General features: G+C 45.3%; 58 protein-coding genes, 3 tRNA genes and 2 rRNA genes (1 of these 63 running past the window's edge). 26 read left to right on the top strand and 37 right to left on the bottom strand.

Features of this window, described 5'->3' with window-relative positions:
• The 7 genes from lpdA to xerD all read right to left on the bottom strand — a co-directional run.
• Positions 1-1,148, bottom strand: partial view of a dihydrolipoyl dehydrogenase gene (lpdA, locus tag L1D15_RS20600; protein ID WP_239837807.1) — the 5' portion only. 283 nt of this gene lie to the left of the window's left edge; the window shows 1,148 of its 1,431 coding nt (coding positions 1-1,148); its start codon is at positions 1,146-1,148; its stop codon lies beyond the left edge, outside the window.
• Between the two features lie 255 nt (positions 1,149-1,403).
• A complete protein-coding gene (gene aceF / locus L1D15_RS20595) occupies positions 1,404-3,314 on the bottom strand; it encodes a pyruvate dehydrogenase complex dihydrolipoyllysine-residue acetyltransferase (protein WP_239876877.1) in 1,911 nt (636 codons plus the stop codon).
• A gap of 19 nt (positions 3,315-3,333) precedes the next feature.
• Positions 3,334-5,997 carry a pyruvate dehydrogenase (acetyl-transferring), homodimeric type gene (gene aceE / locus L1D15_RS20590; RefSeq protein WP_239876876.1) on the bottom strand — a complete coding sequence of 888 codons (2,664 nt, stop codon included), beginning with the start codon at positions 5,995-5,997 and terminating at the stop codon, positions 3,334-3,336.
• Between the two features lie 49 nt (positions 5,998-6,046).
• The gene (gene pdhR, locus L1D15_RS20585) at positions 6,047-6,814 is read right to left on the bottom strand and encodes a pyruvate dehydrogenase complex transcriptional repressor PdhR (RefSeq protein WP_006958126.1); all 768 of its coding nucleotides are present in this window, start codon (positions 6,812-6,814) and stop codon (positions 6,047-6,049) included.
• 353 nt (positions 6,815-7,167) lie between these two features.
• Positions 7,168-8,904 (bottom strand): single-stranded-DNA-specific exonuclease RecJ, encoded by a 1,737-nt coding sequence (gene recJ / locus L1D15_RS20580; protein WP_239876874.1) that lies wholly within the window; start codon positions 8,902-8,904, stop codon positions 7,168-7,170.
• Between the two features lie 147 nt (positions 8,905-9,051).
• On the bottom strand, positions 9,052-9,804 hold the full coding sequence (gene dsbC, locus L1D15_RS20575) for a bifunctional protein-disulfide isomerase/oxidoreductase DsbC (protein WP_239876873.1): 753 nt from the start codon (positions 9,802-9,804) through the stop codon (positions 9,052-9,054).
• A 40-nt stretch (positions 9,805-9,844) separates the two neighbouring features.
• Positions 9,845-10,741, bottom strand: coding sequence for a site-specific tyrosine recombinase XerD (gene xerD, locus L1D15_RS20570; RefSeq protein WP_239837860.1), 897 nt, complete (start codon positions 10,739-10,741; stop codon positions 9,845-9,847).
• Between the two features lie 163 nt (positions 10,742-10,904).
• On the opposite strand from xerD, the gene fldB reads away from it, so the two are divergent.
• Entirely contained in the window at positions 10,905-11,426 is a 522-nt protein-coding gene (gene fldB, locus L1D15_RS20565) for a flavodoxin FldB (RefSeq protein ID WP_239876878.1), read from the top strand.
• A gap of 88 nt (positions 11,427-11,514) precedes the next feature.
• On the opposite strand, the gene ampD is transcribed toward fldB, so the two are convergent.
• The gene (gene ampD, locus L1D15_RS20560) at positions 11,515-12,060 is read right to left on the bottom strand and encodes a 1,6-anhydro-N-acetylmuramyl-L-alanine amidase AmpD (RefSeq protein WP_239876872.1); all 546 of its coding nucleotides are present in this window, start codon (positions 12,058-12,060) and stop codon (positions 11,515-11,517) included.
• 131 nt (positions 12,061-12,191) lie between these two features.
• On the opposite strand from ampD, the gene nadC reads away from it, so the two are divergent.
• The 8 genes from nadC (at position 12,192) to yacG (ending at position 19,187) form a co-directional block, all read left to right on the top strand.
• The gene (nadC, locus tag L1D15_RS20555) at positions 12,192-13,079 is read left to right on the top strand and encodes a carboxylating nicotinate-nucleotide diphosphorylase (RefSeq protein WP_239876871.1); all 888 of its coding nucleotides are present in this window, start codon (positions 12,192-12,194) and stop codon (positions 13,077-13,079) included.
• Between the two features lie 223 nt (positions 13,080-13,302).
• Positions 13,303-13,743, top strand: a complete 441-nt coding sequence (locus L1D15_RS20550) for a prepilin-type N-terminal cleavage/methylation domain-containing protein (protein ID WP_239876870.1) — start codon at positions 13,303-13,305, stop codon at positions 13,741-13,743.
• On the top strand, positions 13,743-15,392 hold the full coding sequence (gene pilB / locus L1D15_RS20545; protein ID WP_239876869.1) for a type IV-A pilus assembly ATPase PilB: 1,650 nt from the start codon (positions 13,743-13,745) through the stop codon (positions 15,390-15,392). Before L1D15_RS20550 ends, pilB begins: the two co-directional genes overlap by 1 nt.
• Positions 15,393-15,401: 9 nt before the next feature.
• Positions 15,402-16,637 (top strand): type II secretion system F family protein, encoded by a 1,236-nt coding sequence (locus tag L1D15_RS20540; protein WP_239876868.1) that lies wholly within the window; start codon positions 15,402-15,404, stop codon positions 16,635-16,637.
• A gap of 49 nt (positions 16,638-16,686) precedes the next feature.
• Positions 16,687-17,556: an A24 family peptidase gene (locus L1D15_RS20535; RefSeq protein WP_239865255.1), complete on the top strand. Its 870-nt coding sequence runs from the start codon at positions 16,687-16,689 to the stop codon at positions 17,554-17,556.
• Position 17,557: 1 nt separating this feature from the next.
• Positions 17,558-18,166, top strand: coding sequence for a dephospho-CoA kinase (gene coaE / locus L1D15_RS20530; RefSeq protein ID WP_239876867.1), 609 nt, complete (start codon positions 17,558-17,560; stop codon positions 18,164-18,166).
• 33 nt (positions 18,167-18,199) lie between these two features.
• Positions 18,200-18,940 (top strand): cell division protein ZapD, encoded by a 741-nt coding sequence (gene zapD, locus L1D15_RS20525; RefSeq protein WP_239865259.1) that lies wholly within the window; start codon positions 18,200-18,202, stop codon positions 18,938-18,940.
• A gap of 52 nt (positions 18,941-18,992) precedes the next feature.
• The gene (yacG, locus tag L1D15_RS20520) at positions 18,993-19,187 is read left to right on the top strand and encodes a DNA gyrase inhibitor YacG (RefSeq protein ID WP_239837820.1); all 195 of its coding nucleotides are present in this window, start codon (positions 18,993-18,995) and stop codon (positions 19,185-19,187) included.
• A 128-nt stretch (positions 19,188-19,315) separates the two neighbouring features.
• Here yacG and rplS read toward each other — a convergent pair whose 3' ends face one another.
• The 5 genes from rplS to ffh all read right to left on the bottom strand — a co-directional run bounded on the left by rplS (position 19,316) and on the right by ffh (position 22,893).
• Positions 19,316-19,669: a 50S ribosomal protein L19 gene (gene rplS, locus L1D15_RS20515; RefSeq protein ID WP_045977783.1), complete on the bottom strand. Its 354-nt coding sequence runs from the start codon at positions 19,667-19,669 to the stop codon at positions 19,316-19,318.
• Between the two features lie 41 nt (positions 19,670-19,710).
• Positions 19,711-20,454, bottom strand: coding sequence for a tRNA (guanosine(37)-N1)-methyltransferase TrmD (gene trmD, locus L1D15_RS20510; RefSeq protein WP_239876866.1), 744 nt, complete (start codon positions 20,452-20,454; stop codon positions 19,711-19,713).
• 25 nt (positions 20,455-20,479) lie between these two features.
• On the bottom strand, positions 20,480-21,028 hold the full coding sequence (gene rimM / locus L1D15_RS20505) for a ribosome maturation factor RimM (RefSeq protein WP_239876865.1): 549 nt from the start codon (positions 21,026-21,028) through the stop codon (positions 20,480-20,482).
• Positions 21,029-21,057: 29 nt separating this feature from the next.
• On the bottom strand, positions 21,058-21,306 hold the full coding sequence (gene rpsP / locus L1D15_RS20500) for a 30S ribosomal protein S16 (RefSeq protein ID WP_005438039.1): 249 nt from the start codon (positions 21,304-21,306) through the stop codon (positions 21,058-21,060).
• Positions 21,307-21,513: 207 nt separating this feature from the next.
• The gene (gene ffh / locus L1D15_RS20495; RefSeq protein WP_239876864.1) at positions 21,514-22,893 is read right to left on the bottom strand and encodes a signal recognition particle protein; all 1,380 of its coding nucleotides are present in this window, start codon (positions 22,891-22,893) and stop codon (positions 21,514-21,516) included.
• A 208-nt stretch (positions 22,894-23,101) separates the two neighbouring features.
• On the opposite strand from ffh, the gene L1D15_RS20490 reads away from it, so the two are divergent.
• Both L1D15_RS20490 and L1D15_RS20485 read left to right on the top strand, forming a co-directional pair.
• Entirely contained in the window at positions 23,102-23,896 is a 795-nt protein-coding gene (locus L1D15_RS20490; RefSeq protein WP_239837824.1) for an inner membrane protein YpjD, read from the top strand.
• A 122-nt stretch (positions 23,897-24,018) separates the two neighbouring features.
• On the top strand, positions 24,019-25,293 hold the full coding sequence (locus tag L1D15_RS20485) for a CNNM domain-containing protein (RefSeq protein ID WP_239865267.1): 1,275 nt from the start codon (positions 24,019-24,021) through the stop codon (positions 25,291-25,293).
• A 71-nt stretch (positions 25,294-25,364) separates the two neighbouring features.
• Here L1D15_RS20485 and rpoS read toward each other — a convergent pair whose 3' ends face one another.
• From rpoS to folB, 11 genes are all read right to left on the bottom strand, one after another.
• Entirely contained in the window at positions 25,365-26,348 is a 984-nt protein-coding gene (gene rpoS, locus L1D15_RS20480; RefSeq protein ID WP_239865269.1) for an RNA polymerase sigma factor RpoS, read from the bottom strand.
• Between the two features lie 66 nt (positions 26,349-26,414).
• Complete coding sequence (gene nlpD, locus L1D15_RS20475) at positions 26,415-27,326, bottom strand: murein hydrolase activator NlpD (protein WP_239865272.1); 912 nt, start codon at positions 27,324-27,326, stop codon at positions 26,415-26,417.
• Positions 27,327-27,328: 2 nt separating this feature from the next.
• The gene (locus L1D15_RS20470) at positions 27,329-27,955 is read right to left on the bottom strand and encodes a protein-L-isoaspartate(D-aspartate) O-methyltransferase (protein ID WP_239865274.1); all 627 of its coding nucleotides are present in this window, start codon (positions 27,953-27,955) and stop codon (positions 27,329-27,331) included.
• A 2-nt stretch (positions 27,956-27,957) separates the two neighbouring features.
• Positions 27,958-28,716 carry a 5'/3'-nucleotidase SurE gene (gene surE, locus L1D15_RS20465; RefSeq protein WP_239865277.1) on the bottom strand — a complete coding sequence of 253 codons (759 nt, stop codon included), beginning with the start codon at positions 28,714-28,716 and terminating at the stop codon, positions 27,958-27,960.
• A complete protein-coding gene (gene truD, locus L1D15_RS20460) occupies positions 28,713-29,759 on the bottom strand; it encodes a tRNA pseudouridine(13) synthase TruD (protein WP_239865278.1) in 1,047 nt (348 codons plus the stop codon). Before truD ends, surE begins: the two co-directional genes overlap by 4 nt.
• A gap of 46 nt (positions 29,760-29,805) precedes the next feature.
• Entirely contained in the window at positions 29,806-30,285 is a 480-nt protein-coding gene (gene ispF, locus L1D15_RS20455) for a 2-C-methyl-D-erythritol 2,4-cyclodiphosphate synthase (RefSeq protein WP_239865428.1), read from the bottom strand.
• A 3-nt stretch (positions 30,286-30,288) separates the two neighbouring features.
• Positions 30,289-30,993 carry a 2-C-methyl-D-erythritol 4-phosphate cytidylyltransferase gene (ispD, locus tag L1D15_RS20450; protein ID WP_239876863.1) on the bottom strand — a complete coding sequence of 235 codons (705 nt, stop codon included), beginning with the start codon at positions 30,991-30,993 and terminating at the stop codon, positions 30,289-30,291.
• 2 nt (positions 30,994-30,995) lie between these two features.
• Positions 30,996-31,274 (bottom strand): cell division protein FtsB, encoded by a 279-nt coding sequence (gene ftsB / locus L1D15_RS20445; RefSeq protein WP_239865280.1) that lies wholly within the window; start codon positions 31,272-31,274, stop codon positions 30,996-30,998.
• A 112-nt stretch (positions 31,275-31,386) separates the two neighbouring features.
• A complete protein-coding gene (locus tag L1D15_RS20440; RefSeq protein ID WP_239876862.1) occupies positions 31,387-32,190 on the bottom strand; it encodes an undecaprenyl-diphosphate phosphatase in 804 nt (267 codons plus the stop codon).
• Positions 32,191-32,201: 11 nt separating this feature from the next.
• A complete protein-coding gene (gene folK / locus L1D15_RS20435; RefSeq protein WP_239876861.1) occupies positions 32,202-32,696 on the bottom strand; it encodes a 2-amino-4-hydroxy-6-hydroxymethyldihydropteridine diphosphokinase in 495 nt (164 codons plus the stop codon).
• Complete coding sequence (gene folB / locus L1D15_RS20430; protein WP_239837835.1) at positions 32,693-33,046, bottom strand: bifunctional dihydroneopterin aldolase/7,8-dihydroneopterin epimerase; 354 nt, start codon at positions 33,044-33,046, stop codon at positions 32,693-32,695. Before folB ends, folK begins: the two co-directional genes overlap by 4 nt.
• Before the next feature lie 158 nt (positions 33,047-33,204).
• On the opposite strand from folB, the gene plsY reads away from it, so the two are divergent.
• Positions 33,205-33,819, top strand: coding sequence for a glycerol-3-phosphate 1-O-acyltransferase PlsY (plsY, locus tag L1D15_RS20425; protein ID WP_239876860.1), 615 nt, complete (start codon positions 33,205-33,207; stop codon positions 33,817-33,819).
• 11 nt (positions 33,820-33,830) lie between these two features.
• Here the strand turns inward: plsY and L1D15_RS20420 are convergent, their stop codons facing one another.
• Positions 33,831-34,646 carry an alpha/beta fold hydrolase gene (locus L1D15_RS20420; RefSeq protein ID WP_239876859.1) on the bottom strand — a complete coding sequence of 272 codons (816 nt, stop codon included), beginning with the start codon at positions 34,644-34,646 and terminating at the stop codon, positions 33,831-33,833.
• Positions 34,647-34,785: 139 nt separating this feature from the next.
• Complete coding sequence (gene tsaD, locus L1D15_RS20415; protein WP_239876858.1) at positions 34,786-35,802, bottom strand: tRNA (adenosine(37)-N6)-threonylcarbamoyltransferase complex transferase subunit TsaD; 1,017 nt, start codon at positions 35,800-35,802, stop codon at positions 34,786-34,788.
• A gap of 228 nt (positions 35,803-36,030) precedes the next feature.
• On the opposite strand from tsaD, the gene rpsU reads away from it, so the two are divergent.
• From rpsU to L1D15_RS20390, 5 genes are all read left to right on the top strand, one after another.
• Positions 36,031-36,246, top strand: a complete 216-nt coding sequence (gene rpsU, locus L1D15_RS20410; protein ID WP_001145625.1) for a 30S ribosomal protein S21 — start codon at positions 36,031-36,033, stop codon at positions 36,244-36,246.
• A 26-nt stretch (positions 36,247-36,272) separates the two neighbouring features.
• Positions 36,273-36,716 carry a GatB/YqeY domain-containing protein gene (locus tag L1D15_RS20405; protein ID WP_019277505.1) on the top strand — a complete coding sequence of 148 codons (444 nt, stop codon included), beginning with the start codon at positions 36,273-36,275 and terminating at the stop codon, positions 36,714-36,716.
• A gap of 93 nt (positions 36,717-36,809) precedes the next feature.
• Positions 36,810-38,579: a DNA primase gene (gene dnaG / locus L1D15_RS20400; protein WP_239876857.1), complete on the top strand. Its 1,770-nt coding sequence runs from the start codon at positions 36,810-36,812 to the stop codon at positions 38,577-38,579.
• Positions 38,580-38,676: 97 nt separating this feature from the next.
• Positions 38,677-40,530 (top strand): RNA polymerase sigma factor RpoD, encoded by a 1,854-nt coding sequence (gene rpoD, locus L1D15_RS20395; protein ID WP_006958179.1) that lies wholly within the window; start codon positions 38,677-38,679, stop codon positions 40,528-40,530.
• 139 nt (positions 40,531-40,669) lie between these two features.
• Positions 40,670-40,745, top strand: a tRNA-Ile gene (locus tag L1D15_RS20390).
• Between the two features lie 60 nt (positions 40,746-40,805).
• Here L1D15_RS20390 and djlA read toward each other — a convergent pair.
• Positions 40,806-41,657, bottom strand: coding sequence for a co-chaperone DjlA (gene djlA, locus L1D15_RS20385; RefSeq protein WP_239865287.1), 852 nt, complete (start codon positions 41,655-41,657; stop codon positions 40,806-40,808).
• 148 nt (positions 41,658-41,805) lie between these two features.
• On the opposite strand from djlA, the gene lptD reads away from it, so the two are divergent.
• The 6 genes from lptD (at position 41,806) to apaH (ending at position 48,602) form a co-directional block, all read left to right on the top strand.
• A complete protein-coding gene (gene lptD / locus L1D15_RS20380) occupies positions 41,806-44,175 on the top strand; it encodes an LPS assembly protein LptD (protein WP_239876856.1) in 2,370 nt (789 codons plus the stop codon).
• Positions 44,176-44,227: 52 nt separating this feature from the next.
• Positions 44,228-45,523 (top strand): peptidylprolyl isomerase SurA, encoded by a 1,296-nt coding sequence (surA, locus tag L1D15_RS20375; RefSeq protein WP_239876855.1) that lies wholly within the window; start codon positions 44,228-44,230, stop codon positions 45,521-45,523.
• A complete protein-coding gene (gene pdxA, locus L1D15_RS20370) occupies positions 45,513-46,505 on the top strand; it encodes a 4-hydroxythreonine-4-phosphate dehydrogenase PdxA (protein WP_239876854.1) in 993 nt (330 codons plus the stop codon). Before surA ends, pdxA begins: the two co-directional genes overlap by 11 nt.
• Before the next feature lie 12 nt (positions 46,506-46,517).
• Positions 46,518-47,324, top strand: a complete 807-nt coding sequence (gene rsmA, locus L1D15_RS20365; protein ID WP_239865291.1) for a 16S rRNA (adenine(1518)-N(6)/adenine(1519)-N(6))-dimethyltransferase RsmA — start codon at positions 46,518-46,520, stop codon at positions 47,322-47,324.
• Between the two features lie 71 nt (positions 47,325-47,395).
• Complete coding sequence (apaG, locus tag L1D15_RS20360; protein ID WP_239837846.1) at positions 47,396-47,773, top strand: Co2+/Mg2+ efflux protein ApaG; 378 nt, start codon at positions 47,396-47,398, stop codon at positions 47,771-47,773.
• A 19-nt stretch (positions 47,774-47,792) separates the two neighbouring features.
• The gene (gene apaH, locus L1D15_RS20355; RefSeq protein ID WP_239876853.1) at positions 47,793-48,602 is read left to right on the top strand and encodes a bis(5'-nucleosyl)-tetraphosphatase (symmetrical) ApaH; all 810 of its coding nucleotides are present in this window, start codon (positions 47,793-47,795) and stop codon (positions 48,600-48,602) included.
• 68 nt (positions 48,603-48,670) lie between these two features.
• Here the strand turns inward: apaH and folA are convergent, their stop codons facing one another.
• From folA to rplU, 6 genes are all read right to left on the bottom strand, one after another.
• Complete coding sequence (gene folA, locus L1D15_RS20350) at positions 48,671-49,156, bottom strand: type 3 dihydrofolate reductase (RefSeq protein ID WP_239865295.1); 486 nt, start codon at positions 49,154-49,156, stop codon at positions 48,671-48,673.
• Between the two features lie 22 nt (positions 49,157-49,178).
• On the bottom strand, positions 49,179-49,652 hold the full coding sequence (locus tag L1D15_RS20345; protein WP_239865297.1) for a threonine/serine exporter family protein: 474 nt from the start codon (positions 49,650-49,652) through the stop codon (positions 49,179-49,181).
• A complete protein-coding gene (locus tag L1D15_RS20340; protein ID WP_239865300.1) occupies positions 49,649-50,416 on the bottom strand; it encodes a threonine/serine exporter ThrE family protein in 768 nt (255 codons plus the stop codon). Before L1D15_RS20340 ends, L1D15_RS20345 begins: the two co-directional genes overlap by 4 nt.
• Positions 50,417-50,536: 120 nt before the next feature.
• Positions 50,537-51,709, bottom strand: a complete 1,173-nt coding sequence (cgtA, locus tag L1D15_RS20335; RefSeq protein WP_239876852.1) for an Obg family GTPase CgtA — start codon at positions 51,707-51,709, stop codon at positions 50,537-50,539.
• Positions 51,710-51,983: 274 nt separating this feature from the next.
• A complete protein-coding gene (rpmA, locus tag L1D15_RS20330) occupies positions 51,984-52,241 on the bottom strand; it encodes a 50S ribosomal protein L27 (RefSeq protein WP_004409945.1) in 258 nt (85 codons plus the stop codon).
• A gap of 19 nt (positions 52,242-52,260) precedes the next feature.
• On the bottom strand, positions 52,261-52,572 hold the full coding sequence (gene rplU, locus L1D15_RS20325; protein WP_008072988.1) for a 50S ribosomal protein L21: 312 nt from the start codon (positions 52,570-52,572) through the stop codon (positions 52,261-52,263).
• A gap of 272 nt (positions 52,573-52,844) precedes the next feature.
• Here rplU and ispB point away from each other — a divergent pair, with 272 nt between their 5' ends.
• From ispB to L1D15_RS20310, 3 genes are all read left to right on the top strand, one after another.
• A complete protein-coding gene (gene ispB / locus L1D15_RS20320) occupies positions 52,845-53,816 on the top strand; it encodes an octaprenyl diphosphate synthase (protein ID WP_239865304.1) in 972 nt (323 codons plus the stop codon).
• Positions 53,817-54,187: 371 nt separating this feature from the next.
• Positions 54,188-55,951: a GNAT family N-acyltransferase gene (locus L1D15_RS20315; RefSeq protein WP_239876851.1), complete on the top strand. Its 1,764-nt coding sequence runs from the start codon at positions 54,188-54,190 to the stop codon at positions 55,949-55,951.
• Between the two features lie 186 nt (positions 55,952-56,137).
• Entirely contained in the window at positions 56,138-56,920 is a 783-nt protein-coding gene (locus tag L1D15_RS20310) for a DUF547 domain-containing protein (protein WP_239876850.1), read from the top strand.
• 163 nt (positions 56,921-57,083) lie between these two features.
• Here the strand turns inward: L1D15_RS20310 and L1D15_RS20305 are convergent.
• From L1D15_RS20305 to rrf (L1D15_RS20290), 4 genes are all read right to left on the bottom strand, one after another.
• Positions 57,084-57,160, bottom strand: a tRNA-Asp gene (locus L1D15_RS20305).
• Positions 57,161-57,191: 31 nt separating this feature from the next.
• Positions 57,192-57,307, bottom strand: a 5S ribosomal RNA gene (gene rrf, locus L1D15_RS20300).
• 13 nt (positions 57,308-57,320) lie between these two features.
• Positions 57,321-57,396 (bottom strand) — tRNA-Thr (locus L1D15_RS20295).
• A gap of 42 nt (positions 57,397-57,438) precedes the next feature.
• Positions 57,439-57,554: ribosomal RNA gene (gene rrf, locus L1D15_RS20290) — 5S ribosomal RNA — on the bottom strand.
• Between the last annotated feature and the right edge of the window lie 117 nt (positions 57,555-57,671).

Below are 57,671 nucleotides of genomic sequence, written 5' to 3'. Positions count from 1 at the left end.
GCAGCCCAAGGGAAAGTTGCCACTTCATACTTGATGCCTTCTTCCTTCGCTTCTTTCTCAGTCTTACCAACCCATGCCACTTCAGGCTCAGTGTAAGCAATTGAAGGAATAACTTTAGGATCGAAGTAATGCTTCTTACCAGCAATAACTTCAGCAGCAACGTGGCCTTCATGCACACCTTTGTGAGCAAGCATTGGTTGACCAACGATATCACCGATAGCAAAGATATGAGGTACGTTTGTACGAAGTTGCTTATCTACATTGATAAAGCCACGCTCATCAATTTCTAGACCCGCTTTCTCACCATCGATAAGCTTACCATTTGGTACACGACCGATAGCCACTAGAACTGCATCATAGCGCTCTGCTTCAGCAGGGGCTTTCTTGCCTTCCATTGACACGTAGATACCGTCTTCTTTTGCTTCAACTGCTGTCACTTTTGTTTCTAGCATTAGGTTGAATTTATCCTTCACACGCTTAGTGTAAACTTTCACGATATCTTTATCTGCCGCTGGGATAACTTGGTCAAACATCTCAACGACGTCAACTTTAGAACCAAGTGACTGGTAAACCGTACCCATTTCTAGACCGATGATACCACCACCCATGATAAGTAGCTTTTCAGGAACTTCTTTCAGTTCGAGTGCATCCGTTGAGTCCCAAATACGTGGGTCTTCATGCGGAATAAATGGCAGTTTGATAGGACGAGAACCCGCAGCAACGATAGCGTTATCGAAGTTTACGGTTGTTGCCTCTCCTTCGCCTTCAACAAGGATAGAGTTAGGGCCAGTAAATTTGCCGTAACCGTTAACAACCGTCACATTACGCATCTTAGCCATACCGCTAAGACCGCCAGTCAGTTGGTTAACAACTTTCTCTTTCCAGATACGAATTTTGCTGATGTCAGTTTGCGGCTCACCAAACACAACGCCGTGATCTGCCATAGCTTTTGCTTCTTCAATTACTTTAGATACGTGAAGAAGTGCTTTAGATGGGATACAACCCACGTTTAGACATACACCGCCAAGAGTGCTGTAGCGCTCGATTAGTACAGTTTCAAGACCTAAGTCTGCACAACGGAAGGCAGCGGAGTAACCAGCAGGACCAGAACCAAGTACAACAACTTGGGCTTTAATTTCTTTGCTCATTTTGACCTCTTGTAGTCATTATCCCTAACAGGCTGAGTGGGTATTGATTCTTTTGTTTAAGAGTGGTTGGTTTTAAACAGTTATTTTCAGACCGCCAACAGTTTACAGAGATGTTAATGGTGTGAAAAGCAATTCCATTTAGCCTGTGAGCTAGCCAACAATTAAGTTAGGAAAACGTTCTCCTTCACCCAATTGTCAGATGTTTCTATTAACAGAGGCGGCTAAAAAGGCCGCCTCTCAATCATCTCAGTTCAATTAAAGAACCAGACGACGGATGTCTGATAGCGCACTGTTTAGGAAGGTAATGAAGCGCGCACCTTCAGCACCATCGATCACACGGTGGTCGTATGATAGAGACAGTGGAAGCTGTAGGCGAGGTTCGAACTCTTTACCGTTCCATACAGGTTTCATTTCAGACTTAGACACGCCAAGGATACCGACTTCTGGAGCGTTTACGATTGGAGTGAACGCAGTACCGCCGATGCCACCTAGGCTTGAGATAGTGAAACAGCCACCTTGCATGTCAGCCGCAGTTAGCTTACCTGCACGTGCTTTCTTAGAAACCGCCATTAGCTCTTCAGATAGCTCGTAGATGCCTTTCTTGTTCACGTCTTTGAATACAGGAACAACTAAGCCGTTTGGCGTATCTACAGCAATACCGATGTTGACGTACTTCTTAAGAATGATGCTTTCGCCATCTTCAGATAGAGAAGAGTTGAACGCTGGGAATGCTTCTAGCGCTTTCGCTGCCGCTTTCATGATGAACACTAGTGGCGTGATCTTCATGCCTGTATCTTTCTTCGCTTCGATAGCGTTCTGCTCTTTACGGAACGCTTCTAGCTCAGTGATGTCTGCGTTATCCCACTGTGTAACGTGAGGGATCATTACCCAGTTACGGTGTAGGTTCGCACCAGAGATCTTCTTGATCTTAGAAAGCTTCTGAACTTCAGTTTCACCGAACTTGCTGAAGTCAACTTTAGGCCAAGGTAGAAGGCCAAGAGCAGAGCCGTCACCGCCTTTGCCAGATGCTGCTGCACCAGACTCAAGACGCTTAAGCGCATCCTTCACGTAGGCTTGAACGTCTTCTTTCAGGATACGGCTCTTACGGCCAGAACCTTTAACTTTAGACAGGTTAACGCCAAACTCACGCGCTAGACGACGAACAACTGGAGACGCGTGTGCGTACTCGTTGTTCTCTTGGAAATCGCCAGTCGTTACTGGATCTGCTGCCGCTGGTGCTTCTGCTTTAGGAGTTGCCGCAGGTGCCGCCGCTTGAGCTGGAGACGCTGCAGGAGCTGGCTCTGCACCCGCCACTTCGAAGACCATGATTAGAGAGCCAGTAGACACTTTGTCGCCAGCTGCAATCTTGATTTCTTTAACCGTGCCCGCAAATGGTGCTGGTACTTCCATTGAAGCTTTGTCGCCTTCTACAGTGATTAGAGATTGCTCTTCTTCCACTGTATCGCCAACTGCAACCATGATTTCAGTCACTTCAACTTCGTCGCCACCGATATCTGGAACGTTCACTTCTTTCGCTGCAGACGCCGCTGGAGCCGCTGCTACTGGAGTTTCTGCTGCAACAGGTGCCGCTGGAGCGCCAGAGCCTGCTACTTCGCCTGATTCTACAGAGAAAGTCATGATTAAAGAGCCAGTCGTAACTTTATCGCCTGCTGCTACTTTGATCTCTTTTAGCGTACCAGCGAATGGTGCAGGTACTTCCATAGAAGCTTTGTCGCCTTCAACCGTTAGAAGAGATTGCTCTTCTTCAATACTGTCGCCAACTGCAACCATGATTTCAGTCACTTCAACTTCATCGCCACCGATATCTGGTACGTGAACTTCTTTCAGTTCACTTGCAACAGAAGGGGCCGCAGCTGCTGGTGCAGCCTCTGCCGTAGCAGGTGAAGCGTCAGCTGCACCCGGAGCGCCGGCCGCCTCTGCTTCGAAAATCATGATTAGAGAACCAGTAGAAACCGAATCGCCTTCAGCAACTTTGATTTCTTTAACGATACCCGCTTGAGATGCAGGAACTTCCATAGAAGCTTTATCGCCTTCAACTGTGATCAGAGACTGCTCTTCTTCAACCTTGTCGCCAACGCTTACAAGAATTTCAGTAACTTCAACCTCATCCGCACCGATGTCTGGTACATTAATTTCGATTGCCATTTCTTATTTACCTTCTCAATTAAGCGTATAGCGGGTTAGTTTTTTCTGTGTCGATGTCGAACTTAGCAATCGCTTCTACGACTACTGACTTCTCAACATCACCACGCTTAGCAAGTTCACTTAGCGCTGCTACAACAACGTAACCTGCGTTCACTTCGAAGTGACGACGTAGGTTTTCGCGGCTGTCTGAACGACCAAAGCCATCAGTACCCAGTACTTTATAAGACTCAGAAGGCATGAACGCACGAACTTGTTCTGCGTAGTTCTTCATGTAGTCAGTCGCTGCGATTGCTGGCTCGCTGCCCATCACTTGTGCGATGTAAGGCACTTTTGCGTCAGCTTCTGGGTGTAGCATGTTGTCACGCTCTACCGCTTGGCCGTCGCGAGTCAGTTCGTTGAATGAGGTTACAGAGAACACGTCAGACGCGATACCGTACTCTTCGCTCAGGATAGTCGCAGCTTTACGTACTTCGTTCATGATAGTGCCAGAGCCCATTAGCTGAACTTTAGACTTGTCACCTGCGTAAGACTCAAGCTTGTAGATACCCTTACGAATGCCTTCTTCAGCGCCTTCTGGCATTGCTGGCATGGCGTAGTTTTCGTTCATTACCGTTAGGTAGTAGAACACGTTCTCTTGCTCAGGACCGTACATGCGACGGATACCGTCTTGCATGATTACCGCAACTTCGTACGCGAATGTTGGGTCGTAAGAGATACAGTTAGGAACTGTGTTCGCCATGATGTGTGAGTGACCGTCTTCGTGCTGTAGACCTTCACCGTTTAGCGTTGTACGACCAGCAGTAGCACCTAGTAGGAAACCACGAGCTTGTTGGTCACCCGCCATCCATGCCATATCGCCTACACGTTGGAAACCAAACATTGAGTAGTAGATGTAGAATGGAATCATTGGCAGATCGTTAGTGCTGTAAGATGTCGCAGCAGCAACCCAAGAAGCCATTGAGCCTAGCTCGTTGATACCTTCTTGTAGAACCTGACCAGATGTCGCTTCTTTGTAGTAAGAAACAATGCCTTTATCTTCTGGCGTGTATTCCTGACCGTGCGGGTTGTAGATACCGATCTGACGGAATAGACCTTCCATACCAAACGTACGTGCTTCGTCACAGATGATAGGAACGATGTTCTTACCAATGTTCTTGTTCTTAAGCAGGATATTAAGCGTACGAACGTAAGCCATTGTTGTAGAGATATCACGCTTCTGCTCGCTTAGTAGCGGCGCGAACTCTTCTAGCTCAGGTACTTTGAATTCTTGAGTGAACTTAGGCAGACGCTGTGGCGTGTAACCTTTTAGCTCTTTACGACGAGCGTGTAGGTATTCGTATTCCGCTGAACCTTCTTCAAGCTTCAGGTACGGAAGCTCTTTAACCGCTTCGTCAGTTAGGATGTCTTGAAGACCTAGACGATCACGTAGGTGCAGTACGTGAGTCATGTCCATCTTCTTAACTTGGTGCGCGATGTTCTTACCTTCAGCCGCTTCACCCATACCGTAACCTTTAACAGTCTTAGCTAGGATGACTGTTGGACGACCTTTAGTTTCTGCCGCGTTTTTGTATGCTGCGTACAGTTTAGAAGACTCGTGACCACCACGCTTAAGTGCGAAGATTTCGTCATCTGTCATGTCTGCCACTAGTGCAGCTGTCTCTGGGTATTTACCAAAGAAGTGCTCACGTACGTATGCGCCATCTTTAGATTTAAATGTTTGGTAGTCACCGTCTACAGTTTCGTTCATTAGCTGTAGAAGCTTGCCAGACGTATCTTTAGCAAGTAGTGCATCCCAGTTGCTACCCCAGATAACTTTAACAACGTTCCAGCCAGCACCTTTGAATAGGCCTTCTAGCTCTTGGATGATGCTACCGTTACCCATTACAGGGCCATCTAGACGCTGTAGGTTACAGTTCACTAGGAAACATAGGTTGTCTAGTTTCTCACGAGCTGCGAAAGACAGTGAACCACGTGATTCTGGCTCATCCATCTCACCGTCACCTAGGAAAGCGTACACACGTTGAGCAGACGTGTCTTTCAGACCACGACCGTCAAGGTACTTAAGGAAACGCGCTTGGTAAATCGCAGAAATTGGGCCTAGACCCATAGATACTGTTGGGAACTGCCAGAACTCAGGCATCAGTTTAGGGTGCGGGTATGATGGAATACCTTTGCCGTCTACTTCTTGACGGAAGTTGTCTAGCTGCTCTTCAGTTAGACGACCTTCAACGAATGCACGAGAGTAGATACCTGGTGAGATGTGACCTTGGTAGTACACTAGATCGCCACCGTCCGTCTCGTTTGGAGCACGGAAGAAGTGGTTGAAACATACTTCGTAGAATGCAGCAGAAGACTGGAAAGACGCCATGTGGCCGCCTAGCTCTAGGTCTTTCTTAGATGCACGTAGAACGATCATGATTGCATTCCAGCGGATGATGGAACGAATACGGCGCTCAAGTGTTGTGTCACCTGGGTAAGCTGGTTCTTGATCTGCAGGAATCGTGTTGATGTAGTTGGTTGTGATTCCTGTTGGCATGTCAACACCGTCTAGACGTGCTTTGTCTAGAACTTGCTCTAGTAGGAACTGAGCACGCTCTACACCTTCTTCACGTACAACTGACTCAAGGGCTTGTAGCCATTCTTGAGTTTCCAGTGCGTCTACGTCATGCTTCATATCAGACATGGCGATCTATCCTTCTGTTGGTTGGATCTACTTATTTAAGTAACGCTCTTTACGAGTCGTTACCCTGCTGAATTCGACGCAAAGATCGCTCACGGCGAGACTCTTCACGACTCAAATCCAACAATGTTTCTTCAATATAAGCTAAGTGTGAGTGCGACATTTCACGCGCCTTTTCTGGCTGACCAGAAACGATCGCATCAACGATATTAGCTCGGTGTTTACTTACTTTTTCCACCACTTCATCGCGGCGATGTAAGAGCTTAAGATTCTGAAGGACGTTTTGCTCCAGCAAAGGGGCCAAACTGCGAACGATATGAAGCAAGACAACGTTGTGCGCCGCTTCAGTCAAAGCGATCAGAAACTGCATCACCGCAGCCGCTTCCGCTTCGACATTTTTCTTCGTTTGCTCTTCACTGATGTTTTTCAGGCAAGCCTGAATACGGGCAAAGTCCTCATCGGTGCCACGAACTGCTGCAAAATAAGCAGAGATACCTTCCATCGCATGGCGCGTTTCGAGTAAATCCAGCTGTGTTTCCGAATGGCTAGACAATAAATTTAGCAGAGGATCTGAAAAACTCGTCCAGATATTCTCGCTAACAAATGTGCCACCACCCTGGCGACGAGTGAGAAGACGTTTAGCTTCGAGGCGTTGAATTGCCTCACGGATTGAAGGACGAGACACATCAAACTGCTTTGCCAGTTCGCGCTCTGGTGGCAACTGCTGCCCCGGAGACAATGTTCCTTCCACAATCAGCCGTTCTAACTCTTGTTCAATTACATCAGAGAGTTTTGGCTGACGAATCCTTTGATAAGCCATAGTTGTTGTTCTTCTACTCTTTGCAGTCAATTGGTATTACCAATTTTAAGTTGGCGACGAAATTAACATAATTAAAACGCAAGTTCCAGTCAAAAATTGACCCACATCATAGAACGAGCCATGCATCAACACTTTGATAACATTAGCCGATTAAAACAGCAATCAAATTGGTCTGACCAATTACAAAATATAAACAGATGGGAATAAATCGTGCTAGCAATCACACTTTAATTGGTCAGTTTTAAAGGAATATGAACAGAAGATGTCGGGAAAAGAAGAGGCTCATCGTTGCTAGTAAACAAAAACGGGCTGCGCTTTCACAAGCGCAGCCCGTTCCTACATTTATTGAAAGACTATTTTGCTTCGATATGGTCAATCATCAATTGCAGTGACTGATTACCTCGAAACTCGTTGATATCCAGCTTGTAAGCCAAACGTACGGTTTTCACTGACGCATCTGGCCAGCGACGCAGATCGACATTAAAAGCAATCCCATCAATCATGATGTTGGTCGGGTGACCTTTATGTAAAGGCTCCAGCATCAGCTTCAGGTGCTTCTCGCCAACCAATTTCTGATGAAGCACTTTAAATTCACCGTCGAACAGAGGTTCAGGGAAAGCTTGCCCCCATGGTCCACCAGCACGAAGCATCTCTGCGATGTGCATAGAAAACTCTTCTGGCTTCAACTCACCGTCAGACAAAATCACACCTTTGAGTGCGGCGTCGTCCAACTCTTGTTTCACAGCCTCATCAAACAACTGAGCAAATCGTTCGAAGTTTTTTTCCATGATCGTCAGGCCAGCTGCCATGGCGTGACCACCAAACTTGAGGATCAAGCTGGGGTTTTGAGTATCAATACGATCGAGAGTATCACGCATATGTAGGCCCGGAATCGAACGACATGAGCCCTTAATGCTCCCTTCACCACCATCGGCGAAGGCAATCACAGGACGATGAAACTTCTCTTTGATTCGAGATGCCAAAATACCAATCACACCTTGGTGCCAATCACGCTGAAACAGCACCAGCCCATGAGGCATATCCTTGTCACCAAACTGAAGACGCTCACAGAAAGCCATCGCTTCCTGTTTCATACCTTCTTCAATTTCTTTACGCGTTTGGTTCAAGCCATCCAGCTCACTCGCCATACGACGTGCAGCATGAATGTTGTTGGCCATCAAAAGCTCAACACCAAATGACATATCATCCAAACGACCTGCTGCGTTGATACGCGGACCTAGTGCAAAACCGAAATCGGCCGCGACCAATCGACGCGCATCTCGCTTTGCGACTTCAATCAATGCTTGAATACCAGGTCGTGCTTTGCCAGCACGAATACGCTGCAGACCTTGGTGAACCAGAATGCGATTGTTTTCATCCAGTGGCACCACATCGGCAACCGTACCCAGAGCAACCAAATCAATCAGCTCCATCAGTTTAGGCTCTGCCATGCCCTGATCGGCAAACCATCCCTGCTTTCTCATATGAACACACAACGCCATCATGAGATAAAACGCTACTCCCACGCCAGCCAAGGCTTTCGAAGGAAAAGCGCACTCTTCTAGATTTGGGTTGACCATCGCATCGACGTTAGGTAACTCATGGCCCGGCAGGTGGTGGTCAGTGACTAATACCTTTAGCCCTTGCTCTTTGGCGTATCGCACACCATCAATTGAAGAGACACCATTATCGACCGTCATGATCACTTCAGCGCCAATCTCAATCGCCTGATCAACGACTTCTGGGCTAAGACCATAACCATCTTCAAAGCGATTCGGCACCAAATAATCGACGTTATTGGAACCAAGCATTCGCAATGCGAGCACCGATAGGGCCGAGCTGGTTGCCCCATCAGCATCGAAATCTCCGACAACAATAATACGTTTATTACTCTGAATAGCTTCAAATAGCAGCTCGACCGCGGCGTCAATACCATGCAATTTTTGATAAGAATGTAATGCACGCGCCGTCGTTTCTAACTGCTGGGCACTGGTGATACCACGTGAGATGTAAATCCGCTTAAGAAGTGGAGCAATGTCGGTGGAAAGCAGACTGAGATCAACCTCAGGCCGGCGTTGAATTTCGATCATAGATTGGATTGAGCCTTGTTCTTGGGCAGGACGCCTGAATAGCGAACAAGTTAACAGATGAGAATCTTATATCAACCTAATTCATGACATAGGATTCTCATCACAGGGTCGCTTGTCAGGCGCTCAAACGTAACTCTGGAGATTGAATTACGATTTTTGTGTTTGTTGTAGGCGTTGCAGCATCTGCTCTGGTGGTAAGTAGCCGCCAACCATTTCACCATTTGGTAGGAAAATCGCTGGCGTGCCACTAATACCTAACTCACGCCCAAGAGTATAATGCTCTTTGATGATTTCCTGATACTTGGCGAAATCTTTGCTCTTTTCTGGGAACTCACGTTTCACCTTACCGTTATGCATGGCAGCCTGTGGGTCATCCGAGCCCCAAATTGCTGCCATTTGATCCGCAACAGAACCCGTTGCCCCTTGACGTGGGTAAGCCATGTAACGAATAGTGATACCCAAATCATTGTAATCTTTCATTTGGTTATGAAGACGTACACAGTAGCCACAGGTAATATCCGTGAAGACAGTGATAACGTATTTCTCGTCTTTAGCCTTAAAGTCAATCATGCTGTCTTTGAATGCTTCGATTTTAGCCGCATTGATCGGCGCCTGACGTTTCGCCAGCACATCTTCATATTGGCCATTGCCATCAAGCTTATAAAGTGTACCTGCTAAAAAGTATTCACCGTCTGGTGAAGCAAAAAGAATTCCTCCACTGGTCTGCACTTCGACTAAACCATCGATATCTGCAGGCGCCACTTTTTTCACTTCCAATCCTAGCTTGGCAAAACGCTCTTCAAGCTGAGCTGTATTAAATTTTACTTCCGCTGCAGATACTGCCTGTGCTGCCACAAGCAGTGGTAACGTAAGTAGAGTCACTCGGCGTAGTACGCTCATTAAATTCACCTTATTTTTTAATATGATAAGAGATAATCCCTTATGCTCTTGGATGATGCTCACTGTGTAGCTGTTTTAGCCGTTCTGTCGCTACATGAGTATAAATTTGTGTTGTCGACAAGTCACTGTGTCCGAGTAGCATCTGTACCACTCGCAGGTCAGCGCCGTAGTTGAGCAAATGCGTCGCAAAAGCATGGCGCAATACGTGCGGCGACAGTATCTCGGTATCAATGCCAGCCAAAACCGCATAATGCTTGATACGATACCAAAACGTCTGACGCGTCATTTGGCGCGCACGCTTGCTTGGAAAGACAACATCAGATGTTGTATCTCCAAGTAACTCAGACCTACCTTGTTGGATAAAAGTTTCAATCCAGTCGACTGCATTTTCGCCCATCGGAACCAAGCGCTCTTTACCACCTTTACCAGTGACACGAACAACGCCCTGACGAAGGCTGATGTTTTCCATCGTTAAGCTGACCAGCTCTGTGACACGCAAGCCTGTCGCATAAAGCAATTCCAGCATGGCTTTATCGCGTAATTCCATTGCATCGTTTGGATCCGGTGCATTCAGCAATGCTTCAACCTGCTCTTCACTGAGATCTTTGGGTAGCCTCTTAGGTAATTTAGGGCTAACGAGTAAAGCACTAGGATCATCCGCTCGCACTTTTTCTCTGTGTAGATACTGGAACAAACGACGGATCGCAGACAACATACGGGCTCGTGAAGTCTGCTTGTACCCCTGATCCATTAACCAACTTTGGTAGTCCTGTAAACCAGACAAGCTAATAAAATCGAGTCTGTAGTTATTTTCAGCCATCCAGTGAAGTAATTTGGATAAATCATTACGATAAGATGCCAACGTATTCTCGGATAACCCTCGCTCCATCCACATCGTATCCAAAAACTGCTCCACCATGCCCTGATCGGGTGACATCACTTCTGACACAATAATCCTCAACGTTATGATATGCGCTCAATGTAAGTGCCACACAGCAATAAAGCCATAAAAATTGCCATTCGATATGGATATTCGCTGCAAAGCTCGCCATTTTGTGTTTAGAATTCGCTATTGATTCAAAATAATGAAAAAGAAAGTGATGAAAATTGGTCTGTTTTACGGTTCGACAACTTGCTACACGGAAATGGCCGCGGAGAAAATGCGCGCCATCATAGGTGAAGAACTGGTGGATATCCGCAATGTCAAAGAAACGCCTCTGGCAGAGATGGCTGATTATGACTTTCTGATTTTAGGCATTTCAACTTGGGATTTCGGCGAAATTCAGGAAGACTGGAATGAGATATGGGATCAAATCGGTGGCGTACCGCTAAGTGGCAAAACCGTCGCGTTGTTCGGCTTAGGCGATCAAGAAGGCTATGGCGAATGGTATCTGGATGCTATGGGGATGTTGCACGACGAACTGAAGAAGACAGGTGCTAACCTGATTGGATACTGGCCAAACGATGAAAGCTACGAGTTTGAAGCCTCAAAAGCGCTAACGGAAGATGGTAACCAATTTGTTGGCTTAGCATTGGACGAAGACTCTCAGTATGAACTGAGTGATGAGCGCATTGCGACTTGGATTGAACAAGTCCTAGTGGAATATCAAGAAACACTATAAAAGCCGACTTTATAATGCTTCGCTGACGAGAATGGCGATCCGCACTCCCCTAGCGAAGCCTTTTATTGAAAAATATTGTCTCCTGTCTTTAAGAAGGTAGCCCTTTTCGATACCTCCTCCAATCAAACACCAAACCCGGATCGGTTTTTCTCAGTGGCGCAATGTATTGATGGCCCGTTATTCGAGGCAAGGTGATTTTAGGGTAATGTTTTTGTATCCATTTCGTCAGCTCAGTGAGGGCTTGATATTGCTCATCGGTATACGCGACGTAATCACTGCCTTCCAATTCAATTCCAATTGAATAGTCGTTACACTTTTCTCGCCCCGCAAAACTGGATACACCTGCGTGCCACGCTCTTGCCGTAAACGGCACAAACTGCACCACCTCACCATCACGGCTGATTAGACAATGTGCAGAAACGCCCATCTGATGAATCACTTTAAAAAATGGATGCTCTTCAGCGTTCAGTTGCCCCGTAAAAAACTGCTCGATGTATGGCCCGCCAAATTGGCCAGGTGGCAGGCTGATATTATGTATCACTAGTAAGGAGATATCCGTTACATCGGTTCGTTGATCAAAAAAGGGAGACGGCACATGCCTGGCAGCTTGATACCAGCCGTTTTCATCAATCATGTTTGTCTCCTTTTGTTTACTAAGTTATTGATTTTATACTTTCAAGCGTGAAATACCACAATAATGGCTGAATTTCCCTCGCAGTCATCGTATCATGCGCACCTTATGTTCAACTGCTCATTAGATTTGCAATGAAAGAAACCCACAATAGCCAAGAACGTCTTGAATATTTGAAACAGCATTTGCCTCTGGAAATCTCTCGCTCCGTTACCGAAACCATAAAAGAAGATCTCGGTGGCACTTTAGATCCAGCCGCTGATATCACCGCAAGTCTAATCCCAGCCGATGCTCATAACGAAGCCACCATCATTACCCGTGAACACGGCGTATTTTGTGGTCAGGCTTGGGCTGATGAGGTCTTCAGGCAACTTGGTGGCGAAGTAAAGATCGAGTGGCACGTACAAGATGGCGATACGGTTGAACCTAATCAGGCACTTTGTCACCTATCTGGTCCCTCACGCGCGCTATTGACTGGTGAACGTAATGCAATGAACTTTATCCAAACACTATCTGGTTGTGCCACGATTACTGCCGAGTACGCCAAACAGCTCGAAGGCACTAATTGCCGATTGTTGGATACCCGTAAAACGATTCCCGGCCTACGTAGCGCACTAAAGTACGCCGTTGCATGTGGCGGTGGTTTCAATCACCGTATCGGCGTTTTCGATGCCTATCTCATCAAAGAAAATCACATTATTGCCAATGGCGGTATCACTCAAACAATTAAAAATGCTAAGCAGTTGAATCCGGGCAAACCTGTTGAAGTAGAAACAGAAAGTTTACAAGAACTGACTGAGGCCATCGAGGCTGGTGCTGACATCATCATGCTTGATAATTTTACAATCGACATGATGCGTGAAGCGGTAAGAATTAACGCAGGCCGAGCAGCACTAGAAAACTCTGGTAATGTCACTCTAGAAACCCTGCGTGAATACGCTGAAACGGGGGTTGATTACATTTCTGTTGGCGCTCTGACCAAACACCTCAAAGCCATGGACTTGTCGATGCGCTTTAAGTAAGCCCATCACTAACGACAAGAGAGAGGAATAACCTCTCTCTTGTCGTTTTTAATGTAGGCAACTCACTAAGCAAAATAAACCGCAATTCAAACAGCTATGCAATTCAGATGTCTTATATCGATTAAGCTAAGTTTACCTTCTCGCGAGTCTCCTCCAGCCTAATATTCAGCGTAAAGTCCTTTCCCTACTCTTCTTACGCTAATGAAAAGTACCTAGGACTCTCATGACGTTACCAAACAATATTGCATTACGTGGCTTTACTCTGATTGAGTTGATGATCGTTGTGGCGATCATCGGAATTTTATCGGCCTTCGCGATTCCTGCTTATCAAAGCTACACCCAGCGTGCCCATGCCAGCGATATGCTCAATGCAACATCAGTGATGAAAACCGCGGTAAGCCTTTGCCTAACAAACAGTGCCTCTGCTGCTAGCTGTATTTCAGGTAACAATGGTGTGCCATCACAACAAAACTTCAACGGTTTTTACGTCAATGCACAGACAAGTGGTTCTATCAGTGTCATTACCGCAGCACTATCAGGCTCAAAAGGCTCACTACCAAGCAATGCCAACGTTCACTTAACACCCAATTCATCAACAAGTGGGATTACATGGGCAGTCAGCTGTAGTGGTACTGAAAGCCAGAATTGGTGTCCGAGTCGCTAATGATGAGCCAATTACCTCACTTACTACAGCGAGCGAACAAAATAACTCAAGCTCAAGCCCTACATGCCATGGCGGCAATGAATACCCAGAAAGCGGATGCCTGTACTGCACTGCTCACTCTCGATGATATATCACCACAAAAACTGGTCACAATGATCAGTGAACTCTTCTCCCTCACCATCATTCAGCTAGACTCATTTGATTATATCTCGTGCTGTCAGCGCCTAGGAGTTAGCGATTTAGTTTGCCGACATTCAGCGCTACCCCTCCATATAGATAGTCACCAATTAACCTTAGCGATCTGTGACCCATCGATTGCAGAAATTGAACAAGACTTTCGCTTTGCCACAGGTCTAAAAGTCAAGTTTGTACTCTGTCAGATCCATAGTTTGATGGAGGCGATACACCACTTATATGGTGATAAATTTTCAGGTGAGAGGTTTGGTTTTAAAGCAATCAGCGATCAAGAGCTTGAGCAGCTAGTCGAGACCACTGAAGAAGAAAGTGCAGATCATGAAGCCCTCTATCAAGATACTTCACCTATTAGCCAGTACATACATCAAGTACTGCTAGACGCAGTGCGCAAACGTGCCTCTGATATCCATTTTGAGCCTTATGAAAACTGGTTCCGTGTTCGATTCAGGTGTGATGGCTTACTGATTGAAAGACGACAGCCCCCTCACCACCTATCTAATCGTTTAATTGCTCGGCTCAAAATATTAGCTAAGCTCGACATTGCAGAACGCCGCCTACCACAAGATGGCAGAATTACCTTAGCGATCGCATCCTCAAAGGCCATCGATATACGTGTCTCGACTTTACCGACCATATGGGGAGAAAAAGTCGTATTGCGGCTGCTCGATAACCGGATAACCAGCTTCGATTTAGAGCATTTAGGCTATAGCCCATCACAAAGTGAGCACTATCGTAGAGCGTTAGCTAAACCTCAGGGAATGATCCTAATCACAGGCCCAACAGGCAGTGGCAAGACGTTGTCGTTATACAGTGGCCTGAATATTCTCAATCAAAGTGAAGTCAATATTGCGACAGCAGAGGATCCTGTTGAAATGCATGTATCGGGAATCAATCAGGTTCAAATCCAACCCCAAATTGGGTTTCATTTTGCTCAAGCTCTTCGAGCTTTTTTACGCCAAGATCCTGATGTTGTTATGGTCGGAGAAATACGAGACCGTGAAACAGCGGAAATCGCAGCCAAAGCAGCACAGACCGGGCATTTAGTGCTTTCAACTCTGCACACTAACTCGGCTGCAGAAGCCATTCTGCGTTTACAAAACCTGGGCATCGAACCTTTCAATGTCGCGGCTTCTTTAAGTCTTATCATTGCACAAAGGTTAGTCAGGCGTCTGTGCCCTCACTGTAAACGTCCAGACTCAGAAAAAATTCAGGAATTCAAAGCTGACCCATTAGGCTGCAGTTCATGCCATCAAGGTTATTCGGGACGAATCGGACTGTTTGAAATTCTTACCGTCACTCCAGAAATATCAGAAGCGATTGCTGCCAGAGCGCCAACCCACCACATTGAAAGCTTGGCGATCGAGCAGGGGATGCAGACTCTGCGCCAATCTGGAATTGAGAAGCTTACGCAAGGGGTAACCAGTCAAACAGAACTACAGCGGGTGCTACTCTAGTTTTTGAGCATGAACAAAGTTTCCATTCCCACTACTACCCAATTGGGCTCATACTATTGGCAAGGCATCAACCACAAAGGTTTGAAGCTAAAAGGGACAATGCTCGCAATTTGTGAGGCACAAGTGGCAGAGCAACTGAACGAGCACGATATCAGTGTACGTCTTATTCGCCAAAAGCCATTACCAGGCTATTCCCGTATAAAACATAAAGTGAGGACGAAAGATCTCACTAATATAACCCGTCAGTGGGCGACTATGCTGGCGTCTGGTTTGCCTATCACGACGTCACTTAAACTCATCATGCAGAATCAAAAGCGTGCCGAACTGCGCTCGGTATTGTGGATGATAAGCCACCAACTCCAAGCTGGTCTGTCGGTATCAAGCGCTCTCAAGCACTCCTCTCGATACTTTGATGCCCTCTATATAGATATTGTCGACATGGGTGAAAAAACGGGTAATTTAGCCGCTTCATTAGAGCGCATTGCTCAATATAGAGAAAAAACAGAGCAATTGACCTCGAGAGTCCAACGCGCTGCTATCTATCCCAGCTTGGTCGTTCTAACAGCATTAGCCGTCTCGCTATTAATGCTCAGCAAAGTCATTCCCGAATTTGAAGCTCTATTCATCGGTTATGGTGCTGAGCTTCCATGGTTTACCCAGCAAGTTCTTTCATTATCACAAGCCGTGCAGCACCATAGTTTGAGTATTGGAACAATGAGTGTTCTGATTCCTGTTGCTTTTGTATCTATATATCGAAGCTCAGCTAGATTCAGGTATTGGTTAAGTCGTGTAACATTACATCTTCCCATTCTCGGAACCTTACTCCTCAAAAGCTGTATGGCGCGCTTTAGTCGTACACTGTCTACCAGTCTAAAGTCAGGCCTGCCCATTCTCACTAGCTTGGAAACAGCAGCACGTACAACAGACAATGCTTACTATCAGCACATCATCAGACATCTCATCCAACAAACAAGCGCGGGAATCGCTTTACATTCAACCATGCGCCAATCGAGAGACTTCCCCGAACTCATGGTGCAAATGATTATGATCGGTGAAGAGTCTGGGCGACTGGATGACATGCTGACTAGAGTCGCGAATCAATATGAAGCAGATATCGACGCAACTGTTGAAAGCCTTGCGAAAACACTTGAGCCGATTTTGATGCTTGCTTTAGGAGGTTTAGTGGGAAGTTTGGTGATCGCTATGTACCTGCCTATCTTTAACTTAATGAACATTATGGGATAGTATATCCACCTCAACTCAAAGACGACGTGCTCAAGCAACTGAAATTTTTATGGAACTTTTCAATTATTACCCATGGTTGTTTCCAACCCTAGCGACCCTTTTTGGTCTGATCATAGGCAGCTTTCTTAACGTCGTCATTCATCGCTTGCCTAAGATGATGGAACGAGAGTGGCGACATGAATGCGCAGAGAGTTTTCCAGAGTATGGCATTCAGCCACCTGAGGGGACTTATAATCTGAGTGTCCCTAGGTCAACTTGCCCAAGCTGTAACACTCAAATTCGTAATATTGATAATATTCCGCTGATCAGTTGGCTTGCTTTACGTGGTCAATGCCGAGCTTGTCAACACCGCATTTCCCCACGCTACCCTCTCGTTGAACTTATCTCGGGGTTAATGAGTTTCTCGATTGCTTACCAATTTGAACTGAGTGTGTTCGCCGTTGCCTTATTGTTCTTTACCTTTGTTTTAATAGCAGCAACTTTCATCGATCTCGATACTATGCTGTTGCCTGATCAATTGACCTTACCACTGATTTGGTCTGGGATAGCATTATCATTACTAGGCTTGAGCCCTGTGTCTTTGCAAGACTCTGTGACTGGAGCAATAGTAGGCTATTTGTGCCTATGGTCTATTTACTGGGGGTTCAAACTTCTCACTGGTAAAGAAGGCATGGGCTATGGTGATTTCAAGCTTCTTGCCGCACTAGGCGCTTGGTTAGGCTGGCAGTATTTGCCTATTATTGTTCTGCTTTCCTCACTCGTTGGATTACTTTTTGGCCTAATTCAACTACGACTACAAAAACAAGGGATAGACAAAGCCTTCCCGTTTGGCCCCTACCTTGCGATTGCAGGCTGGATCAGTGCAATGTGGGGAGAAAGCATCATCAACTGGTACTTTACACAAATTCTGGGGATCTAATATGCCTTTTGTCGTCGGCCTAACAGGCGGTATTGCCAGTGGGAAAACCACCGTCGCCAACCTCTTTCACGATCAGTTTGGTATTGAAATTGTTGATGCGGATGTCGTTGCCCGAGAAGTTGTCGAGCCAGGCAGTGAAGGACTGAAAGCGATAGAAGCACAATACGGTTCTAACATTTTACTGGCAGACGGAACGCTCAACCGAGCTAAACTAAGAGAAAGCATCTTTGCCTGTGACAAGGAAAAAGCTTGGATAAACCAACTGCTGCATCCCATGATTCGCGAAAAGATGCAGGCAGATATAGCCAAGGCTTCATCTCCTTATGCTTTGCTGGTTATTCCACTCATGGTTGAAAATAACCTCCAAAGCTTGGCAAACAGAGTATTGGTTGTCGATGTTGATGAGCAAGTACAACGGCAAAGAACCATGGAAAGAGATGAAGTCCCGATTGAACAAGTCGACGCTATCTTAGCCGCTCAAGCTAGCCGTTCACAACGACTGTCAATCGCAGACGATGTGATTAAAAATAATGCAACAAACCAAGAACTTTTGCCTCAAATCACAGAATTACATCAAAAGTACCTAGAAATATGTAGGGAAAATCGGTGAGAATAAAGGAAGAAGAATCAAAGGCCGCATGTAATGACAACGCACTTTTTTGAACATCCACTAAATGAGAAAACTCGCATATATTTACGTGTTGAAGCTTTGCTTAACCAATTAAGCGTTTCTTCTCAATTTGGTGATGACATGCAGCACTTATTGTTTTTCCGTTCTTTGTTTGATCTTTTGGAGATCTTCGAGCAAATCCAGCTAAAAAGTGAGCTGGCGAAAGACATTGAGAAACAGCGATTAACATACCGTTCTTGGCTTGATGTTGAAGGGGTGGATCAGGACATGTTGAGCAATGTGCTTAGCGAAGTCGATAATGTCCATAGTAAACTGATGGCTGCAGAGCGCTTTGGTCAAAGCCTCAAGGAAGATCGTTTTCTCAGTGCTATCCGTCAAAGATTTAACTTACCTGGCGGCTCTTGCTGTTTTGATTTACCTGCATTGCACCACTGGCTGCATTTACCTCTTGATCAAAAAAACAAAGACACTAAGCTTTGGTTAGATACGCTCCAACCACTCACCGATGCTCTCAAACTCTGGCTACGCCTAACTCGTGAAACAGGTCATTTTCAACCACAAGAAGCTCAGGCTGGCTTCTACCAAAGTGATGCCGAAGAAGCGAATATTTTGCGTCTAGAAATCCCGATGCAATATGGGGTATACCCCATGATTTCTGGTCATAAGAATCGTTTTGCAATCAAATTTATAAGCTTCGCATCTGGCCAAGCCTCCATTGATAATATTCAATTTCGTTTGGCCGTGTGTAGCTAACCCAATCACGCTATACTCGTCCAAATATCTAAATGTTCACAGAGAAAATCACATGCCCAAAACCACCATCGTACCCTGCCCTAAATGTGGCACCGACGTCGAATGGGGAGAGCAAAGCCCTCACCGCCCTTTCTGCAGCAAACAATGTCAGATGATAGATTTTGGTGAATGGGCAGATGAAGAAAATACCATCCCGGGAGCACCCGACATGTCGGATTCTGATGGCTGGTCTGAAGATCAATATTGAATCATCTTGGCACTTGAGAGACGAGCACAACCTAACAACAAACACATCCATTAAGTTTGGCTAACTAAAACCATAAAAAAACGGAGTCCCAAAGGACTCCGTTTAATATGAGAACGCTAGTTATAGCATTACTTCTTAGCAAGTTTCTCTTTAATACGAGCTGACTTACCAGAACGCTCACGTAGGTAGTACAGTTTGGCACGACGTACTGCACCGCGGCGTTTAACTTCAATGCTATCAACCATTGGAGAGTGAGTTTGGAACGTACGCTCTACACCTTCACCGTTAGAAATCTTACGTACAGTGAATGCAGAGTGTAGACCACGGTTACGAATACCGATTACAACGCCTTCAAAAGCCTGTAGACGCTCACGGTCACCTTCTTTTACCTTAACTTGAACAACAACTGTGTCACCAGGTGCAAAGTTAGGTAGGTCTTTTTTCATTTGCTCTTCTTCAAGAGCTTTGATGATGTTACTCATTTTCAATATTCCTAGAATAAACTGATACTAAATTTAATAGGTTACTTAACTCGAGTCTCTTTAATGAACTCGGCCAGTAATTGTTCCTGTTCGTCAGTCAGAGCTAGGTTTTCCAGGAGTTCTGGTCTTCTTAGCCAAGTACGGCCGAGCGACTGCTTGAGTCGCCAGCGACGAATGTCCTTGTGGTTGCCAGACTTGAGTACCGCTGGTACTTCTTTTCCATCTAACACCTCAGGGCGCGTATAGTGGGGGCAATCTAGCAAGCCATTGGCAAAGGAATCTTCCTCCGCCGACGCAAAGTCCCCTAGTACACCCGGTACAAACCGAGAGACAGAGTCGATTAACGTCATGGCTGGTATTTCACCACCCGTCATCACAAAATCGCCAATTGACCATTCTTCGTCAACTTCAGATTGAATGATGCGCTCATCTACCCCTTCGTAACGGCCACAAATCAGAAGCAAATTCTCATTGGTTGCCAGTTCTTCGACTCCCTGCTGGTCGAGTTTACGACCTTGAGGAGAGAGATAAATGACTTTCGTCTTACCCGGTGAGGCTTTCTTGGCCGCATGAATGGCATCGCGCAAAGGCTGCACCATCATCAACATGCCAGGACCACCACCGTAAGGTCTATCATCGACAGTGCGATGCTTGTCGTGAGTGAAATCGCGAGGATTCCAAGTCTCAATCGACAAGAGACCTTTTTTAACCGCTTGACCTGTTACTCCAAAATCAGTAACGCTGCGGAACATTTCAGGAAATAGGCTTATAACGCCAACCCACATTGTTCTGTCGCTCCGTTACTTGGAGTTAGAATCCAGGATCCCAGTCAACTTCGATCCGTTGAGCTTCGCGATCAATATGTTTGATCACTTGCTCTTCAAGGAACGGAATTAATCGTTCCTTTTGCCCAAAAGCATCTTTTAGATTTGCTTTGATTACGAGAACATCGTTGGAACCCGTTTCTAGCATGTCAGAAACGACACCTAGATCGTAACCTTTATCGGTTACCACTTGCATTCCAATCAAATCACGCCAATAGAACTCGTCTGATGGCAATTCTGGTAATACAGCAGGGTCAATTGAGATTTCAAAGTTAGTCATTAACTGCGCTTCTTCACGCACATCAAGACCTTCAAGCTTTACCACCAAACCTTTGTTATGGCGCTTCCAGCTTTCCACTTTGTACTCGACCCATTTTTCACCTTGCTTAACAAACCAAGGTGTGTAATCAAATATGCTTTCGGTATTGTCTGTGTAGGAAAAAACCTTGAGCCAACCACGAATGCCGTAAGTAGCACCAAACTTACCTACAACAATTTTTTCGTTGCTCACTGTTTCTTTACCTTTCATCGACATAAGCTAATTACTACTTCTTAATCTAAGAATTAAGCCGCTTTTTGAGCGTCTTTAACTAGCTTAGCTACGCGGTCAGATAGAGATGCGCCTTGACCAACCCAGTGGTTAACGCGATCTAGGTCTAGACGTAGACCTTCTTCTTGACCTTTAGCTGTTGGGTTGAAGAAACCCACTTTCTCGATGAAACGGCCAGTTGCAGCATTGCGGCTGTCCGCTACTACGATTTGATAAAATGGACGCTTCTTAGCGCCGTGACGTGCCAAACGAATGGTTACCATGTCGTCCTCTTTGCTTTCTCAAAAATAAAATTAACCCCAGGAACCGCTTAACAAAAAACAGTTTGGGGTCTCGTGCCAAAATAAAGCTCCGGAATTTTACTCTTATTCCGGAGCAATGCAAGGTCTTTAGCTACTTTTTCACCAACATAAAATGGTATTTAAGTTTGTGACTCAGCTAACACCTTGAAATATTGCCGATGACTTAGCTTAACGCCCAAATGGGTTGAAGCCACCGCCGCCCATGCCACCCATCATGCCTTGCATATTGCGCATCATGCCTTTCATACCACCCTTCTGCATTTTCTTCATCATCTTCTGCATCTGAGTGAACTGCTTTAACAGGCGATTGACATCTTGAACTTGAGTACCCGAGCCCGCAGCAATACGCTTTTTACGTGATCCCTTGATCAATTCAGGACGTTGACGTTCTTTCATGGTCATTGAGTTAATGATGGCTTCCATTTGCTTAAACATCTTGTCATCGACTTTATCTTTGACGTTGTCTGGCAAATTGCTCATGCCTGGCAGCTTATCCATCATGCCCATCATGCCGCCCATGTTCTGCATCTGACCAAGTTGTTCACGGAAGTCTTCAAGGTCGAAACCTTTCTTCTCTTTGAACTTCTTCGCCAGTTTTTCTGCTTTCTCGGTATCAACATTACGCTGAAGGTCTTCAATAAGAGAAAGCACATCTCCCATGCCTAGGATACGAGAAGCAACACGATCTGGGTGGAATGGTTCTAATGCATCGGTTTTCTCACCGACACCCAAGAACTTAATTGGTTTACCTGTGATGTGACGAACCGAAAGTGCCGCACCACCACGCGCATCACCATCGACCTTGGTTAGGATCACACCCGTCAATGGTAACGCATCGCCAAACGCTTTCGCTGTATTGGCGGCATCCTGACCAGTCATTGCATCGACAACAAACAGAGTTTCAACAGGATCAATTGCAGAGTGAAGTTCTTGTATCTCCCCCATCATCTGCTCATCAATAGCTAGGCGCCCCGCAGTATCGACAAGAAGAACGTCATAAAATTTCTTCTTCGCATGATCAATGGCCGCATTGGCAATATCAATCGGCTTTTGGTCAGGAGAAGATGGGAAAAAGTCGACACCAATGTCTGAAGCCAGTGTTTCTAGCTGTTTAATCGCCGCCGGGCGATAAACGTCCGCAGAGACTACAAGAACTTTCTTCTTATCTCTTTCTTTCAGTAGCTTAGAGAGCTTACCCACCGACGTAGTCTTACCCGCACCTTGCAGACCCGCCATCAAAATGACAGCTGGTGGCTGTGCAGCAAGGTTTAACGCTTCATTAGATTCGCCCATAACGGCTTCAAGTTCAGATTGAACAATCTTTATGAACTCTTGGCCTGGCGTTAAAGATTTAGAAACCTCAACACCCACCGCGCCTTCTTTAACGCGTTTGACAAAATCACGTACAACCGGAAGAGCGACATCCGCTTCAAGCAGCGCCATACGCACTTCGCGTAACGTGTCTTTTATATTGTCTTCGGTCAAACGACCTTTACCGCTGATGTTCTTCAGCGTTTTGGATAATCGATCCGTTAAATTCTCAAACATCTTAGTCTCTTTACCTGAGCGACTCACAGTGTAGTCGCCCTAAAAATGACGACAAATTATTGTGAGTATACCTTAGCCAGCCCACCCTTTGCACTGCCGCGATAACATTTGCTCTCTGATGAGACACAAATCAGGGAGATAAGTCATAGCCCAAGCGGTTGATGCAGGGTATAATTTGTTAAAAATTCACCCGATCTTTAAGAGAAGAATGGATAACTTAATCGCCGTTGCTGCTGCTGTGCTCTATTTTTTAGCAATCGCAACCATAGTACCAGGCCTTGTACATCAAACAGGGATCCGAGCCAAAACTGTCTTTATCAGTGCATTCTTAGCGCTCGCTTTTCATGCCTGGCTATTAAGTGATCTGATTATTGAGGGTTCAGGACAGAACCTTAGCATTCTCAATGTCGCCTCATTGATTAGCTTTATTATTTCTCTGGTCCTAAGCCTAGCTATGCTTAGAACACGTTTGTGGTTCTTACTTCCCGTTGTATATAGCTTTGCTGCGATTAACCTATCTGCCGCGGCCTTCTTGCCGAGTACCTTCATTACTCACTTAGAACAAGATCCTAAATTACTGATCCACATTTCTTTAGCGTTGTTTTCCTATTCAACGCTAACCATAGGCGCATTATACGCCCTACAGCTGGCATGGTTAGATCATAAACTTAAAGCGAAAAAAGCTTTAGTGATCAACCCTAACTTGCCACCACTTCTGATGGTTGAACGACAATTGTTTAACATCATCCTTGTCGGTAACTTGCTTTTAACGGGAACGCTAATAACGGGTTTTGTGTTTGTGCAGGATATGTTCGCTCAAGGAAAAGCGCACAAAGGCATCTTGTCGTTTATTGCGTGGGTAGTGTACTCGATACTGCTTTGGGGACATTATCAAAAGGGCTGGCGTGGTCGTAAAGTCACATGGTTTGCCGTAGCAGGTGCAACCTTATTGACGCTAGCTTACTTCGGTAGTCGCTTTGTTCGTGAGATCATTCTTAACTAGTTGATATTCAAAGGTGCATACAGTGCACCTTTCTTTTACAATACTTCGCCCGCAACCTGAGATTGACTTGGCGCTTTAGTTAGGTCATAAATTAATCAAACATCAAAAGGAAAAGATAAGTTTTGGACGACATATCAACGGGTATCTTGTTTGCGCTACTCGCGTGTCTGATTGTTATTTCAGGATATTTCTCAGGTTCAGAGACTGGTATGATGGCCCTGAATCGCTATCGCCTAAAGCACCTTGCAAATCATGGACATAAAGGCGCTAAGCGAGTCGAGAAACTCTTAGATCGCCCAGATCGTTTGATTGGTTTAATTCTGATTGGCAATAACTTAGTCAACATTCTCGCCTCTGCCATCGCCACCATTCTTGGTATGCGCTTATACGGCGATATCGGTGTGGCAATTGCCACTGGTGCTCTAACTATGGTGATTCTCGTCTTTGCAGAAGTCACCCCAAAAACACTGGCGGCGCTCTATCCTGAGCGAGTCTCCTATGCCAGCAGTATTTTACTCAGTATTTTGATGAGGCTACTTTCACCCCTAGTGATGTTAGTAAACTTCATTACCAATGGTTTTATCCGTTTACTTGGGATTCGAGCGAATCATGGCGGTGATGATCACCTGAGCTCAGAAGAACTGCGCACTGTGGTCAATGAAGCAGGTAGTCTGATCCCGAGGCGTCACCAAGATATGTTGATCTCAATACTCGATCTTGAGCATGTGACTGTGAATGACATCATGGTGCCAAGAAACGAGATTACCGGTATTGATATTAATGACGACTGGAAATCCATTGTTCGTCAGCTGACCCACTCACCTCATGGTCGAGTCGTGCTTTACCGAGATCAGATTGACGAAGTCGTTGGCATGCTACGCTTACGAGAATCTTATCGCTTAATGCTAGAAAAGAACGAGTTTAATAAAGAAACACTACTGAGAGCCGCTGACGAAGTGTACTTCATTCCAGAAGGAACACCACTCAATATTCAGCTACTTAAATTCCAGCGCAATAAAGAACGCATTGGCCTGATCGTTAACGAATATGGTGACATCATCGGCTTGATCACTCTAGAAGATATTCTGGAAGAAATCGTAGGTGAGTTTACTACGTCCATTGCACCAAGCCTCTCCGATGAAATCACGCCCCAAGGCGATGGCAGTTTCCTGATCGAAGGCAGCGCCAACATTCGAGATATTAACAAAGGTCTGATGTGGAAATTACCGACCGACGGACCAAGAACATTAAATGGCTTGATTCTAGAACACCTAGAAGATATTCCTGAAAGCCACTTGAGTGTTCAGGTATCGGGGCATCCGATGGAAATTGTCGAGCTGGAAGAAAACCGTATTAAGCTAGTCAAAGTTTTTCCAAGTAGTGTTAAAGAAAGCTAATTACCAATAGATAGCACGCTACAAAATAATAAAGCCTTGGCACTGCCAAGGCTTTTTCTTCACTTAAGAATTTATTCTTCGTTTATACTGAATAGACTTTCCATATTCAGCCCCTGTTTTATCAGGATCTCTCTCAAGCGGCGTAAGCCTTCGACTTGGATCTGGCGAACGCGTTCACGAGTTAAATTGATTTCTCGTCCCACTTCTTCCAAGGTAGAGGGTTCATACCCTAGTAGTCCAAATCGACGAGCCAGTACTTCTTTCTGCTTCGGATTTAGCTCATCTAACCAGTGGATCAATGAAGACTTAATATCATCATCTTGAGTGGATACTTCTGGGTCCGAGTTATTTACATCTGGAATAATGTCCAGAAGCGCTTTCTCACCATCACCACCAATCGGTGTATCAACGGAGCTAATGCGTTCGTTGAGGCGTAGCATCTTACTGACATCGTCAACAGGCTTATCCAGCTGTGATGCAATCTCTTCTGCCGTTGGTTCATGGTCGAGCTTTTGTGATAGCTCTCGAGCAGTACGCAAATAAATATTGAGCTCTTTGACAACATGAATTGGCAAACGAATGGTACGAGTCTGATTCATCAGGGCACGTTCAATAGTCTGACGAATCCACCATGTGGCGTAAGTGGAAAATCGGAAACCTCTTTCAGGGTCAAACTTCTCAACCGCTCGGATCAATCCAAGGTTGCCCTCTTCAATTAAGTCGAGTAAGGCAAGACCACGATTGCTATATCGACGAGATATTTTTACGACTAGACGAAGGTTACTTTCAATCATACGTTTACGCGCAGCTTCGTCGCCTCTTAAGGCACGGCGAGCGTACAACACTTCTTCTTCTGCGGTGAGTAGCGGAGAAAAACCGATTTCCCCTAAGTAAAGTTGGGTGGCATCCAGACTCTTTGTGGAAGCGTCAAATTCCTCTTTGGCGTCCTCAGATTGGGTGCGGTTGGTAGTAGTCTGTTCGCTTGCTTGAATCGATTCCATTGTAGGTCCAAGCTCAAACTCTTCGACTTTCGTTGCTGCATTGCTGATACTCATAGCGCCTCCCCCTGGCGAGCTAGCAAGACATTACTACTTCTAATGTCGCTATAAACCTATAAAGTATTAGGGTAAGTAGCGTTTTGGATTCACCGACTTACCTTGATAGCGAATTTCAAAGTGTAGACGAACACTGTTGGTTCCAGAACTGCCCATTGTTGCGATTTTCTGGCCTGCTTTTACACTTTGTCCTTCGTGTACGAGCAACCGTTCATTGTGCGCATAAGCACTGAGATAATTATCGTTATGTTTGATAATCACGAGATTACCATAACCGCGCAGTGCATTACCCGAATATACAACGGTGCCACTAGCTGTAGACGATATCGGCTGACCTCGCTGTCCTGCAATGTCGATGCCTTTATTCCCTTGGTCTCCAGCTGAGAAGTTTTTGATTACCCTCCCTTTAGTTGGCCATAACCATCGAGAAATCTTCTCATTCTTTGGTTTAGGACCACTGACTGGTTTGTTAACGTTTTGTTTACTTTTAGAACCAACATACTCCTTTGATTTTGATTGATCAACCTTCTTAATTGGTTCTTTTTTGGCCACACTCGGTTTGCTTTGTGTGCCCTTGTTGCTAACTGATTGATTCGAGTTTTTACTCGAATTTACAGAAGGAGTTGAGGCTACGGCAACAGCCACAGGTGGGGATACCGTACCCGCACCAGTACCACCATACGCTGGCGGGTTATACGCAGGCTGCCAAAGTTTCAATTTTTGGCCTGGAAAAATGGTGTAAGGCTTAGTTAAACCATTGTAACGAATGATATCTTTTACATCTTTATCTGTGACGTACGCAATAAAGTAAAGCGTGTCACCTTTCTTGACTTGGTAGTAACTGCCTCGATAGCTCCCACGGGAAATCGAGCTGTAGTCTTTGTTTAAGCCTGAAACTGGCGCTGGGGAATGAGCAGCACATCCGATTAATATGCTACTCACAGCCACAACAGGAAAAAATTTAGACCACTGCATCATAGTTAAGCGAGTTCACCAGCAATGAGGGGAACAAAACGCACATCCTCAATAATTTGAGATAAAAATTCATTATTCTGGCGAGTAATTTTGAGTAACTTTTGGACATCCTCACCGACGGGAATCACCAGTATTCCACCTTCAACCAACTGCTCAAGCAACACTGGTGGAACTGAAGCGGCCGCAGCAGTGACAATGATCGCATCAAATGGCCCTTTTGCAGCCCAACCTTGCCAACCGTCTCCATGCTTAGTTGAAACATTATAGATATCCAGTTGCTTAAGGCGGCGCTTTGCCTCCCATTGAAGCGATTTAATACGCTCGATCGAATACACGTGATCCACTAACTGAGCCAACACCGCAGTTTGATAGCCTGATCCAGTCCCAACCTCCAAGACTTGACTTGTCTGGCTAAGTTCAAGCATTTCTGTCATCTTTGCCACAATGTACGGTTGAGAGATAGTCTGCCCTTGACCAATTGGTAGCGCATTGTTGTCATAAGCTTGGTGCATCATAGCCTGAGATACAAAACGTTCTCTCGGTACGGTATAAATCGCGTTGATCACCCTTTGATCCTGAATGCCGCTGGCGACCAAAAAGTCAATCAATCGGTCGGCATGGGGATTCGTCATTCTTATTCGTCCTTTAACCAATTATCCATACTGCGTAACGACTCATGTGCCGTCAGATCAACTTGCAACGGGGTCAGAGAAACCAAGCCTTGTTCAATAGCATAAAAGTCCGTCCCTTCCCCAGCATCTTGCTCCTTCCCAGGAGGCCCTAACCAATAAATATCATGCCCTCGTGGATCTTGCTGCTTGATCATCGCTTCAGCGTGATGACGCGCACCTAAACGAGTCACACTGATTTCTTTCACATCTTCAAGTGGAAGATCCGGAATATTGACATTTAACAATCGATTAGTAGGGATAGGTGACGATAGATGCTGTTTGACAATTTGACGGGCAATTTGGGCTGCTGTAGAAAAATGCGTTTTACCCACCAATGAAAATGCGATCGATTGAACCCCTAAAAAATGGCCTTCCATCGCAGCTGCCACCGTTCCAGAGTACAACACATCATCCCCTAAATTCGCCCCATGATTAATGCCTGTTAAAACCAAATCTGGCAGATCAACTTTCATAAGCTCATTCAACGCAAAGTGCACACAATCGGTTGGGGTTCCCTGAACAGAGTAGACTCCTTCCGAAAGCACTTTTACTCGCAAAGGCTGCTCGAGCGTAAGTGAGTTTGATGCACCGGAGCGATTTCTGTCTGGGGCAACGATAGTAATATCAGCCAAATCTCTCAAAGCATCAGCCAAAGCATGAATCCCTTCGGCATGCACACCATCATCATTACTGAGCAGGATTTTTAGTGCTTTCTCGCTCATTCGTAACTGCGCTCCACTTCCAGTTCTTGGATCAACTCGCGGATAATTGCGGTCGCAAAACAACCCGCATCTAATGAAAAACGTAAGGTGATCGCGTCATGCTCTGCCTTCCACGTCAAGTTTTGAGGTTTCAGTGCTATGTTACGACGGTCATGACGCATACGATTTCCGCGAATCAGAGCCATCAAATCCGGTTCTGCCTCTAGGTGAGGTAGCTCAAGTTCTAGAGCCTTAGCTTTTGTGGGTAAAGCATTATCACCAGCCATTGCCGCCGTGATCTGTAGGGCTCCTTTTTCAACCTTCTCATTTAACTCCACCAGCATCTCTGAGGTTGCACTCATGATTCCCTCAGGCGCTTGCAGGCAGTCCCCTTCAATTACCTGATTAAACAGCTCTTGCTCAATACGAGCAGAAACAATGGTATTAAATATCCATGAACGAGCAGCTGAAAGATATAGGCTGCGCTTATTCTGATTACGGGTTCGAACATTGTCGCGCCCCCAACGTCGAGCTTCACTCAAGTTATTCCCGTCGTGCCCAAAACGCTGGCTACCAAAGTAGTTCGGTACACCGTACTGGCCAACTAACTCTAACCGCTTGAGAACATCGTCAACCTCACTCACTTCCGTCAGAGTAATGATAAACTCATTTCCTACTAGATCTCCCGGACGCAGTTTTTTGTTGTGCCGACAAGTCTCAAGAATCTCGATAGTGGGGTACTGAGCAAGAAACGCACTAAAGTCAGGTGTCTCACCTTTAGGCAAATGGACACTCAACCACTGTTCCGTCACAGCATGTCGATCTTTAAGCCCTGCCCAACTGACATCTTTTGATTTGACGCCGCACACTTTAGCAAGTTCATTTGCCACAAAACTGGTGTTTTCACCTGTTTTACGGATTCGCACCATCAAGTGCTCTCCCTCACCAGAAAAAGCAAAACCCAAGTTTTCAATAACCTGAAAGTGCTGTGGCTTGGCTTTTAGCTTACCTGTTGCTTTAGGCTTGCCATTTAGATAAACGAGGGAAGATAAAATATCAGTCATAGTATTACCGTTACGCCCTAAGCTTTCACTCCCAAGGCGTCATGATTTATTGTGGTTTGATAAGGAGTACAACGGCTTCCGTCGCGATCCCTTCTTTACGGCCAGTAAAGCCAAGGCGCTCCGTCGTTGTTGCTTTGACGTTTACATTACTGATGTCAGTTTCTAAATCTTGAGCGATAACCTCACACATTGCGTCAATATGAGGCGCCATTTTCGGAGCCTGAGCCATAATAGTGACATCGGCATTACCAAGGATGTAACCTTGCTCTTTAACTCGGCGGTACACATCGCGAAGCAAATCCCGGCTATTAGCCCCTTTCCATTCATCATCAGTATCTGGAAAATGCCGCCCAATATCACCTGCAGAAATTGCCCCTAGCAACGCATCGCACAATGCATGCAAGGCAACATCACCATCAGAATGAGCAATCAAACCTTGCTCGTACGGTACTGAAACGCCACCAATAATTACCGGGCCTTCACCACCAAATTTATGGACATCGAAGCCATGACCAATACGAATCATCATTTATCCTTTATTACGATTGAGATAAAACTCTGCGAGCGCTAGATCTTCGGGCTGTGTAATTTTTATATTGTCTGCCGAGCCCTGAACCAAAGCTGGAGATTGCCCGGACCACTCTAGGGCCGAGGCCTCGTCAGTGATGGTGGCACCTCGTGAAAGCGCCTCCTCTAACACAGTGGTCAGTTGCTCAGTTTTAAACATTTGTGGAGTCAGTGCATGCCACAGTGCTTCTCTATCTACAGTATGAGCAATGTTTTGATCTCTGTTTGCTCTTTTCATTGTATCTCTGACCGGTGAGGCAAGAATCCCGCCCACAGGGTGTTGTAAAGACACATCAATTAACTTGTCTAAATCTTGCTGTTTTACGCATGGTCTGGCGGCATCGTGTACCATCACCCAATCAGCAAGCCGATGAGCATGAACAAACTTTAGCCCCGACAACACGGAATCAGCTCGCTCTTTTCCTCCAGCCACTTTTATCACCTGAGGGTTTTGAGCAATAGCTAGCAATGGGAAATATGGATCACCATCAGTAATCGATACGATAACCGTACTTACCTTAGGATGTTGCAGTAGCTTCTCAACCGTATGCTCAAGAACGGCTTTACCATTAATAGTGAGGTACTGTTTTGGGCGGTCAGCCTGCATACGACTGCCGACACCTGCCGCTGGAACAATAGCGACTATAGAGAAACTCGATTTTGTCATGCCTAGCGTTCATCTCCGACAATGCGGTAAAACGTCTCACCTTCTTTGACCATGCCTAATTCATGACGCGCGCGTTCTTCTATTGCGTCAAGCCCTTGGCGTAGGTCATCTATTTCAGCGAACATTTCATTATTCCGATTTTGCAAATTTCCATTCACTTGATGCTGAACTTCTATTTCAGCATTGACCGACTGAAATTCAGAAATGCCATTTTTCCCCAGCCACAGTGTGTACTGTAGCCAGCCTAATAAAAGAAGTAAGGTTAGGGCAAAAATCCGCATAAAATATTCTAAGAATAAGAGGTAGAGAAAGACCACCTATATACCACAATGTCGCTTTTCAGGCGAGATTAGGCCACGTGGTCTTGACGAAGATACTGATTATTATCTGCAATTACTGCATAAGCAAGAAAGCAAATAAACCAAAGCCAAGGATGAGTCGATAAATGACGAAAGGAGTCATCCCCATTCGTGAAATCAACTTCAGGAATAAGTGAATACAGATATAGGCACTGATAAACGAGGTTACGATCCCTGTTAGCAGAACACCTAAATGAATAGGGTCGCCACTGCTCACTAGTTTCAGACCTAAATAACCACCAGCCAATAAGATGATAGGAATAGACATGAGGAAGGAAAAACGCGCGGCGGCTTCACGAGTAAAACCAAGATACAAAGCAGCAGTAATCGTCGCGCCAGAACGAGAAGTGCCTGGAATCATGGCAAGGGCTTGAGCAACACCAATAAACAGGGCTTTCTTCCAATTTGCCTGATACTCGTCATCCGCTAGATTCGCGTGTTTATCGACATACCACAGCAGCAAACCAAACACGATGGTCGTGGTTGCAATGACCCAAGCACTGCGCAGATACAATTCTATAAAGTCTTTCATTAACAAGCCAAACACACACGCAGGTATGGTGGCTAGAATGATCATCCATGCCAGCTTGGCTTCTTTACTGCGATCCCCTTTAAAGATCGAAGCAAAAAATGCCGACAACAATGCCACCACTTCGCTGCGAAAATAGATCATCACTGCAGCTAATGTGCCGACATGAACAGCTACATCAAATGCCAACCCCTGATCTTCCCAGCCCAAAATGGCCGATGGTAAAATTAAGTGTGCCGAGCTGGAAATCGGTAAAAATTCGGTAAGCCCTTGAATTAAGGCAAGGATAAAAGCTTCAAAATAACTCATTAGATACTCAATTATGCGTAGTTATTAAACCAGAGTTCAACTTTGTTTAAGGTTTCTGGGTAAGAAGATTCGAGCCAGATTTGGTGGATCGTGCGACCATCTCCCGGAACACAAAGATCAGCGCACAGTTCATGCAGTGGTTCAATCACGAACCCGTACTTGTAGATATCACTGCGAGGAAGCTCTGGCGAATGCTCAGAGATATTCTGGCCAAACAAGATGATGTCGAGATCAACGGTTCGTGGCTCAAATTTCTTCGCATTTTCTTCTCGCCCCCATTTGAGCTCAATTTGACGCAGTTGTCGTGCAAATTCCAATAAATCTAACGAGGTTTGCATTTCTACGACAAGATTAAAAAACGCCTCTCCTTCAAACCCAACCGCTTCGCATTCATAAACAGTTGATAAGCGTAGATTTTGACCGAGTAGAGATAACTCTCTGATAGCTGCCTCAATGTGTTTATGCCTGTCTACATTGGAACCAACGCCAATGTATGTCGTGTTCATGCTTGGCCTCGCTCAATCACGACACCCACACCAGATGCCTGAGGAACCGCACCAGGCTTGGTCAGGCGAATCTTAACCCATGGCACGCTAAATTGAGTCATAATGAGATGGGCAACTTCTTCCGCAACCCGTTCTACCAGCAAAAAACGACCTGATTCAATATGAGACAAAACAGCCGAACTCACTTGCGCATAATCTAGAGCATCTGCAACGTCATCACTTTTCCCAGCAGGCTGGTTGTCATGAGCCATTTCAATATCCAGGACCAGTTTTTGTTTGATTTCCTGTTCCCAGTCATAAACGCCGATAGTCGTGATCACTTCTAACTGCTCGATAAATACTTTATCCATGCGCTTTGCTTCCTTTAGAGGTCGGATACCCAAATCAGGTAAAAAGTCGTACTATTTTTATCTCAAACACCACTCAGTTGGTAGTTTGAGTATTCTAAGCACGATATGATATCAATTACTTGCCTAGCTAACATCTCTAAATAACGAGTAACTTCAATATGACTCCACTAGCACTTGTCATGATCATTTTTGCCTACCTACTAGGCTCGATCTCGAGTGCCGTATTGATCTGTCGCTTACTTCGGTTACCTGACCCTAGGGGGGTAGGTTCTCATAATCCCGGAGCAACCAATGTATTAAGAATCGGAGATAAGAAGGCCGCCGCTTCGGTCTTGCTTTGCGATATGCTCAAAGGAACCATTCCTGTTTGGGGAGGATATTTCCTCAATATCGACCCTATCATTCTTGGTGTGATTGCGATCGCTGCCTGCTTAGGCCATATGTATCCGATTTTTTTCCATTTTAAAGGGGGGAAAGGTGTCGCGACTGCGCTTGGAGCAATAGCCCCGATAGGCTTTGATTTAACCGCAATGATCATCGTGACATGGTTATTAGTCGCATTGGTTTTTCGCTATTCCTCTCTTGCCGCTATCATCACGGTATTACTCGCCCCTTTATATACGTGGATGATCAAACCTCAATACACCTTACCAGTCGCTATGCTGTGTTGCCTTATTGTATTTAGGCATCATCAAAATATCAGACGATTAGCTGAGGGAACGGAACCTAAAGTCGGTGAGAAAAAGAAAGATTTAGATAAGGCCTCTGAATGAGGCCTTAGAGTTTATAGGTATACTTTCGCTAGGAAATTCTGCAACATTGCAGTGACAAATTCTGGCTGCTCTAGGTTAGCAATATGGCCAGCTTTCGGAACCTGAATAAGCTCTGAGCCTGAAATGCAGTCATTCATTAAATACGATTCGAGTGCCGGACGGGGAATATCCTCCTGACCGACAGCGATCAATACAGGTAACGCAAACTTTTCAATATCTTCGATTTGGTCTCGACGACCAAACACCATGCGTCCCATACGTGCAACTTCCGCTGCCTGCTGTCCTTTTAGGTTGGATAACCTCTTTCGAAAAGCAGCCACTAAATCAGGGGATTCCTGCTCCGCATTTCGAGCGAAAAACATCGGTGTTACACTATCAATGATAGGTTCTGGCACCATCTGTGCGGCCGAGATCGTTTCCAGCATAGTGAAGTATTTCTTGTGGGTCACTTCTGGTTCTAAACCGACAAACGTATCCATCATAACCAGAGATTTAACACGCTCAGGCACTAAATTAACCACCTCACTGCCCCACATACCACCAACAGAAAGACCAATGATAGAGAATTCCTCGACATCTAAATGGTCCATCAGTGCAATAATTTGCTTTGCGTAGTCCACAAGTGAGGAAGTAGAGGATGGGGCAAAGTCTGATTCACCATGCGCCCAAAAATCGGGCACTATGCATCGATAGCTTTGACTTAATACGTCTACTTGGGGAGCCCACATTTGACTATCCCACAAGTAACTGTGACCAAATACGATAACAGGGCCTTGACCAATATCCTGATACGCCATTTGATGGCCATCTACCGCAAATTTATTCATGGCTCTTTCCATTATTTATATTTATAAAATCCAAGAATATCATTAATGACAAAATTAACACCTCGGATGTTTTCTCTGTCAGCCAAAAAAGAAAGGCCAACTCTCAAGAGCGGTCTTGTGCTTACATATAGAAAACAAATTAAGCGATGGGTTCTAGCTGATCAATAGGCCATCGAGGTGTTGCTTGTACAGACAGGTCAGCCAGCTCTCCATTTTTAAGTCGTTGCATACCCGCATAAGCAATCATCGCACCGTTATCAGTGCAAAACTCAGTACGTGGATAATAAACCTCACCACCAATTTTCTGCGCAAGTTGTTCTAGGTCAGCACGTAATCGACGATTGGCACTCACGCCACCCGCAATGACAATACGTTTAAAGCCAGTTTGCTCTAGCGCTCTCTTACACTTAATCGTTAATGTCGCGCATACCGCTTCTTCGAATGCCAAAGCAATATCCGCGCGTGTTTGTTCATCATCACCATTTGCGGCAATAGTATTCGCCGTAAACGTTTTCAGGCCAGAGAAGCTCATGTCTAAGCCTGGTCGGTCCGTCATTGGGCGCGGGAATTTAAAGCGCCCTGGCATGCCTTTTTCAGCTAACTTAGAAAGCAGTGGACCACCTGGATAATCCAACCCCATCAGTTTAGCTGTTTTATCAAATGCTTCCCCTGCGGCGTCATCGATAGACTCACCGAGAATCTTATATTCACCAATCCCGTTCACTTCGACCATCATTGAGTGACCACCAGAAACCAAGACTGCGACGAATGGGAAGGGAGGGGGATTATCTTCGAGCATAGGCGCAAGAAGGTGACCTTCCATATGATGGACAGGCACAGCAGGCACCCCCCACGCATACGCCAAGCTACGACCGATTGTTGCACCAACAAGCAACGCCCCAACCAAGCCTGGGCCTGCGGTATACGCCACTCCATCAATATCCTTTGGCGTCAGATTCGCTTCGGCCATTGCGGCTTTGATCAATGGGATCGTCTTCTTAACATGATCTCGTGAGGCAAGTTCAGGTACCACACCACCATAATCGGCATGGAGCTTAACCTGACTATATAGCTTATGAGAAAGCAGCCCTTTCTCATCGTCGTAAATCGCGATGCCTGTTTCATCACATGAGGTTTCAATACCAATAATGCGCATGGTTTAACCTAGGTGTCTTAATCTCTGATTCAAAATTGGCGCAATCTTACCTCGGCTTGGCTTCGCAAACAAATTTTGTATACTGAATAGACTACAAAGGGCTTTACAAAGCCTATGTGATCGGATTAAAATTCCGCACCATTTTTGATCAAGCTGATTGTAGACCCAGCATTAAAGCTCGGTACTGTGAAGTCAGCATTAACGAATAACCCCTGAGGTGAAAGGCATATGCCAGTAGTTAAAGTACGTGAAAACGAACCGTTCGACGTTGCTCTACGTCGTTTCAAACGCTCTTGCGAAAAAGCAGGTATCCTTTCTGAAGTGCGTCGTCGTGAGCACTACGAAAAGCCAACTACAGTTCGCAAACGCGCTAAAGCAGCGGCTCAAAAGCGTCACGCTAAGAAGCTAGCTCGCGAAAACGCTCGTCGCGTTCGCCTGTACTAATAGCTAAGTCCAAAAGGATTCTAGTTATGGCTCTGATTGATACTCTCAAAGAAGAGCAAAAATTAGCGATGAAAGCCAAGGACAAACTTCGCCTTGGCACTATTCGTTTAGCTCTTTCCGCCATTAAGCAACGTGAAGTTGACGAACAGATTACTCTGGGCGACGACGATATTCTCGCTGTGCTGACGAAAATGGTTAAACAACGTCGCGACTCTGTCGCTCAATTCGAATCAGCAGGTCGACAAGATCTGGCTGACGCTGAGCAAGCTGAGATTGCTGTACTTGAGGACTTTATGCCTCAACCGCTAACTGATGAAGAAGTGGCGGCACTTATTGAGAGTGCTATTGCTGATTCAGGTGCTGCGGGCATGCAAGACATGGGTAAAGTAATGGGCGTGCTTAAGCCTCAAATTCAAGGGCGTGCAGATATGGGTAAAGTAAGCGGTTTAGTTCGCGCTAAACTAGGTTAATTACCCAACCCAAATTGCAGCAAGCCGTGCTATCCTCTGGAACGCACGGCTTGTTTGTATCTAGATTAGTCTTTTCTTTCTTTGTTAGGTTTTATGGCAGGACACATCCCCCGCAGTTTTATTGATGACCTACTGGCTCGACTGGATATCGTCGATATCATTGATGCTCGGGTAAAACTTAAGAAAAAAGGCAAAAACTACGGCGCATGCTGCCCTTTCCACAACGAGAAAACACCTTCTTTTAGTGTTAGCCAAGAAAAGCAGTTTTATCACTGTTTCGGCTGTGGGGCACACGGCAATGCCATCGACTTTATGATGGAATACGAGCGCCTTGAATTCCCTGAAGCCATTGAAGAGCTCGCCTCTTACCTTGGGATTGATGTTCCAAGAGAACAACGTCAGGGTGGCCGTTTTCCTGCCAATCAGCCTCAAGCAAATACCGAGCAAAAACGTAATCTCTATGATTTAATGACTGGGATTGCGCAGTTCTATAGAGACCAGCTCAAACTGTCTACCAGCAAGGTCGCGATTGACTACCTCAAAGAGCGTGGTTTATCTGGTGAAATCGTTCAGAAGTTTGGCATCGGATATGTCGCTGATGAATGGGATCTGGTGCGGAAAAACTTTGGTCAGCAGAAACAAGCTCAAGATATGCTTGTATCAGGTGGTATGCTGATTGAGAACGATAAAGGCAACCGCTATGACCGCTTTCGCGGCCGGGTGATGTTTCCGATCCGCGACCGACGAGGCCGAGTGATTGGTTTTGGTGGGCGAGTCATTGGCGATGGCACACCAAAGTACCTTAACTCTCCTGAAACGCCTATTTTCCACAAAGGGAAAGAGCTCTACGGGCTTTATGAGGTGATGCAGGCCTATCGAGAGCCGCCACAGATATTGGTTGTCGAAGGCTATATGGATGTGGTGGCACTAGCGCAGTATGGTATTGACTACGCGGTCGCTTCTCTTGGCACATCTACTACTGACGATCATATTCGCCAGCTATTTCGCCAAACTGATACTATAGTATGTTGCTATGACGGTGACCGAGCTGGCCGTGAAGCAGCTAGGCGTGCTATGGAAAATGCTTTGGCCTTCCTAAATGCCAACAAAATCCTAAAGGTACTGTTCTTGCCCGATGGTGAAGACCCTGACAGTTTCGTTCGAAAGTTTGGCAAAGAGGCTCTTGAGGCAGAAATAGATAATGCTGACTCATTAATCGACTTTTTACTTAGCGAAATCAAAAAAGACGCCCCTGATACAGATCCTAAGCGCTGGGGTTCATACGTCGCTACTAACGCAGCACCACTGTTAAATAAAACGACGGACCCTACTTTACAAGCGTACTTGTGGAAAGAGTTAACACTAGGAACTGGTTGGAGCGACTTCCAGCTACAAAAGTTTTTGAACTCTCTAATAACAAGCAGCCCTGAAACCAGACCTCAACCACATAAGGAGATCAAACGGACTCCAATGCGAGAGGTTATCGCTTTGCTTATTCAAAATCCGAGCTATGCTCAAATGGTACCAGATCTCTCGAGTGTGAAAGGCTTAGCGGTACCTGGATTAAGTTTATTCGTTGAGGTGCTTGAATATTGTCATCAGCACCCCAATGTAAGCACAGGCCAGTTGACTGAACACTGGCGAAATACGAGCCATGATGCTCTATTGTCTCGTTTAGCAGGGTGGGAGATTCCACTCGATGAAGACAATGAACAAGATATTTTTTTAGACTCGCTGGACAAAATATTGGCTCAGTGTGTCGAAAAACAAATTGAAGATCTGCAGGCCAAAGAAAGAAGTGTCGGTTTATCAACCGAAGAGAGAAGGGAGCTGCTAGCATTGATGCTAGATTTAAAAGCGTAACCCTGTTCGAATAGTCAGCAACAAATTAATTTGTTAATATGTGTGGTTTGCACTCGCATACTAATTCCTTCACCAGATACTAAGTTGGATACCGTCTATGGATCAAAATCCGCAGTCACAGCTAAAACAACTTGTCATTAAAGGCAAGGAACAAGGCTATCTGACCTACGCAGAAGTAAACGACCACCTGCCAGCAGAAATCGTAGATTCCGAGCAGGTCGAAGATATCATTCAGATGATCAACGATATGGGTATTAGAGTAGTGGAAACTGCTCCAGATGCTGATGATCTTGCACTGAATGATGACGATACAATCACCGATGAGGATGCAGCTGAAGCTGCTGCTGCTGCGCTATCAAGCGTAGAAAATGAAATCGGCCGCACCACTGACCCAGTACGTATGTACATGCGCGAGATGGGCACCGTAGAGCTACTGACTCGCGAAGGTGAGATCGATATTGCAAAGCGTATTGAAGATGGTATTAACCAAGTTCAAAATGCGGTTGCTGAGTATCCAGGAACGATCCCATATATTCTTGAGCAGTTTGATAAGGTTCAGGCAGAAGAACTTCGCCTCACCGATCTTATCACGGGCTTCGTCGACCCAGACGCAGATGAAACAGCGGCCCCAACGGCTACGCATATCGGTTCTGAACTTGCAGAATCAGATCTTGAAGATGAAGATGCTGAAGAAGAAGACGCGGAAGAGTCTGAGGACGATGAAGAAGAGGAAGATACAGGCATCGACCCTGAGCTTGCTCTAGAAAAGTTCACGGCTTTACGTAACACTTTCCAGAACTATCAGCTTGCTTGTAACGAGTATGGCAACGAGAGTCCGAAAGCGACACTTGCCCATGAGATGGTTATCGACGTCTTCAAAGAATTCCGTCTAACGCCTAAACAGTTTGACTACCTAGTTGAAGAGCTGCGCACCTCAATGGAGCGTGTACGTACTCAAGAACGTCTGATCATGAAAGCGTCTGTTGAGTATGGCAAAATGCCAAAAAAATCGTTCATTACCCTCTTCACAGGCAATGAATCTAGCGAAGCTTGGCTAGATGAGATTCTCTCTTCAGATAAACCGTATGCGGAAAAGATCCGTCGTAGCGAGGATGATATTCGTCGCTCAATCATGAAGCTAAAAGTGATTGAAGAAGAAACATCGCTTACGGTTCAGAACATCAAAGACATCAGTCGCCGCATGTCAATCGGTGAAGCGAAAGCCCGCCGTGCGAAGAAAGAGATGGTCGAGGCGAACTTACGTCTGGTTATTTCTATCGCGAAGAAATACACCAACCGCGGTCTTCAATTCTTGGATCTGATTCAAGAAGGTAACATCGGCCTGATGAAAGCAGTTGATAAGTTCGAATATCGTCGTGGTTACAAGTTTTCAACTTACGCAACTTGGTGGATCCGTCAGGCGATCACTCGTTCGATTGCAGACCAAGCACGCACTATCCGTATTCCGGTTCACATGATCGAGACGATCAACAAACTAAACCGAATCTCTCGCCAAATGCTGCAAGAGATGGGCCGTGAACCACTACCGGAAGAGTTGGCTGAACGCATGCAAATGCCGGAAGACAAAATCCGTAAAGTGCTGAAGATTGCCAAAGAGCCAATCTCAATGGAAACACCAATCGGTGACGATGAAGATTCGCATCTAGGCGATTTCATTGAAGATACCACGCTTGAGCTACCTCTTGATTCAGCCACTTCTACAAGCCTCAAAGTGGCAACGAAAGATGTACTGGCAGGCTTAACACCTCGTGAAGCGAAAGTTCTGCGTATGCGTTTTGGTATCGATATGAATACTGACCACACCTTAGAAGAGGTTGGTAAGCAGTTTGATGTTACTCGTGAGCGTATCCGTCAGATTGAAGCGAAAGCACTGCGTAAACTTCGTCACCCGAGCCGCTCAGAAACTCTGCGCAGCTTCTTGGATGAGTAACCAAGAAAATTGATTAAAAGACGAGCACTTGCTCGTCTTTTTTGTATCCAAATGATTTAACTGGATAAAATCTAAGCGCATTTACCCTATCAAGTATCTAGACAGCCCTATCGGCTTACCCTATAATTCTCCTCCTAACGGCCCCTTAGCTCAGTGGTTAGAGCAGTCGACTCATAATCGATTGGTCCGCAGTTCAAGTCTGCGAGGGGCCACCAAATACAAAAAAACCTGATGAGGAAACTCATCAGGTTTTTTACTTTCGATTGTATCTAATATTAAAAACCTTTGGCCTTTTTGATTAAGTCATAAGCATTCTGGATTTCTTGAGCTTTCTCTTTGGCTACATTCATCATTTCTGGTGGTAAGCCTTTTGCCATTAGCTTGTCAGGATGGTGCTCATTCATCAGTTTACGGTAAGCACGTTTAACCGTTTTTGTCTCCGCACTACTATCAACACCCAATAACTTATATGCATCACTTAATTGATCCGCAGTCGAGGCTTGTTGCCAACCACTCGATTGATGGGAGTGAGCACCTCCAGATTGCCCACTAAAGCCTCCTTGCTGAAAGCGGAATGCTGCCTCCTGCATACGTAAGCGTTGCTCTAACTGTTCTGAGGAAAAGCCCAACCCTTTTGCCACTTTATGCAAGACACTACGTTCACTTGGATGAATATCTCCATCAGCAAAGGCGGCTGAGATCTGTAACTCTAAGAAGAACTGCATCAGATCAAATCGACCACCAGCGGAAATACGCACTCTTTCTAGAACGGTTTCGAGTGGAAAATCCGCCTCCTTCCCCTCACGAAATGCATTCTGCGCGGCGCGGCGCAACTCCCCATGCAAACTCATACGATCCATCATGGTTGTCGCCAACTGAATCTCTTCACGAGTAACTTGCCCTTTCGCTTTGGCTACATGCCCCATCACCGCAAAAGCCGCTTTAAAGAACTCCTCTTGCCGTTCAGCCTGACTGGGGCCACCGCCGAAACCGGAATTAAAACCAGCTTGACGTAACCTGCGAGCTTTATCGAACTGATGGCCTAAGAACAGACCAAATATGGCGCCAAACGGCCCTCCCATCAAGAAACCAAAAAAAGTGCCAAGTATCTTGCCAAAAATATGCATTATGTGTTCTCAATCTCTGAATTTTTTCTTAGTAAAGCGGTCTGATAGTGCCGTAAGCGACAAATTCCTTTATTATAAGGGCCGTTTTATTTTACATTCGGTCATCTATTCACCGGATATATCAAGTTCAACAGGATAGTAAAACTCGATGCCACGTTTTTCTCGCACCTTGTTAGCCACTTCAATTAGTGCCGCATTTCTTATGCCTCAGGCCCAAGCTGAAGATGTCCCTCTAGACACTTCACAAGAAATGCCGTTCATTGGCGAATGCCAAACATTAGACCTTATTGATCAATGTCTGGTCAATGAAGAGGAGCCTGAAAACGCAAATCAACTGCCAATTAACGTTGAAGCAGACAGCCTAGAAGCGATCAACGGAGACAAAGCCACCTATAGTGGCAACGTGACGGTTGTACAAGGCAAAAAACGCATGAAAGCGGACAATGTTACTTTACATCAACAAGACAATATTGTTGTGGCTGAGGGGAATGTGACATTCAGTGACGGTGAGCTGAAAACAATCTCAGATAAAGCCGTCAACAAGTTGAACACTGATGAAGTGACACTGGAAAATACGAACTATAAATTCTTATGCGAGCCGGGCCGCGGAGAAGCCGTCTATGTTTCAAAAACAGGTAAAGCCGTTTACGAAATCGAGGATGGCTCAATCACTTCCTGCCCTGAAGGCGACAAATCTTGGCGAATGAAAGCGTCGAGCATCGACATTGATCAAAATGAAGAAGAGGCGACCTTCTACAACCCACGTTTCGAGATAATGAACGTGCCGGTATTTTATCTCCCTTTCCTCACGGTACCTATTGGTGATACACGCAAGACAGGTTTCTTATACCCAACCGTCTCCTACGGCTCCAGCGATGGCTTTGAAATGGAGGTGCCAATTTACTGGAACTTGGCACCAAACTATGATTTAGAAACGACTATCAAGCATATGCAGGAACGGGGGACTCAGCTAAACAGTGAGTTCCGCTATCTTTCGGATCTCGGCTACAGCACTCTTAAATCTGAGTACTTACCAGATGATAAAAAGTACCCTGAACAAGGGGATCGCTGGGGCTTTCAATGGCAACACAACGGTATTTTTCAGGAAAGTTGGAAATTCGAAATCGACTACTCCAAAGTCAGTGATATCCGATACTTTACCGATTTAGACTCAGGAATAGGTAACCGAGAAGATGGGCAGTTAATTCAAGAAGCACAAGCCACTTATCGTTCTTCTAACTGGGATGCCTCTATTCTTACGCGAGACTTCCAAGTCCTTACGACCAGTAGCAATACCCCCTACCGTCTTCTACCTCAACTTGAGTTTAACTACTATGCGCCCGAGTTGATGCGTTATCTTGATTTTGATGTACTCAGCCATGTATCCCAGTTTGATACTGACGATCCTAGCAAGCCTTCAGCAACACGAGTACATGTCGAGCCAGGTATCACCATGCCAATCGGCACCACATGGGGGACTTGGACGACCGAGGCCCGTGTCTTAGGAACTTACTACCAACAAGATTTGGGCGGACTTGACCTTTCCGACTTTAGTGACGATGGCTACAACCTCAAAGAGTCGACCTCACGCGTCATTCCAGAATTTCGTACTCACGCGGGCGTAGTATTGGAAAGAGATACGGTTATCTTTGATAACTACACTCAGACGCTTGAACCCCAAGTGCAATACCTGTATGTGCCGGAAAAAGATCAAAGTGAAATCTACCTTTACGATAGCACCTTACTACAAACCGATTATTATGGTTTATTTCGCAGCCGCAAATACAGTGGTGTTGACCGCATTGCCGCTGCCAATCAATTTAGCTATGGTGCCTCTACGCGATTTTTTGACGACCAGTACAAAGAGCGTCTAAATATCTCATTCGGACAAATATTCTATCTTGATAAAGATACGAAGAATTCCAATATCGCTAATCAAGATAACAAATCAGATTACTCTGCATGGGCAGTCGAAATGGACTTCAACTATGATGACTATCTCTTCTACCATGGCGGTATTCAGTATGACATTGATACCAGTGAAGTTCAGCTTGGCAATAGCGCTCTGGAATATCGCTTCTCCGGCGGCTTTATTCAAGGTAACTATCGCTACGTAACACGGAATTATCTTGAAAGTACTGTAGGGGAAAGTCTTAATTTAGATAGCCTAACTAAAGATGGAATTTCTCAGGCAGGGTTAATTGCAGGCTATAAACTCACCCGAAACTGGAATGCAAAAGCCCAATATTTCTATGATCTAACAACAGAAGAAGATTTAGAGTGGCTAGCAAGTCTCAGTTATACATCAGATTGTTGGTATATCGGATTTTCATACAGTAACCAGCTTCAGAGTGGTTTACTATCTGATCCCGTTCAGCCTGTCTATGAAAACAACTTCAGTTTTAACTTTGGTATTATCGGATTTGGTACCGCTATTGGCTCTGATTCTGGTGTCACTGGGGCTGATGGCGCAAATAGTTCGTTGGGTTACGGCCGACCATTCTTCTTAAACAACTAATTTAACAGCCTGTGGTCTTAAAGCACAGGTTCATTTTTTAACAGGACATTTGATGAAATTTTGGAAGCAAACCTTACTTGGATTGATTGCAGCCAGCCAGTTTTCTTTTGTGCAAGCCGAACCTGTCGAGCTGGACAAAGTCGCGGTTATTGTCAATAGCGGAGTGGTATTACAGAGTGATATTGAAACTTCACTCAAGACCATTCGAGCCAATGCTAAGAAGAATGATCAGTCACTGCCAGATGAAGCAACATTGCGTGAACAGGTCACAGAAAAACTCATCGTTGATACTATCCAACAGCAAGAAGCAGAAAGAATTGGTGTGCGTATAGACGATAATCGTCTCAACGAAGCGATCAATGAAATTGCCAAAAATAACAACCAGACACTGGAACAACTCAACACCTCTATGACGCAAGAAGGTTTAAGCTATACCCAGTTCCGTGAGCAAGTGCGTAAAGAGATTGCAGCAAATGAAGCCCGCAATGCACTCGTCCGTCGTCGTATTAATATTCTTCCGGCTGAAGTCGATAATCTTGCAAACATTCTAGCCAAAGAAACCAACGCGACAGTACAATACAAAATTGGCCACATCCAATTACGTGTAAACGATGGTGACGACAAAGCCGCTATCGAAGAAAAAGCTAATCAGATCGTCAAAGAGCTAAACCAAGGCTCTGATTTCAGTACCATGGCTTACACCTATTCAAAAGGTCCTAAGGCTTTACAAGGTGGTGATTGGGGGTGGATGCGTAAAGAAGAGATGCCAACCATCTTTGCCGATCAAATCAATTTGCAGAATAAAGGTAGTATTATCGGTCCATTTCGCAGCGGTGTTGGCTTTCATATCCTAAAAATTGAAGACGTAAAGGGACTTGAGACGGTTGCAGTCACCGAAGTGAACGCTCGTCATATTTTGATTAAACCAACCGTGATCCTTAGCGATGAAGGCGTTCAGAAAGAGCTTCTCGACATTACTCAACGAATTCAATCCGGCAAGGTAACCTTTGGTGAAATGGCTCAGCAATATAGCCAAGATCCAGGTTCAGCCGCCCAGCAAGGTGAGTTAGGTTATCAAACTTCTGACCTTTACGTCCCAGAATTTAAACATCAGGTGGATACTCTCGCTGTAGGTCAGATCAGTGAGCCATTCAAAACCGTACACGGTTGGCACATTGTTGAAGTGATGGATCGCCGTGAGGTTGACCGTACTGACTCTGCACTGAAGAACAAAGCTTACCGCATTATCTTTAACCGTAAGTTTAACGAAGAGGCCAGTGCGTGGCTGCAAGAAATTCGCGCGAGCGCATTCGTCGAAATCGTCAAGGAAGATCAAAATGACAATTAAACGTATTGTCGTAACGGCAGGTGAACCTGCCGGTATTGGTCCCGATTTAGTCTTAGCTCTTTCGACGCAAAGCTGGCCACATCAGATAGTGGTCAGTGCCGATAAAGCCTTACTTGAGCAACGCGCTAAACAACTCAATATCGACGTACAACTTATTGATTATGATGCTGAAGCGCTTCCTAGCCCTCAGAAAGCTGGCTCGTTGGTTGTCGATCATATTGCACTTAATGTCCCCGTGATTGCGGGTCAGCTCGATGAGAAAAATGGCCACTATGTGTTAGAAACACTCGAAAGAGCCGCGTTGGGCTGTATGAATGGTGAGTTTGATGCTATTGTCACTGGCCCTGTGCATAAGGGAGTGATAAACCGAGCTGGCGTCGCCTTCAGCGGACACACTGAATTCTTCGCTGACAAATCCAATACACCACTGGTTGTAATGATGTTAGCCACTGAAGGGCTTAGAGTCGCTTTAGTGACAACTCATATTCCATTAGCCTATGTCTCTAAAGCAGTAACCGAAGACAGGTTACAGAGAATAGTTCGTATACTCCATCAAGACTTAGTCGAGAAGTTTGCTATTCCATCACCTAAAATCTATGTCTGTGGTTTAAATCCACACGCAGGTGAAGATGGCTGCTTGGGGCGTGAAGAGATCGAAACCATTACGCCAACATTGGAAAAACTTCGTCAAGAAGCAGGTATTGACCTTGTCGGGCCACTTCCTGCAGACACTATCTTTAATGAGAAATACCTCAACGAAGCCGATGCCGTGCTAGGCATGTACCACGATCAGGTCTTACCCGTGCTAAAATACAAAGGTTTTGGGCGTTCAGTGAACATTACCCTGGGCCTTCCATTTATCAGGACATCCGTGGATCACGGCACTGCATTAGAGCTTGCAGGAACAGGTGATGCAGATACAGGAAGTTTTACAACGGCACTTGCTCATGCCATTGAGCTTGTCGATAAGAAAACCAGTTAACTTGAGAACACTATGAGAAACGATGTCCATTTGGGGCACAAAGCACGTAAACGCTTTGGTCAAAACTTCTTAAACGATCCATACATTATCGATGGGATTGTCTCTGCGATTAATCCTAAGCCAGGTCAAAACTTGGTGGAAATCGGTCCTGGTTTAGGCGCAATTACTGAGCCGGTCGGTAAAGAAGTCGATAAGTTCACCGTGATTGAACTTGACAGAGATCTAGCCGAACGCTTAAGAACTCACCCAGATCTTGCCGAGAAGTTAACCATTCATGAAGGCGATGCAATGCGCTTTGACTTCACGCAGCTGGTTAAGCCTAACAATAAGTTACGCATTTTTGGTAACCTGCCTTACAACATCTCGACACCGTTGATGTTCCACCTGTTTGAATATCATAGAGATATTCAAGATATGCACTTTATGCTGCAAAAAGAAGTAGTCAATCGTCTAGCAGCCGGACCTGGGACGAAAGCCTACGGTCGTTTAACGGTAATGGCGCAGTACTACTGTAAAGTGGTTCCAGTACTAGAAGTCCCTCCAACCGCATTTGTTCCACCGCCAAAAGTCGATTCCGCTGTTGTTCGCCTTGTTCCTTACGAGACGCTACCTTATCCAGCAACAAGTCTTAACTGGTTGGATCGCGTGTGTCGCGAAGGTTTTAACCAAAGACGTAAAACCGTTCGTAACTGTTATAAATCTCTGGTCAACGCTGAAATTCTAGAGCAACTGGGGATCAACCCTGGTATGCGTCCTGAAAACCTTACTCTAGAGCAATTCGTTGACTTAGCTAACTGGTTAGACGCAAACCACAAATAATCTTCATATAATTAGAGTTGTAACCTATTGGTCTACAACTCTAATTTTTTGACTTGTACGCAGGAGTCTACATGGAAGCCAACCCTTGTATTAAAGTCCAAGTTCATACCAAATACATTTCAGAACAGTCCCAACCTGATTCAAAGCGTTATGTCTTCGCCTACGTTATTACCATTAAAAACCTGAGTAACCAAACTGTCCAGCTCATCAGTCGGCGGTGGTTAATCACTGATGCTAATGGCAAACAAATGACGGTTGAAGGAGATGGCGTGGTGGGTCAACAACCTTTTATTCCCGGAAGTGATGAATACACCTATAGCAGTGGTACAGCGTTAGAAACCCCCGTTGGTGTCATGCAAGGTCAATACATTTTACTGGATGAGAAAGGCCAAGAGTTTGTCACTGAAATTGAGCCTTTCAGGCTCGCTCTACCTAACATCCTCAACTAGAAGTTATTCAGGAATTTTTGTGTCCAATTATATTGTTGGTGATATTCAAGGTTGCTTCGATGAACTGAAGCTAATCCTCAAAAAAGTCAGTTTTGACCCAAAAGTAGATACACTTTGGGTCGCTGGAGACTTGGTTGCGCGTGGTCCTAAGTCACTGGAAACCCTTCGCTTTATTAAATCACTTGGACAGTCAGCTAAAGTGGTTTTGGGTAATCATGATCTACATTTACTTGCTGTGTCGTTAGGGATACACAAGGTCAAAAACAAAGATAAAACAGCTCCCATCTTTGATGCGGATGACAAACAAGAGCTGCTTGACTGGCTTCGACAACAGCCTCTTCTTGCTGAGCATGAAGAGTTCGCTTTATGCCACGCGGGAATTTCACCACAATGGTCACTCGATAACGCACGAAAGAATGCGAGTGAAGTAGAAACCATCTTACAAGGTGAAGACTGGCCTTGGCTGATCAAGAACATGTATGACGACCAGCCAGACCGGTGGAGCGAAAATTTAACAGGCCTTGAGCGCTATCGCTATACTATTAACGCCTTCACGCGCATGCGTTTCTGCTTTTCAGACGGCAGACTCGATATGGCTTGTAAACGCCCGCCAAAAGAAGTTAATGATGGTACTCTGACACCGTGGTTCAAACTGACAAGCCGAATAACAATAGACAAAACTATCTTGTTCGGTCATTGGGCTGCACTGGAAGGCTATGATGGCAAAGAGGTTATCGGCCTAGATACAGGTTGCGTCTGGGGAGGTTATTTAACTTTACTAAGATGGGAAGATAAGACGTTTTTTACCCAAAAATCACTACAGCGCTAGAGAGGAGCAACGAGTCACTGAAACGCCTCTCACTCACCTGCCCTAGCTGGTGACTTAGAAAAAAGTCGTTAACCTTTTCGTTCTAACACCACAAAACGCATGCCGTATGCGTTTTTCTCATCTGCTTCGTAAATTTCAGAATAGCTTTCTTCAAACTCTTCCCCCCACTGAGGAAACTGCGTATCGCCTTCAATTTCAGCATTGATATAAGTTACGTAAAGCTTATCAGCTTGGGGCAAACAGGTTTGATAAATTAACCCCCCACCAATGATCATGACCTCTTCAACCTGGCCTGCGGCCTTTATCGCTTGCTCAATAGAAGACACTGTTGTGACACCTTCTATGACGAGACCTTCATCGCGACTAATCACAATATTTTGACGTCCCGGCAATGGACGACCAATCGATTCATATGTCTTTCGGCCCATGATGACAGGCTTCCCCATAGTACAACGCTTAAACCAGGCAAAATCAGCTGGCAAATGCCACGGCATTTGGTTGTCTTTACCAATAACTCGGTCTTTTGCCATAGCGGCGATCATGCTAATGATCATTAATGGTACTCCTTTAAACGTCTCATACTATCGGCTTTCGGCGATAGAATAACAATCCCGGCATCGCTAAGCCAACCGCTAATCCTGCAATTATAAACATTGCTTTAAGGAAATTTTCCATCAACATGGCGACCAACTCATGACTGTAACCCCGGTGATTAAGTTCAACTAACGCAATCATCGCTTTAAACGCAAACACCCCCGGCACCATAGGAATTAGCGCTGCAACTGTGAATACTTTAGGGTGAGCAAGAAAACGGTGTGACCAGTGAATACCTATCATACTTACAATCATTGCAGCAAAGAATGTTGCCCACTCAATAGGAATACCGAAATGCATCATCAGATAGCGACTTCCATGCCCTACTGCGCCACCTATAGCGCAGTAGGTCAGCGCTTTTTTAGGAACATTGAATACGAGTGCAAAACCCACAGCAGGAATCGCAGCAAACAACATATCATTGAGCAGGCCAAACAGGAGCTCAAATAACGTCATAGTACCCATCCCCAAACCCCCACTAAACTCATTGCCGCCACAATGCCAAGGCTGGTTGCTAAGGTCAGTAAGCTCGCCATGACAAATCTCGCAATCCCCATATTGACATAGCCTTTCAGCATATCAGCCACAGAATTAATCAACGGGAAACCCGGGACCAGCATAAGAACTGAAGACGCCATAACAATAAATGGCGAGTTGCCAAGTTCGTAAATCACAGCCTGCGCAGAAATCACTGTGGTCACAAAAGCGGTAGCTGCAAAATTGATGAGAGGATTAAAATGACGATGGCCAATTTCCTGCCTCACGACCATGCCTACTGAAGAGGCAATAAAGGTCATTGCAAAGACCACCCAGTCACCACCAGCTAAGCGACTAAATGCAGCACAAGACAAACCTATCATTACTACCACTAGCCAACGGTTATACCGCTCGGGACTGATCTGCTCTAATTTACGCTGAGCTAGCACATGATCGATAATTCCTCGCTCCAACATAATGCAAATTCGCTGAACCTGAGTAATCACACGCATGTTAATGCCACGATCAGGGCTCCGGCGTGCCGTGGTAATACAGTGCTCCTGATATACCGTAGTAACAACCAACGAGCTGGCGGAAAGAGACACTTCGACTTCATCCATTCCACTGGCAATACCGATACGTCTTGTTATATCTCCAACTAATGTACTCTCAGCACCATGAGCCAGCAGCATCTGACCAGCCTGTGCAATCAGACGAGAAACGCTGCGTTGTTTTGAAGCCATTAATGTCTCCTACTCCTTGAGAAAGCCGATATTGTGACCAAAATAAACTGAGTTTGATTTGATTTAAATATAAAAAAGCCGTAATGCGTGAAACATTACGGCTTTCATTGGACTTAATGACTAGTCTCGGACGTAAACCACATGTCCGTCGTCCTCTTCATCGTCCCAGTCATCCCAGTCGTCGTCATCTTCAGTAATGACGTCTTTGCCTGACATTGCGTCTTTATGATAATCATCCCACATGAAGTCAACTTTCTCTTCTTCAGAGATCTCTTCTTCTTCACGAGGTAAACTCTCCATAAAGTCAGCCAACTTGTAACAAAGCTCTTTGGTTCCTTGCTTATTCACCGCTGAGATCTTGTAGTAATCCTCTTCCCAACCCAGTGCATCGAGAATATTTTGGATCACTTCGTCAGCTTCTTCTTCGGGCATTAAATCAACCTTGTTGAAGATCAACCAACGTGGCTTATCAGCAAGCTTTTCGCTATATTGCTCTAACTCATCAATGATCGTCAGTGCGTTCTCAATCGGATCACTTTGATCAATCGGCATAATATCGATCATATGCAGCAGAACGCGACAACGCTCTAAATGCTTCAAGAAACGAATGCCAAGGCCTGCACCGTCCGCAGCCCCTTCGATCAACCCGGGAATATCCGCGACAACAAAGCTCTTCTCAGGAACCACACTCACAACCCCTAAACTCGGGATAAGCGTTGTAAATGGGTAATCCGCCACTTTTGGCTTAGCTGCAGAAACCGAGCGAATAAAGGTCGACTTACCCGCATTTGGCAATCCAAGCATACCGACATCAGCAAGTAGCAACAGCTCTAAACGGATTTCTCGGATTTCACCTTTAGTACCTAACGTCTTTTGACGTGGTGCTCGGTTTACTGAAGATTTAAAGCGAGTGTTACCTAAACCGTGCCACCCACCTTTCGCTACCATGACTTTTTTGCCATGCTCAGCAACTTCAGCAACAATTTCATTTGTATGGATATCAACTGCACGAGTACCGACAGGTACACGCAACACCTTATCCTTTCCTCGCTTACCCGTACAGTTACCACCGCGGCCATTTTCACCGCGCTCTGCTTCATAGAAGCGCTGAAAACGGTAGTCGATCAAAGTATTAAGGTTTTCATCGGCTTGGATATAGACGTCACCACCATCGCCACCGTCACCACCATCCGGGCCACCTTTCGCAACGAATTTCTCGCGCCAGAAACTCACTACACCGTTACCGCCATCGCCGGCTTGAACTTTAACTACCGCTTCATCAACGAATTTCATCTCTTACTCCGCCCAATTACTACATCACGTAGCTGCGTTGCAAATATCATCTCACAGCCCAAATGACAGTGAATGATATAAATTCTAGCAGATCCCAATATCAGATCGATCACCCAACAATCTCAGATCGTTCTGCCACTTAGGAACATATAATGAGGGACTTTTTACAAAGTGCCTTAGTATCTATTCCAACATACTACAAATAAAAAACCCCGCCGAATCGGCAGGGCTTTTGAATTCAGCTAGAAGCCTAAATTCTAGATCTCAGTGAGAATTACTCAGCTTCGATGCTTACGAATTTACGATTCTTAGGACCTTTCACTTCAAATTTCACTTTACCTTCAGTAAGAGCGAATAGAGTGTGGTCTTTACCGATACCTACGTTAGTACCAGCGTGGAACTTAGTGCCACGTTGACGAACGATGATGTTACCTGCAAGAACAGATTCACCGCCGAAACGCTTAACACCAAGACGTTTGCTTTCTGAATCGCGGCCGTTACGAGTAGAACCACCAGCTTTTTTGTGTGCCATTGTTAAACTCTCCTAATAATTAAGCGTTGATACCAGTGATCTTCACTTCAGTGAACCACTGACGGTGACCCTGTTGCTTACGAGAGTGCTTACGACGACGGAACTTAACGATTTTAACTTTATCGCCACGGCCGTGTTGTACAACTTCAGCAACTACTTTGCCGCCCTCAACAAGAGGAGCGCCAACTTTAACGTCTTCGCCGTTAGCAACAAGAAGAACTTTATCAAATTCAACCGTTGCACCAGTTTCTACGTCTAATTTCTCTAAACGAAGAGTTTGACCTTCGCTTACACGGTGTTGTTTACCACCAGATTGGAAAACAGCGTACATATCTTACTCCGCTTTTTCCGCACAGCCTTATGCTTGTTTATTGAGCATTGTGGGTGTGCGCTAAACTAATCATCAATAGGGCGCAGATTCTACAGAAGAGATGTCCCTATGACAAGCCATATTTTGAAAAAATTGGCGAAAAGCTAATCGCCAGATAAAAGTGCCGCAATCATGCCCTTTAGCCATGTATTTATCAACGTTTTTTAGTGTATTATTCAGTAATTAAGTCAGATAAGAAGACCTTACAAGTTCTAACTTCAGCCGGATTTACAATGGATTTTAAAGCTATCCAAGCGCTAACTGCCGATGACATGGCAAAAGTGAATGAAACGATTCACGCTCAACTCAACTCTGACGTATCTTTGATCAACCAATTAGGTTTTTACATCATTAGTGGTGGTGGTAAACGTATACGTCCTCTGCTTGCTGTATTATCAGCTCGTGCTCTTGGTTATCAAGGGCAAGCTCATACTACAGCCGCTGCGTTTATTGAGTTTATTCATACCGCCACTTTGCTGCATGATGACGTGGTTGATGAGTCAGATATGCGTCGTGGGAAGGCAACTGCCAATGCCGCTTTCGGCAATGCCGCCAGCGTTTTGGTCGGTGATTTTATTTACACACGATCTTTTCAGATGATGACCGAGCTAGGTTCAATGAAGATCCTCAAGCTAATGAGCGATGCGGTGAACGTAATTGCTGAAGGTGAAGTGCAGCAACTCATGAATTGCAACGATCCTGAAACGACCGAAGAAAGCTATATGCAGGTCATCTATTCAAAAACAGCTCGACTGTTTGAGGCCGCCACACAAATCGGTGCAATCCTCAGCAACTCCTCAGCAGAGGTCGAGCTGGCTTTACAGAATTACGGCAAATATTTAGGTACAGCTTTCCAACTCATCGACGATGTAATGGACTACACATCTGATGGTGATGAAATGGGCAAGAATGTTGGTGATGACTTAGCTGAAGGAAAACCTACCCTACCACTTCTTTATGCGATGAAACACGGCTCACCAGAACAAGCAAGCATGATTCGCGAAGCAATAGAAAAATCTAATGGTATGGAGAAGCTTGAAGCGATTATGGAAGCCATGGAGCACACTGGTTCATTGGAATATACCCGACAGAAAGCCTATCAAGAAGCGGACAAGGCTATCGCAGAATTGAGAGTGCTGCCAGAGTCCCAATATAAAGAGGCATTGGTCACATTGGCACATATGTCAGTACATCGATCCAAATAATCTTTACATATAGCAACGGGAACCTTTGGTTCCCGTTGATTCCAGTTCAGCAAATCGAAGGTCTATTGACTCTGCTATTACCACCTAGCGACAAGTCTATGCTATTGCTTTGTTAGTAATAAGTCTTCCCCTACCCTTTTAATCTAGCAGTAAATTCCCAGTTCAGATACCTGCTCCTTATAAATTGCGATCAGTTATCCCTTTGTTTACCGCAAGACTTTACAGTTTCATCTCTAAACCCAAGGCTACTGCCATTTACCTGTCAGTCACCAAACTGACACCGCTTGGTCATAAATCTCTCATCACAGTGACCTCAAACTGCAATCAAATCAACCTAGCCTTGATTTGAACATCGTAGCACCGAGGATTGTATGGAAGTTTTGAGCCCTTTTCGTCTCCCGCGGAAAACACCTTTTGGCTTAGGAGAAAATTTTGCTGAATGGGTTACCGGATTGAGCAAGCTTGATCAATACTACTCTCAGAAGCCAGCTAAATGTGACTGCAGAGAATTTCTTCGTTTCACGCTCGACATCCTCGGCATTGATTATCGTGTGATTAAAGGCTCCTTAACTCATATCCCTAAGAGTGGCGCCACTGTCGTTGTCGCCAATCACCCTCTCGGCTGCGTAGAAGGTGTTATATTGGCAGAATTACTGCTACATGTGAGATCCGATGTTCAAATTCTGGCCAACCAATATTTAAAAACTGTTCCAGAGCTTGACCAGCTATTTATTGGTGTTGATGTCTTTGAGGGACAAAACGCCCACAAAGCTAACTTAAAAGCCCTCCGTCAAGCACACAGCCACCTAGATAAAGGAGGCTTATTGTTACTCTTCCCAGCAGGAGAAGTTTCCCAGCTGGTCGATCCAAAAAGCCAGCGAATTGAAGATAAGGAATGGAGCCGCTCCGTCAGTAGCCTAGTACGTAAAGCTAAAGCCAATACCATTCCTGTGTTTATAGATGGCCAGAATTCGAAACGATTTTACATGGCAGGTAAAGTTCATCCTCTATTGAGAACCTTAATGTTAGGAAGAGAACTGCTCAACAAGTCTCAGCAGCCCATCAATATTTCAATCGGTTCAGCGATTCGATATAAAGAGGTTAATGGGCTGACGGATGAACAAATCGTTAACTATCTACGACTTAATACTTATTTACTGCAAAACAAAACCCTAACCAAAACTGACGCAAAAGCACTTGAGTCACAACCCTTGCCCATATCTGACGCTCTTCCGGTTAGAGAGTTAAAAATCGACCTCAACGCGCTACCACGTGAGCATCATCTACTGACCAGTGGTGAGTTTGAAGTCTACTGCACCGATGCCGATTATATCCCCTCAATACTGCATGAGATTGGTCGGCTAAGAGAAATCAATTTTCGCAAAGTGGGCGAAGGAACCGGCCTGGCACTGGATATTGATGAGTTTGATCGACACTACAAGCATCTTTTCATCTGGGATAAGGACAACGAAAGGCTCGTTGGAGCATATCGTCTCGGTTTAGTTGATGAGCTGATGCAGCATGAAGGTTTAGAGGGGTTATACTCTCGGACTCTCTTTCATTACGGTAAAGACTTTCTTAATACTATGGGAAGCTCAATTGAAATGGGCCGCTCTGTGATTGATGAACACTACCAAAAAAGCATGGGTGCCCTGCTACTGCTTTGGAAAGGGATTGCAACTTTTGTCCACCGCAATCCAAGCTATACACACTTATTTGGTCCCGTAAGTATCAGTAATGACTACAGCGAGCAGGCCAGACAATTACTTGCGCAAACCATGACCTTACATCATTACGACTCTGAGAAAGCGGAATATGTGACCCCATCCAATCCGCTTCCCACTCAGAATACGAACTGGAACACGAGCATGCTGACCGCTCTTGCGGATCTTCAGCTTTTATCCAGAGTCATTGCAAGGATAGATGATGGGAAGGGGGTCCCCGTTCTATTACGCCAATATCTCGGCCTAAACGGCAAGCTGATCTCATTTAACGTTGACCCCTCATTCAACAACGCCTTAGATGGATTAATCGTAGTAGACCTTAAGCAAGTGCCGCTCAAAACACTGGCTCGTTATATGGGGGCAACACAAGCTCAGCAGTATCTACAACACCACAATTCACTACAAAACTAAGTTATTAGCTCACTGCCAAAAAGCCTTATCAAGGGACTATCTTGGCTTGTATAGCTGCGATATGGCGAGTGAAAAAGCTTGAATGAGGAGAAGGCTTTGCTCAGAGAAAAGCCATTTATCTAGCTTTGAAAGATATTCTTAGTAAGCGCGGTCTAAAACTATAACACTCTTATCACAGGGCTTACCATGCGCTTACTCTTTACTTTTTTCCTCACATTAATATCTTTTCAAGCCTTCTCAGCACCTAAATCGGAACTTTGGCCTTATTGGAATAGTCATAACGATTCCAGTGTAACAAAGGTTAATCATCAACCTTGGCAGCGGTTGCTTGATAGCTACCTCACCACCGAAGGTGAATACACTCTTTTTAGATATTCCTCTGTTAACCCCCAAGGAAAACAACAGCTCAATCGATACCTAACACAACTGAGTCGTATCAATCCACTCCAGCTAAACAAGGCAGAGCAATACGCCTACTGGGTGAACTTATATAATGCGCTGACAATCCAATTGGTTTTAGATGCTTACCCAATCACATCCATCACCAAATTAGGTGGATTTTTCAGTTTTGGTCCTTGGGATGACGAAGTCGTTACGATTAATGGTAAAGCACTAACGCTCAACGACATTGAGCACCGTATCTTACGGCCTATTTGGAACGACCCCAGAACTCACTATGCAGTTAACTGTGCTAGTTTAGGTTGCCCCAATTTACAATCTCAAGCTTTCACAGCAGAAAACACGGAAATGCTGCTTGAGCGCGCTGCAGAGACCTTCATCAACAGTAATAAAGGCGTTCTCATTGAGAACGGCAAAATACAGCTGTCATCCATCTATGATTGGTTTTCTGATGACTTTGGTAATAAGCAACAACTAGTTCAACACCTAGCCAAGTATCGTCCAGAACTATCAGACTTAAACAGCAAATTCAGTTATGCGTACGATTGGAGCTTAAACGAGAAAAAATAGCCCTGAGGGCATTTTTGTAACGTTTCAATGGGAAGTTTCGGATAAATACCGATACATATGAAAAGACCTCAGCATTGCTGCTGAGGTCTGGGATAGATCGTAGCCCAAAAATAATATCGTACATACAAAAGACCCCAGCATTTATGCTGAGGCCTAGATTAAGTGGCGGAGCGGACGGGACTCGAACCCGCGACCCCCGGCGTGACAGGCCGGTATTCTAACCAACTGAACTACCGCTCCGCATTGGTCAGACTCTTGAGTCTAAATAAGAACCTGGCAATGTCCTACTCTCACATGGGGAAGCCCCACACTACCATCGGCGCTACTTCGTTTCACTTCTGAGTTCGGCATGGAATCAGGTGGGTCCAAAGTGCTATGGTTGCCAAGCAAAATTCTTTACTGGTGCTGATACCCAGACTCGAACTGGGGACCTCATCCTTACCAAGGATGCGCTCTACCACCTGAGCTATATCAGCATAATTTTGCTCAAGATATTTATCTCAAACAAGGTATTTAAAGCCTGGCGATGTCCTACTCTCACATGGGGAAGCCCCACACTACCATCGGCGCTATTGCGTTTCACTTCTGAGTTCGGCATGGAGTCAGGTGGGTCCACAACGCTATGGTCGCCAAGCAAATTCTTTAATCTGGAAAGCTGTTTTAAGTTCTGTGTTTACACATTCAATGTTCTTATCTGAGTCCATCAAAACCCTTTGGGTGTTGTATGGTTAAGCCTCACGGGCAATTAGTA

Origin of the sequence: Vibrio sp. Isolate25, from assembly GCF_022398025.1 — a bacterium.
Classification (GTDB): domain Bacteria; phylum Pseudomonadota; class Gammaproteobacteria; order Enterobacterales; family Vibrionaceae; genus Vibrio; species Vibrio coralliilyticus_A.
The sequence above is the reverse complement of the archived record's forward strand: the minus strand, read 5'-3'. Positions and strand labels throughout refer to the sequence as shown.

Bases quoted from the DNA above. Each gene is read 5' to 3' on its own strand.
- L1D15_RS20470 (WP_239865274.1), bottom strand. From the start codon at position 27,955: ATGACGAATCCCCATGCCGACCGATTGATTGACTTTTTGGTCGCCAGC.
- surE (WP_239865277.1), bottom strand. From the start codon at position 28,716: ATGAGCGAGAAAGCACTAAAAATCCTGCTCAGTAATGATGATGGTGTG.
- rpmA (WP_004409945.1), bottom strand. From the start codon at position 52,241: ATGGCACACAAAAAAGCTGGTGGTTCTACTCGTAACGGCCGCGATTCA.
- lptD (WP_239876856.1), top strand. From the start codon at position 41,806: ATGCCACGTTTTTCTCGCACCTTGTTAGCCACTTCAATTAGTGCCGCA.
- dnaG (WP_239876857.1), top strand. From the start codon at position 36,810: ATGGCAGGACACATCCCCCGCAGTTTTATTGATGACCTACTGGCTCGA.
- ispD (WP_239876863.1), bottom strand. From the start codon at position 30,993: ATGACAAAATCGAGTTTCTCTATAGTCGCTATTGTTCCAGCGGCAGGT.
- ispB (WP_239865304.1), top strand. From the start codon at position 52,845: ATGGATTTTAAAGCTATCCAAGCGCTAACTGCCGATGACATGGCAAAA.
- L1D15_RS20340 (WP_239865300.1), bottom strand. From the start codon at position 50,416: ATGGCTTCAAAACAACGCAGCGTTTCTCGTCTGATTGCACAGGCTGGT.
- aceF (WP_239876877.1), bottom strand. From the start codon at position 3,314: ATGGCAATCGAAATTAATGTACCAGACATCGGTGCGGATGAGGTTGAA.
- rpoD (WP_006958179.1), top strand. From the start codon at position 38,677: ATGGATCAAAATCCGCAGTCACAGCTAAAACAACTTGTCATTAAAGGC.
- djlA (WP_239865287.1), bottom strand. From the start codon at position 41,657: ATGCATATTTTTGGCAAGATACTTGGCACTTTTTTTGGTTTCTTGATG.
- rpsU (WP_001145625.1), top strand. From the start codon at position 36,031: ATGCCAGTAGTTAAAGTACGTGAAAACGAACCGTTCGACGTTGCTCTA.
- L1D15_RS20440 (WP_239876862.1), bottom strand. From the start codon at position 32,190: ATGAGTTATTTTGAAGCTTTTATCCTTGCCTTAATTCAAGGGCTTACC.
- L1D15_RS20310 (WP_239876850.1), top strand. From the start codon at position 56,138: ATGCGCTTACTCTTTACTTTTTTCCTCACATTAATATCTTTTCAAGCC.
- L1D15_RS20315 (WP_239876851.1), top strand. From the start codon at position 54,188: ATGGAAGTTTTGAGCCCTTTTCGTCTCCCGCGGAAAACACCTTTTGGC.
- ampD (WP_239876872.1), bottom strand. From the start codon at position 12,060: ATGATTGATGAAAACGGCTGGTATCAAGCTGCCAGGCATGTGCCGTCT.
- dsbC (WP_239876873.1), bottom strand. From the start codon at position 9,804: ATGAGCGTACTACGCCGAGTGACTCTACTTACGTTACCACTGCTTGTG.
- L1D15_RS20420 (WP_239876859.1), bottom strand. From the start codon at position 34,646: ATGAATAAATTTGCGGTAGATGGCCATCAAATGGCGTATCAGGATATT.
- nlpD (WP_239865272.1), bottom strand. From the start codon at position 27,326: ATGATGCAGTGGTCTAAATTTTTTCCTGTTGTGGCTGTGAGTAGCATA.
- nadC (WP_239876871.1), top strand. From the start codon at position 12,192: ATGAAAGAAACCCACAATAGCCAAGAACGTCTTGAATATTTGAAACAG.
- pdhR (WP_006958126.1), bottom strand. From the start codon at position 6,814: ATGGCTTATCAAAGGATTCGTCAGCCAAAACTCTCTGATGTAATTGAA.
- apaG (WP_239837846.1), top strand. From the start codon at position 47,396: ATGGAAGCCAACCCTTGTATTAAAGTCCAAGTTCATACCAAATACATT.
- trmD (WP_239876866.1), bottom strand. From the start codon at position 20,454: ATGTGGGTTGGCGTTATAAGCCTATTTCCTGAAATGTTCCGCAGCGTT.
- rplS (WP_045977783.1), bottom strand. From the start codon at position 19,669: ATGAGTAACATCATCAAAGCTCTTGAAGAAGAGCAAATGAAAAAAGAC.
- aceE (WP_239876876.1), bottom strand. From the start codon at position 5,997: ATGTCTGATATGAAGCATGACGTAGACGCACTGGAAACTCAAGAATGG.
- pdxA (WP_239876854.1), top strand. From the start codon at position 45,513: ATGACAATTAAACGTATTGTCGTAACGGCAGGTGAACCTGCCGGTATT.
- xerD (WP_239837860.1), bottom strand. From the start codon at position 10,741: ATGTCACCCGATCAGGGCATGGTGGAGCAGTTTTTGGATACGATGTGG.
- rsmA (WP_239865291.1), top strand. From the start codon at position 46,518: ATGAGAAACGATGTCCATTTGGGGCACAAAGCACGTAAACGCTTTGGT.
- recJ (WP_239876874.1), bottom strand. From the start codon at position 8,904: ATGATCGAAATTCAACGCCGGCCTGAGGTTGATCTCAGTCTGCTTTCC.
- coaE (WP_239876867.1), top strand. From the start codon at position 17,558: ATGCCTTTTGTCGTCGGCCTAACAGGCGGTATTGCCAGTGGGAAAACC.
- folA (WP_239865295.1), bottom strand. From the start codon at position 49,156: ATGATCATTAGCATGATCGCCGCTATGGCAAAAGACCGAGTTATTGGT.
- L1D15_RS20540 (WP_239876868.1), top strand. From the start codon at position 15,402: ATGAACAAAGTTTCCATTCCCACTACTACCCAATTGGGCTCATACTAT.
- ffh (WP_239876864.1), bottom strand. From the start codon at position 22,893: ATGTTTGAGAATTTAACGGATCGATTATCCAAAACGCTGAAGAACATC.
- ispF (WP_239865428.1), bottom strand. From the start codon at position 30,285: ATGATTCGTATTGGTCATGGCTTCGATGTCCATAAATTTGGTGGTGAA.
- yacG (WP_239837820.1), top strand. From the start codon at position 18,993: ATGCCCAAAACCACCATCGTACCCTGCCCTAAATGTGGCACCGACGTC.
- truD (WP_239865278.1), bottom strand. From the start codon at position 29,759: ATGACTGATATTTTATCTTCCCTCGTTTATCTAAATGGCAAGCCTAAA.
- zapD (WP_239865259.1), top strand. From the start codon at position 18,200: ATGACAACGCACTTTTTTGAACATCCACTAAATGAGAAAACTCGCATA.
- L1D15_RS20550 (WP_239876870.1), top strand. From the start codon at position 13,303: ATGACGTTACCAAACAATATTGCATTACGTGGCTTTACTCTGATTGAG.
- L1D15_RS20490 (WP_239837824.1), top strand. From the start codon at position 23,102: ATGGATAACTTAATCGCCGTTGCTGCTGCTGTGCTCTATTTTTTAGCA.
- cgtA (WP_239876852.1), bottom strand. From the start codon at position 51,709: ATGAAATTCGTTGATGAAGCGGTAGTTAAAGTTCAAGCCGGCGATGGC.
- rimM (WP_239876865.1), bottom strand. From the start codon at position 21,028: ATGTCGATGAAAGGTAAAGAAACAGTGAGCAACGAAAAAATTGTTGTA.
- L1D15_RS20535 (WP_239865255.1), top strand. From the start codon at position 16,687: ATGGAACTTTTCAATTATTACCCATGGTTGTTTCCAACCCTAGCGACC.
- rpoS (WP_239865269.1), bottom strand. From the start codon at position 26,348: ATGAGTATCAGCAATGCAGCAACGAAAGTCGAAGAGTTTGAGCTTGGA.
- L1D15_RS20345 (WP_239865297.1), bottom strand. From the start codon at position 49,652: ATGACGTTATTTGAGCTCCTGTTTGGCCTGCTCAATGATATGTTGTTT.
- surA (WP_239876855.1), top strand. From the start codon at position 44,228: ATGAAATTTTGGAAGCAAACCTTACTTGGATTGATTGCAGCCAGCCAG.
- folK (WP_239876861.1), bottom strand. From the start codon at position 32,696: ATGAACACGACATACATTGGCGTTGGTTCCAATGTAGACAGGCATAAA.
- fldB (WP_239876878.1), top strand. From the start codon at position 10,905: ATGAAAATTGGTCTGTTTTACGGTTCGACAACTTGCTACACGGAAATG.
- pilB (WP_239876869.1), top strand. From the start codon at position 13,743: ATGATGAGCCAATTACCTCACTTACTACAGCGAGCGAACAAAATAACT.
- rpsP (WP_005438039.1), bottom strand. From the start codon at position 21,306: ATGGTAACCATTCGTTTGGCACGTCACGGCGCTAAGAAGCGTCCATTT.
- rplU (WP_008072988.1), bottom strand. From the start codon at position 52,572: ATGTACGCTGTTTTCCAATCTGGTGGTAAACAACACCGTGTAAGCGAA.
- L1D15_RS20405 (WP_019277505.1), top strand. From the start codon at position 36,273: ATGGCTCTGATTGATACTCTCAAAGAAGAGCAAAAATTAGCGATGAAA.
- ftsB (WP_239865280.1), bottom strand. From the start codon at position 31,274: ATGCGGATTTTTGCCCTAACCTTACTTCTTTTATTAGGCTGGCTACAG.
- plsY (WP_239876860.1), top strand. From the start codon at position 33,205: ATGACTCCACTAGCACTTGTCATGATCATTTTTGCCTACCTACTAGGC.
- tsaD (WP_239876858.1), bottom strand. From the start codon at position 35,802: ATGCGCATTATTGGTATTGAAACCTCATGTGATGAAACAGGCATCGCG.
- folB (WP_239837835.1), bottom strand. From the start codon at position 33,046: ATGGATAAAGTATTTATCGAGCAGTTAGAAGTGATCACGACTATCGGC.